Raw genomic sequence first — 57,671 nt, 5'->3', positions numbered from 1 at the left:
TCGGCTTCTGAGCATAATGTTCATCCAAGTATCGACCTGCGATCCCTATGATCCTGAGCTGCTCATGCAGCTCCAATTCATCGATTCCCTGTACGATCTCCTCTTCATGCTGCGTTTCCATATCGGGATGTTCAGCTATCGTTTCGGTTAGAGTTGATGAAGATATCCGCTGACGCAGACGAGACCATACTCCTGTCAAGCCTTTCATACCTTAACCTCCCGGTACCAAGCTCTCTATTCTTGCGTTCCGGCTTCAAGAACCGCAGCAATAGCTGTGTTGAACGACTTCTGAATATCAGTACGACTCACGAAACCGCCGGCAGGCACGGCTTGGAGTACTGCAGCTGCAGTCGCAAGCTTGCCTTCTTCACTCAAATTCCTGTAATTCAGCAGAACGAGTCCCAAATACGGAACTTCCAATGCACGCTTCAACTGTTCTGCGCTTTGGGCAGAATTGACTGCTGTAATTGCATCGCGAAGCGCAGCGATGTCCCTTTGAGCCGCAACTGCCTTATTCAGAGCCTGCTGTATAGCGCCCGAATCTCCGAATGCTTCGCCGGAATTGCTGTTAAGCAGTACGGCAGCCACTTCTGCTTGATCCTCAGGACTAAGCGACTGGTAACCCGTTAAATTCAAAGCCAGTTCGACAGCGGTCAATGCAGTTTGCAACTCTGCAACTGATTTAGCTGTTTGTGCGGGATTCAATGCTGCCACCTCCGGTTGAACGACAACTTCTGATTTTGCTGGCTCTTCTTTTTCTTCTGTTGGTGCTTCTACTATTGGCACTTGAACCTCAGGTTGTTTCTCCTCTGGCTCCTGATTGATTGGATCAGCGGCATCCACAGACTGAACCTCAATCTCATCCGCTGCTTTTACATCCCGTGACACTTCGGCTGTTGTTAAATTAGAAGGCAATAGCGGTACAACCGCTGCTGCTGCAATTGTTAACGTTAACGCCCTCGCAATTCTTTTGTTTAATTTTTTGGTAGAACTCGATTCTTTCTTAGACAAGGAAATACCCTCTCTTCTTCATGAATTTTAATTGTAATAAATTTATATGAATGCAATCTGGCTAACCTCAAGAAAAAGCGATACGTGATAATTCAGGCATCATTTTCATCTCCTGAATCACTTCTCTCGTAATGGCACGATGGTATTTGCGTACGAATTTCAGATGCAGATGATAGGCTTCCTCTTCATACACATCAGCCAGGTCTCTTTTTTCGATGGCTCTAAAATGAATGCCTTCTTTAATCGATCCTAATACCTCCATACGCTCAATCCAACATTGATCGATCAGGCGCAGACACCTCTCCTTCCAGCTAGAACGCCAATTCTGCTGTGCCTGCTCCAGAAACCGCACCCAATCCAGGCGCCAAATATTGGTCACTTGCTCGCTCACATCACTTGGTTTCATGAAATCCGTCACCTGGATCGAAGACGATAATCCAAACTCTTGTCCCAATTGCCTCACCTTCCATTCTTCTGGAAGCCGATTAGCCGGACAGAGCCTTTCTACACAGTCGTCAATCCAATGGGATACTGAGCGAGAAATAACATCTTCTATATGCTCCGTCAGCAAAAGATTCTCGCGCTGGGCATAGAACCACTCCCGCTGCCTATGAACGACACAATCAAGCTTATATAGCAAATTACGTATGCTGTACATTTGCTGCTCTGCCCTTGACTGAGCCATTTCCACGAAACGAAGCAATTGCGGAGTGGAAGCTCCATCTTCCCCCCACTTCCACGATTCGCGCCTGGCTTCTGCTTCTTCACTGGCAAAGCGTACCATCAGCTCGTCCTCAAGCGAAATGAAGAACCGGGATGCGCCAGGGTCTCCTTGCCGGCCGGACCTTCCACGCAACTGCATATCGATCCTCCGGCTTTCATGCCTCTCCAGACCGATAACATGAAGTCCGCCCAACTCCGCTACACCTTCGCCAAGCCGGATGTCTGCTCCGCGCCCCGCCATATTCGTTGCTATCGTAATCGCTGATTTTCTGCCTGCGCGTCCGATGATCTCCGCTTCTTCCTGTTCTGTCTTGGCATTCAGAACCTGACATGGCAAATGGGTCTGAGACAATCTCTCAGCCAGTTCTTCCGACTGCTGTACCGAGGTTGTACCCACAAGAACGGGAGTCCCATGGTTATGCAAAGCTGTAATTTCCTTTACAAGCCGCTGCAGTTTGGCTTCTTTGGTTGCAAAGATAAGATCCGGAGCATCTTTACGAGCGACGGGCCGATGTGTACGAATCGGCATCACGTCCAAACCGTAAATTTGCCGAAGCTCCTCTCTTTCCGTCTGTATCGTACCGGACATTCCAACCATCTTCGGGTACAGACTAAAGTATTTCTGAACCGTGATTGAAGCATTAGAGCGAGTTTCCTCGCTTAGCGCGAGTCCTTCTTTTGCTTCAATTGCTTGATGCAAACCTTCGCTAAATTCCCGGCCCTCAAGCACTCTGCCTGTAAATGCATCGATAATATGAACTTTACCGCCAGCAATTAAATAGTCCCGGTCAGCTTCCATCAATACCTGAGACCTTAAGCTTTGGAGCAAATAATGGTAAACCGTCGTTTGATCCAAATCAAACAAATTATCGATCATAAATACCGTTTCAATCTTACGAATCCCCGACTCGGTAAACATGACCTGATTGGTTTCCGTGTCTCGCTCGTAATCTCTATTCTCACGTAAACCTTTGACAAATTTATTGCAAATGTAATAGAGATCCGGAGCGGCTTTTACCTTGCCTGCAATGATCATTGGCGTCTTGGCTTCGTCGATAAGCACGCTGTCAATTTCATCAATGATCGCGTACGCCAGCGGGCGCTGAACTTGATGTCCTGAATCGTATACGAGATGATCCCTCAAGTAATCAAAGCCAAATTCCGACCAAGTGCCGTAAGTTACCTCGCATGCGTATACGGATTGTTTCTCTTTCATATGTAGATCTGAACGATTAAGTCCTACGGACATGTCCAACAGCTGAAGCACATCCCGTGCCTGCATATAATCCCGTTCAGCCAAATACGGATTGACCGTAATCATATGAACGCCCCTGCCTTGCAGCCCGAACCAGAAAAGAGGGATTAATGACGTCAAGGTCTTACCCTCGCCGGTCATCATCTCTGTAACGTTTCCTCTGATCATGGCGTAACCGCCCATCAACTGCTCATCATGCAGAATAACGTTCATCTTCCGCCTAACTGCTTCCTTAACAAGAGCTGTGGCAGTGTAGATAACGTGCTCAGGCCTCGTTTGCTGTGCAACCTCTTCTCTGAGCCGCCTTATCTGCTGAACAAATTCCGACTCTGATAGATTTTGCAGTAGATCATATTTCCGATTAATCAGTGATATTGCTTTCTTCAAATCCATTACTTTGTGTCTTATTAGTCCTTTTGTCCACCATGCACCACTCAATTTTATGCTTTACACCTCCCACAAGGAAAAACCTTGGTGACTACTACTTATGGACTAACTATGAAAAACGACAAACTTCTACTAAAAAATACATGTCAAAATATGCCCTAGGACGTATTTTCAAACTATCAACTCAGCGAAAATTTGGTAAACTTGTCCTATGAGAAGACGATACGATATGGCGCTACAATATGTCAAGAAAGTCTTTTTTGATTTTTAAGGTGTGAAAAGATGCACAAGGTACTCTGTCGTTTCACTGCCTCAGCGTGTGGAGACGCTCTCTTTACTGCCAGACAAGATTTATTTTCATGATAGTTTTGGCAGCTAAATATGCTGGTCAACAAGCATATTTAAATTATTATTAATAAAATATCGAAAAATGTCGATAAACATAGTAAAGTCAAAGTTCACTTCAAATAGGAGAGCCAAATGAATGATAGACGCGCATGTCCAATTATTTTATTTGCAGGATTAGTCATATGGTTTGCAGCCTATATAACATCTCCGCGCGTCTTCTCAGGTCTATTATTAGTAATAGGTTACCCACTTTTCGTCATCTTACCGTGGTTTGGCTTGCCTTTATCTATTATTATGTTCTTTATGAAAAACAGAACAGATATACCTCTGAGTTTAAGATGAAGGAAGTACTGAAGGTCCTTCGTGAGAAGCAGAACGTGATCTAAATTGCAGCAAAGCATGAATTGGGGTGCGAAGAAAATGTGCTAATCATGCATCGAATCGATGAATTTACATGAATACCCTAACTTCGGGACCAGGGCTACGAATCAATTGCAAAATTGAAGAAATCGCATCCTAAATCGCTAGACTAAAAAAGAGGGGTTCTCCGCCCCTCTTACTATTACCGCCAATACATTTCCGATTAAATTATCCTTCCGTATTAACACTGAACAACATTCCACATGTATGGAGTTAGGGATAGGAGGGTGAAGGCAAGCGCAAGTACGGACTTGGCTTAATTTGAGCACGCCTTGTAAGGACAAGCCCATTGGTTATTACGCTGCAACTTCTGGTGATGAGTCTGGAGCGCAGGCTCCACGTTATTTTTTGCCCTATGTCCAGGTGCTGTCTCCTTGGAGCATAGCTCTGAATTTTGGATGAAAATCGTTCGAACGTTCGAAGAGCCCTAATTAATCATTGTTGTAATAAACGTATTGCTTCTTTAAACAATCCCTGTTCATCAATTTCATAGACGGCCCCATCATAAGACGCGGCAAGTACGCTGCTCCCTCTGGAAGCAATGCTGCTGATCCCATTGGAAGCCGGTCTGATTTTGAATAACTCATTTGTGCCTAAATTCCAAATGCTTATATATCCCCAGTAATCACCTGCAAATAACACACCGTTATTATTGAAACTAACACTTTTAATCGAATAGTTATGCAAATTATGAAAGGTTTTCAATTTCCCGCTTTTAGGCTCAAAAACCCGTACATAGCGGTCTCTCCCAACAGTTGCCGCCAATTGCAGTTCGGGGCTGAACGCTACGTCATTTACAATAAATGGAGATGATTTCAAATCTACGGGAGGAGCATCCAGATTAAGTCTATTAAATACAAAAGATTGCCCTCCTGTTGAACCTGATAAAATCCAATCTTCCTCGATGACTATTCCTTTTATAGCGCCTTCATGCGCCTTGAACCTAAAAATTTCTTTCCCTTCGTTCAGCTCGATCTGGTGAATAAAACCTCCGTATGTACCAACAAAGAACGAATGCGAAGGTTCATCGTATTTTATTTTATTAATCGGTCCTGTATCCAGTTGAACCGTCGTACGCAGCTTGCCTGCCGCCAAGTCATAAATATGGACGGCTCCTGCATGATCCCCCCAAGCTGCCAAATCTGCGCGGGATGACAATCCAGCGGCATTGTTCAGAATACCGCTGGTCTGACCAACGGCTTCACCGTTCACACGAAACACACCGTCATCTGATGCCGTAATTATGATTTCTCCCCGAACGTCCAAATCATTAATAGACGGGGTCGCTTTGACAATATCCTGTTCCAGAATTGTTTCATTGCTCACATCCCAAACACTGTATTTAACTCCAAAACTGCCGCCGAGAATATGCTGCTCATCGGGATGCCAGGCAAAATCTACTTCCCATTGATACGGATAGGAAGGCAGTGTCTTGATATAAGTAAGATCGACATCCCACACTTTAATTTTATGATCATAGCCTGCGGTCAGAATAAACCGCTCGGACGGGGACACTTTAATTGTTTTGATACCAATGTCATGAGCTTGAACACGCTTTACTTCTTTATGTGTAAGAGTATCCAGAACAACCAATTCACCGCTGTCGAGTCCTAGAAATGCCTGCTGTTTGGAAGCAACTCCGGTTACAACATCCAAATCATAATTGAACGGCCCGAGAATTTGTAGGACCTCTCCAGTCTTAAGCTCCCAAATATAGAGAAGACCGTCATTATCACTGGTGTATACCTGATCACCATTAACCCACACCGATTTCACACTGTTCTTATGCTTGGAAAATTGAACAAGAATACGGCCTGTACTTAACTCCCATACCAGTACCCGGCCATCATGCTGGTTGGATGTGGAAATTAATAATTGATCGTTATTTGCGAGCGTCAGTGACTCTACGTCATCGTTATGACCGAATAACTCCGTTACAATTTCATCCTTGTGCAAATCCAGCACCCGGATAGTATAGTCAGCCGAAGCCGAAATAAGATACCTGTTATCCTGAGTCAGCTTCACCGCATTAACTAAGTGATTATGCTGGGTCAACTGCTCGGAGCTGCCTTTCTCGTAATTCCACCTGAGAACTCGTTTATCGTATCCGGCGGTATAGACGTATTCACCTTTCCTATCAATTACAACTGTCTTAATCGGACCTGTGTGTGCCATTTGCACATGCACCCCTTCTTGTATTTAAATGGTCGATTCCTCAATTTGTCGTTGGATCTGTGCAATTAGTTCCGGCACAGCCAACGCTGTGCAGCTGATTTTCTCTCCCTGTTTGTGCTCAACAAGAGCAATCATTTCAGAACCACAGCGAATTGCACGCTCCAGCCGCCCGGCCTCAATCTGTCTTGCCTCTAATATGACAGGGGCAGCCCCGCCGATTGAAGCCAGCACGCGCGTAGCATCCATTCTCTCAAATAACTTTACATAGATCAGTTTTCCCGGCGAAGGATCAAAGTGAGTACTGTATACCTCATACGATGAACTGAAAGCATCACGCTTACGGGCTACTACTCTAAATCCTGTGTATAGACTCGGTATATTTCCGTGACGCCGAGTGCAGCGTGCCAAATCCATCTTGTGCTCACAGGTCCCCCCACGCAATATTCTGTAATGAAGATTTGAGGGGACGCCAATCGGATTTCCCTGATAGGACCTGTTCACGCTTGAAGTCAACTCTTCAACCCCTCCACCCATATTGCGGATGTGGTAATATGACGAATTGCCCAAGGACTTGTCCACGCAGTAGGGTAAGTTATGAACCGACTCAAGTGTATTCGAAATTCCTGCGCATGCTTCATCCCCCCAAGGGTATTCGCGGCCGTCCAGACCCTTGGCCGCCTTCTCCCATTGTGCTTCCGTAGGGAGACTGAATTGCAGTTCTCGCTGCCCTTGGTTCAGCCATTTACAGAATAGTAAAACATCCTGTGATATTACTGGAAACGCAGGCATTTGCGAAGGGTACCTCTTCATATTTTGGATCAGTGACTGATTTATTTTTGGATACCCGGCTGAGCTGCGCACAAAAATTCTTATCATACCGAATGTAACGGGGATCGTCGCGCAGTAAAACTCATCCATATATAGCGGTTTGGCCGGCAATTCCTTAAGTAACCAATCGATCGGAATCTCGTACTTTCCGGCTACTCTTTGCAGCTTGTCGAAGTCTGGTTCCACTCCGAACCTAAAGAACCCCCGCGGAATTGTACGCAACCGCAGTTGGCTGATTACCGATAGCAAAGCATCGTTACGGTCGAATGCAAGTCTTGACTTCTTCCGCCCTTTCCAAATCTTACTCATCATGAACTGATAACTGGAGACACCTGCAGATGTCCGGTTTTTTTTATTTTGACATCCATATAATTCCGATTGTGAATAGTGCCGCCTACCCAATTCACTAGAACATCGGAAACATGAATGCCGGCCTTGCGCGCCTCCTCCACTTTTTCCGGGTTGTTGGTAATCAGTTGAATAGGTCCGCTGCGCAGGTATCTGATCACCTTGAAAGTTTCCTCATATCGGCGCTCATCAATACCGTAGCCAATGATTTCGTTCGCTTGAACTGTATCAAAACCAAGTTCTTGAATTTTATAAGCAATATTTTTGGCAAATAAACCTATGGACCTGCCTTCATGGTTAGCCAAGTAAAAAATAGCTCCCGTCCCTTGCTCTACGATTCTTTCAAATGCATGCTTTAATTGCGGGCCGCAATCACACTTCTCACTACCAAAGATATCACCTGTATGACACGTGCTGTGAATACGTACCAAAGCCTGGTCCTGAGTCTCAAAATCTCCATAAACAAGAGCCGAAGAGACTTGTCTCTCCTCCAAACGATGACGCCGGACGAAAGCAATAAGGGGCTCCTCCGGTGAAATAGCTTCTTCTACAAACCAGCAATACCATTTAAAGTTATGAACTTGACCAGCTATAGCAACTGGAAGAGCTACAGGACCTGATACATAAATAGATTTATCGTGACGATACGGGATCTGCTTGACGTGCTCCGAGAGCAACTTCTCCACTTGAATGTCCGTTCTCACTATGCCTCACCTGTCTTATGCTAGTATTGTTTTTAAAATAAAACTCCCTTACCTTAATAAGCCTTCCTTCCGATAAACGATAAGCAAACAGGAAGCCGCCATTACCCGACGCTAGCAGCAAATCTTCTCCGCTTAATGACGGAAGTACGTAAAGGCCCTTCACATAATCTGGCAGGTCCTCCACAAGATCAATTAGTTCGCCACTCTCAAAATCGTAAGCGCCGATTTGAAGTCCATAGCTGGATACATAAGCATATGAAGCTGCAACAATACCTTCTTCCCGAGTATTCGTTAAAAGTTCTTCAAACTGTTTAATGACAGAATAATCAGATTTCGACAACAACAGGTATCCGTAAGGTGCGCCGATTAGTTCAATATAGTTTTCCTTGACCCTCAGCCGCTTTGGATAACCGTCAAACTCGTGTGTATCGATAACATTCCAGCTTTCACCATCGAGGATATGAAATGCTCCCGCTTTGGTACCTGCCAAAACTTGCTTTCCGTTGTAAGCAGCTACATATAAAGGACCCGCAAAGTTTTTCTCACGTACCTTGGAACCTGAAGCTGTATGCAGTTCCAACAGCCTTCCGTTATCCAGTGTGACCAGAGCCAGAGTCCCAGCTTCATTCACGGCTAAATGCTTGGGTAGGTCCTCCAAATGAACGACCCATTGAATCGAACCTAATCTGTCAGCTTTAAAGGCCAGATTACGCCGAGATAGAGCGATGAAAGAACCGTCTTGAAGAACCTTTAAACGAAAAATAAGACCAAAATCATACTTGAAGTGATGCTCTGCCAGAACGGAAACACTATTATATGGCTTGTCTTCGACCCGGAATACAAAAACACCAGGACCCGATGGGCTGTAGAGCTGAGCGCTATCCCCAGGGTGAGGTTCCAGTGACCAATGGCATGTATAATCAAAATCAAGGCGAACGCTAACTTTGCCGAACCTATCGATTCCAATTGTTTCACCTGACTGCAGCAGGACAAAGATTAGGTTGTCTGAGGCCAACGTCGCATACGTAATTTGATGGTTAAAAGGTCCAAGAATTCTTTTTAACTTTAGATCCTTCTCCTCGTTGTCAAACACGTACAATTTACCGTCAAATCCTCCTGTGTAAATTTCGGTATAATCAGAATTAAAAAAAATAAACTCGACATCATCTCTAGTGAAATTATAAGTCTGGCGTTCTAATGTCCTTGGATCCAATGTAATAATACCATTCGCCACGTTGTAATCTTCATTCAATCCATAATCCTGTGTTGCAATAAAACGGTCATGTCTGCGATCATAGCGGACAACATGAACATTGCCACCGTCAATCTGGATTTTTTGAGGAAAGGTTAAAGTATCTAGTCTTCCCAAGTACACAACACCATTCTTATCAGCAATCACATGCAACTCTTCATTCTCTGCGCTGATAAAATCGATGAGAGAGTTCTCGTCTACCGATTTTGAAATGGCAGCAATATCAAATGACTCTGTATCTATTTTCAATAGTTGTCCGTATCCATTATTGCTGTATACAAATCCCCCATGAATACCTATTCCGCGAGCATTGCTTATCGTTGGCTCCTCATCCTCCCGTACCCATTCGTTTTCACGGGCAGCAAACTCATCATGCACACTGATGAGTTCAAGGCTGACTAATTCCCACTTGGCAATGGTGCCTTTGTTATTGCGTGTATATACATATCTGTCGTCATATACAAATGAAGTAATCTTACGGGTATAGGTGCTTACGTTTGAACTGCGGATCAATTGCAAATTCAAATCAAATAAGTGCAACCTTCCTTTAATATCTGAAGCGAGAATAGCCTGAATCGCGGGAATGTACTCAATCTTTGATAATCGATCTACCAACCGGATCTCCTCCTTTTTGAAAGAAAGAAGGTGATGAGCCATCGCCTTCTTTCTTCGTAAGTACAATTATTTCGCTGAATAAATATTGCTGCGGACAGGTTTCACGAAGCTGTTTTTTTTCATAGTCAGAACCTCCTTCCTCTTTTGACACCCTAATTTTACCTTCAATTCAATTAAATATATATAGTAACAAACTACTATTCCAATTGATTTAGTATGAATTTATATTGTCGATTTTTGTTTTAATTTAAATCAATGTGTAAAATCAATACCCCTTCTACATTTTAGCTTCAGAAACCGCAGGTTCAGAGGTTAAGAACTCCTGCAGGGGTGAACTGTGACGAATCCAAATAAGCGCTGTTAAGCTTATCAAGGAGAGTACAGCAACAAATCCCAGGAGTGGAAGCGTTCCACTTTGATCTACCAAAGTTGTAAAAGAAATTAACAATAAAAGGCGCAGCAGCAGACCAAGTGTGGAATAAAAGCTGCTTACTCGTCCGATGTAAGACGAATCTATCGTATTCATCATCATGGTATTCCGGATGATTTTGGCCCCTGCGTTGCTGAAACCAGTGAACAGGGAACATAGCAGAAACAAACCGGGCTGTTGCAGCAAGAAAATTCCTGTCAGGCTTGCCGTAAACACAGCCATCATCCCGATCAGTGCGGCAAATCCGCCAATTCGGTTGATAAGCCGGACGACTATAAAGCCGCAAGCCACGGCTCCAATTGCATACACAGCGTTATAAACGCCAAAGAACGAGCCGGGTTGGAGAAGCTCTTTTATAATATAAACAGGAATTAAGAAGTTACCGACCATAACGATTAAAAAAGTCATATGGGAAAAGAAAAAAAACAAAAACATTCGGGGCCGCACACGCAGGTAGATAAGCCCTTCGGCCATCGCGTGAAGCCAACCTGCAGGCTTGAGTTGATCCGTTTTCTCCTGCTGCCGGGACTTATATGGAAGCAAAGCAATGAGTACGGCGCTAAGTAAATAGCTCAAAACATCCAACACAAGAATAAATGAAAGGTCCTGCTTCATCAGCACAAAATTGGCCAAGGCTCCGGCGATGATCGGATCAATTTGATTAAGCATTTCAAATGCGGTATTCACTTTTTTGTACGCCGAATGATCAAACAGTTCCTGAACAAGTGCATTAAAGGTAGGAATATGAAGCGTGAAATACAAAGATCCGGCTAGTGAGATAGCAGTCAGATCAAACGTACTGAAAGAAGCGCGATAAATGCCCAGCAGCGTAAAACAGCCAATAATCCCGCCACAAAACAACTGTGTTGTTATCAGTACTCTTTTACGTGAAAACCGGTCAACAATGGCTCCAATCATCGGAGACAGAACGAATAAAACAATTGTAACGATGATCATCATTAGCCCAAGCATCTTATCTCCGCGCTGCTCAATAATATACCAGGGAAGCGTGATGGATGTAATGCCTGTGCCGATAGAAGAAGTAAACGTGGCCAGCAGTAAAATCACAAAACGGAAATTCCGCAATAATTGAATCATAGTTTCAGTTCCTTTCTTACTGAATTATATAAGAATGTTTTTATTATACATGACTCAATCATTTCGTGGTAACTTATGGGAAAAAAAATTAACTTTGACCCGAATTGCGGAAAATACTAAGAGGAAACCCTATGCTAACTAACAAGCAGATGGCCGCTCCGAAAAGTCGATACAACTTTTCCTCTTATTTTGCCGCCGATGCATGCCAAAACGCCTTCTGTTGCGGAGGAATTCCCCGCAACAGAAGGCATTGGCGTCGCTATTCGATTTTCGTTTCTCCGCCTTCGACCCGTCCGACCAGCTTGGCGTCGTCACTCCGTACAGCGGGCCGCGCTTCAGGAACCGGTTCAGAATTGCCACAACTTCCGCCCGGGTCAGCGGCCGATTCGGCTTGAAGCTGCCGTCCGGATAACCTTTCATGACGCCGGTTTTCATGACTCTCGCAATCGTCTGCTCTGCCCAGTGGCCTCTCGTATCCATCATCGCGAATGGCCATATCATAGCCATAATATCGTCATCCGATTTAATATTAGGGACGGTATACGTTTGGCAATTGCCGCTCGGAGCGCATTTCACCACTTTAAGACCCCTGCTTAAATACCATTCCGAAAGGGGTTGGTCCGGGTGTCGGGAGCATCAGCAGCATCGACATCCAGAGCAAAAACGTTCGTTTGAATACGAGACTGTTCCTGTTGTTCATCATACGTGTAATCTCTTTCTATTGAACAAACCCCGGACAACCCAAAATGAGATCCCGACGTTCGCCTCAAGCATAATGGCCATCTTCTTCCACAGATCGACACGATTTTATACGAAACCCCTTAACAAGAGCTTAACACTGAGCGGCGCCTTGCACCGACGGCTCCCGCTTGTCGCGTGAACGACAAAAAAACGGCCCGCCACCGAAGTGGACCAGCCGTTATCTCATGCGAAAATCTATTAAAGTAAAACAACGTATACAGAGAACTGCGATAAGATTTACGCCCTTTATGGACCCTTTACTTTTGTGTGTTTTTCACGCTCTCTCCGCCCATCCCGTTTCATTCGTCCGGCATAAGATAACCCATATTATCGCAAATATGGAGATGAGTAAATGACAACCCCGATTGATGTCTTAATTCCAGCGATTGAGAAAGATTTGATTACACTCCCCCATGTCATTGATTCCGTACGAAAATATGTGAAGCACCCTATCCGTGAAATCATTATTGTAGCTCCGCGGAAGCAAAGAATTTTGAATCTTTGTGCCAAGAAAGGCTGCAGATTTGTTCATGAAAATACGGTTCTACCGATAGTGAAGAAAGACATCCATTATCAATCCAAAACATGGGATCGATCCGGATGGCTTTATCAGCAACTGCTCAAGCTGGGCGGTGATAAAGTGGGCTCATCCAAGCACTATTTGGTTATTGACGCCGATACGGTACTTATTCGCCCGCATATCTTCAAGGTGGGCAAGAAAACTGTATTTTACTGCAGAAACTGGAGTCAGAACGAATACTTTAAGACGTATAAAAAATTGACAGGTAAAAGCCGCTCCTCCCGATCGTCCTTCGTAACCCATTACATGCTGTTTAATAAATCGAAAGTAAAGAAACTCAAACAAACAATCGAATTCAAACATAAGAGCAGCTGGTACTCAGCGATTATGAAAAGCATGAACAAAACCAAACCGTTCGCTTTTTCGGAATTTGAAACGTATGGGAATTTCCTGCATTCATCTGAGCCCTCAAAGATGATCTTGAAGCCTGCAAATAATAAAAGCTTACATTCGAGTTTTTCGCGAATATCGCCTTCCAGGATGTCTTCCCTGACGAGGAAATACAGATCTTTATCTTTTCACCAACGTAAAGAATACCGTAAATCTTCGAGGAATGCCGCCAAATAAAACCTTATCATGTCATCTGGAAACCGGATTAAGATACAGCCCCGTTGTCGCTATCGGCCGCCAGCTTAGTGAAAGCTGGCTGAAAGGAAGGAGGAATCAGCTTGCGTATTATACTGTTGTGCGGGGGATCTGGAAAAAGATTATGGCCTTTATCCAACGAGATTCGCTCCAAGGTGTTTCTTAGGCTTTTGAAATCCAAAGATGGGGCCAGAGAATCCATGATTGAACGGATATGCCGACAATTGGATAAAGTGGGGCTGCTGCAATCCACATGTATCATCACTCATCATAGTCAAGTAGAAATTACCCGTAACTATGTTGGCGAGCATATCCCTATCCTGGCCGAACCCTATAAAAAAGGAACCTTCACGGCTATCGCCTATGCCGTAACTTATCTTCATGATAAGCTGCGAGCAGATCCAAACGAAACGATTTGTGTTATTCCGGTGGACACTTACGCAGATACCGCATTTTTCCGCCAGCTTCTTCGCTTTCCCGATGTTCTTTTGCATTCTAAAGCAGATCTCGCTCTCCTCGGAACAAAACCTCTCCATCCTTCCGATCAGTTCGGCTATATCGTTCCAGTTCAGCCCAAGGAGAATGACGGCTATTCTTTTATTCACCAGTTCATAGAAAAGCCGGATGAGCAAACGGCCTGTCGCTTAATCCAGCATCACGCCATGTGGAACTGCGGCGTATTTGCTTTCTCCTTGAAGTTCATGCTGGCTTTTTTGAGAGACAAGGGGCATCCAACCCAAGTTGAAAATTGGCTGGCTAATTACGAACATCTTGCAAACACCAGTTTTGACCGGGAAGTTGTGGAACACACAAGGCCAGCTGTTGTCATAGGCTATGACGGCTATTGGAATGATCTGGGGAGTTGGATGGCGCTAAGTGGGCATTTCGAAAATACAGTGATCGGGTCGGGGCGAATATCAGATGACTCCTCTAACAGCCATCTCATTAACGAACTTCCCTACCCCATTGAAATTATTGGCGGCTCTGATCTCATGGTTGCGGCAAGTTCCGATGGCATCCTAATCGCTAACAAGGATAAAGCCAATCAAATCAAGGAAAGGCTCGAGCGCACGCCGCAGATTCCAATGTATGAAGAAAAAAGATGGGGCTCCTATCAAGTCCTGAATTATTGGAAAAATGAAACGGGAATTGAAGTTATGATCAAGCAGGTGAAGCTGATCCGAAGGAAATATACGAGCTATCACCTGCATCTCGAGCGGCAAAAAATCTTGACGATTGTGACAGGCAACGCGGAAGTCCTGATGGAGGGTAAACTATACAAGCTGCAGTCGGGGGATGTTCTGCAAATTCCGGCTGGCACCAATCACGGACTAAAGGCAGTGACGGATCTTGAGCTGATGGAGGTTTTGTTGGGTAAAGATCTGGCAAAAGAGGATGTTATTCGTGTTGCGATGGAGTGGTAGAGGTTTTTTGAAAATTGTTTTCCTAGAATGATCATGTATCATAATTGCATGACCACCTTTATCTTATGGTGGTCATTTTTGTTCAAATATGCCCCATTTCCAGCTTCTACATTTGCGTTCTGATCAACCTCTTTAATCGTGACATCATTGGTCACAGCGCAGGTTCCCATACCCAATCCGATGCTCTGGCCATGCTTGACTGCCGCCGCCAAAGCTCGGCTTATCGTCGTCAAAAACACCTTCGCAGTTTCTTCCAAACTGTTCAATTTTATGTGCGTGATTTACACGGAACCGGTTAGCTGGCTAGCGGAGTTGACGGACCGGCCGAATTGCTCCTGGTATTGTCCCGGCGTGCATTGGGCGTATTTTTTAAAAATCGTGATGAAATATTTATAATCGCTAAATCCTACCTCTTCGGCAATCGTATAAATTTTATCTTCGCCGCTCTTCAATCGATCCATAGCCTGCTGAATGCGAAAGCGGTTTAAAAAATCATGAAACGTATAAGTCGTTTCACTTTTAAACACCCTGTTCAAATACGTCGCGCTAACCTGCAACTGCTCGACCAAGTCCTGAATACTAATCTTTTCGGCATAGCTGGATTGAATATATTGCAGCATTTTGCCAACATAACGGGAAGCCTTATCGGGAAACTGGACGAGCGGCTTTAACCGTTCTTCCCCCGAGGCGGCCGCATGATGCATCAGCGCCTCGTATTGCACGCGCATGTTGACCTGCTGCTTCGCCCGCTCCAGGGCGCTGGACAGCTGCTCTTGCTCCAGCGGCTTCAGCAAATACTCCGATACGCCAAGGCCTATGGCTTGCTTGGCGATGCGGAATTCATCGTAACCTGACAATATAATATAGCTGCAAGGCTGCAGGCCCTGCAACTGGCTTTGCTCGATCATCGTAATGCCATCCATGAGCGGCATATTCACATCCACGATAATGATATCCGGCCTGAGCGCTCCCATCGATGCCAAGCCTTCTTCTCCATTCTCCGCTTCCCCTACGACAATACAGTCGGCTGCAAGCCAATCAAACGTATAACGCAAGCCTCTGCGAATCATTTCTTCATCTTCCACAAGCAGCACCTTATACATCGGGCTCCCCCCTTCGAAGCGGAATGGTAATGATAATAATGGCGCCTTCGCCAAGCTGGCTTTGAATTTGAATACCGTATCCTTCGCCATACATCAGCTCCAGCCTTCGGTGCAAATTGTGCAACCCGATATGCTCCGCTTCATTATGCTGCGCATACATAATAGCACGCACCTCGTTCAGTCTGTCCTCTGACATGCCGCCGCCATTATCGGCTACCTCAAGAACGAGATCGTTATGGCTCGTATAGGCACGAACGCGGATTGCCAGCTTTTCCTTTTGCTTATAGCCGTATTTAATAGCGTTTTCAATGACAGGCTGAATAATTAGTCTCGGCACGTAAGCATGCTGTGCTCCGGCATCCATGTCTGCGTGGTAGTCGAGTCTGTTTTTGAACCGCATTTGCTGAAGCTGCATATAATCGTTTACATGATGCAAGTCCTCTTCCAGCACGACCAGTTGCCCTTCATTGCTGATACTGTAGCGCAAATGGCGGGATAAGGTCAACACGATTTCTTGCGCCAGCTTATGATCAACCACAATGGCGTAGCGCAGCATCTCCAACACGTTAAAAATAAAATGGGGATGAAACTGGGATTGCAAATGCTTGGTTTCAATAACACGTCGCAGGTGCGAAAGCTCCTCGTTTTTTGCCATTAGCGCGTTTAATCGCGTCAGCATAATATTATACTGATTCGCCAGCGCCTCAAATTCGTCGCCGGTCCCGATATAGACATAGGCATCCATTTCCCCTGCTTGCAGCTTTTGCACGGCAAAAATCAGTTTATCAATAGAACGCGTCTGGCGAAACGCAATAATCCGGGCCAAATATTGGACCAGAATCCATAAGATCATGCTCGTCAATACAAAAAAAACAGCCAACGACACATACATTCTGGTCGTCCACTCCCCCGCGCTCAGCGTATATATACGCCACTTAAGCAGCGGAAGCATCTTTGTTTCCATACTATAATATCTCTCGCCATTAATATAGATAAAACCTTTCCCATTTGGCGGAATCGTCAAGTGGTATTTATCCATCAGCCCGCGCGTCAACGGATTAGTCGTGACGATAACGGTGTCAAAATCATCGACGACGGCAGCGATTTCATTTTTTTGCACAAAAATCAGCCTCTGAAGATCCTCTTCAAAAAGCTGAAATATTAAATACCCGATGGGTCCATTTTCTCCGCGTAGCTGTTTGGCAAACGTATAGGCCGTATAACGGTCCTCCGCATATCTGATATGGTTAGTTTCCATCAGAACAAGCTTGCCCGTTGTATTCATCCGATTCACGATTGCTTGCAGCGCATACCGCGATTGATCAGTGCCGTAATTAGCCGAGCTTGTCAGCTCCGTTCCGTCCATTGTGGTAAGATGCATGATGCTTTTGACATTCTGCCGATGTAAAAAATCGTAAAACTGCTCATACACCGGAGCAGCCCCCGCCTTGCCTTCTACGAAACGAATGACAGCTTCCTCCGAAGCCGCCCTGTCAAGCTCGTTAGCGTATTGATCAAATGCTTTCTCCAGGCCAGCTTTCACATATCGGCCGGCATCCCTAGTCTGATTAATAAGCTCCAATCTGGCATTCACGATCATAAAGACTAGAAACAGCACAAACAGAAGCAAGATCGGCACAAACGTATACCTTAAAATCATACGTCGAAGAGAATCTTTGAATCCCCCGCCTTTTCTTGCTTCTGTTCGCATCATGCTGCCTCCTCGTGTTACATCGATACTTCCTTTTTACCTGTCAGCTTAAAGAATAATAGCAGTGATAACACTGTCGCGACGGTCAACAAGGTGGACAGCGCGGCTGCGACCCCATAATTCCCGCGGACAACTTCCGTATACACAGCTACCGTCATTGTGCGCGTGCTGCCAGTATACAAAATAATAGACGTACTTAATTCAGTAATGACGCTAATCCAGCTTATAATGGCGCCAGCAATGACACCTGAAATCATCATAGGCATCGTTACTTTAAAAAAGGTGCGCATTGGAGAGGAGCCGAGACTAATTGCTGCTTCCTCAATGCTGTCGCTCACCTGGTGCAAAACAGCCGCGCTGGAACGAATCGTATACGGCAGTCTTCGAATCACGAAGGCGGCGATCAAAATTGCAGCCGTCCCGCTTAACATAAGCGGCTGCTTGTTGAACGTTACAAGCAAGGCAATCCCGAGAATCGAGCCTGGCACGATATAAGGCAACATCGTAAACGTATCCAGCACGTTGGCTACGGCGCCTTTTCGTTTAACCGTTACGTAAGCAATCAGCGAGGCTGAAAGCGTAATAATCACTATGGTGATGCTTGCCAGCAAAAAAGTATTCAAAATAGAGTCTCCCACTTTGGAGAAGGCAGCGCGGTAGCTGTCCAGGGAGTATCCCGGCACGAATATTTTGCCGGATGTTTTCTGAAATGATGTGTAAGCGACATATACTTGCGGCATCATGGCGACTATCGTAAACAAATAGACATAAACGTGAGCCGCAATGTTGGCCACACCTTTAATTTTTTTCGGTTCAATCGGGTTAAGCGCGCTCATGCTGTAGGATTTGCGGTTTGCCACATATTTTTGAAGCAAAAATACAGTTGTGGCAAATAATACAACGATCACGCTAATGGCTGCGGCGAAGCCGTCATCCCCGCCTACCTCGCTTATAAACTCATTAAAGATCAGCACGGGCACTGTCCGATATCCTTCGCCAATAAGCATAGGGGTACCGAAATCCGCGAACGCGCGCATGAATACGAGCAGACCGCCGGCAAGAAGCGTGGGCGTAATAAGCGGTACGAGCACCTTCCACATTTTACGAAGCCCGGTTACATTCATGCTTTCCGCTGCTTCCAGCAAGGAATGGTCCACGTTTTTCAGCGCACCGGACACATACATGAATATAAGGGGAGAAAGCTGCAGTGTCAATACAAGCAATATGCCTGAGAATCCATAAATATCAGGCATCTCAATGCCGAATACTTGCGATAGAAATTTTGTAATGATACCGCTTCTGCCCAAAAGCAAAATCCAGGCATACGCACCGATAAACGGCGCAGACATTGACGAGATCAGAATCAAAATCCGAATGGTCGTGCTGCCTTTAATTTTAATAGTAGACATAACATAAGCCAGAGGACCGGCTACTACAATAGCTAAAATCGTAACCGATACGGTCACTTTAATACTGTTCCATACTGCGTTCATATAATACGCTTTGCTAAAAAACTTTGTAAAATAAGCAAGCGAGAACTCACCTGTCGTGCCGTCAAAAAAGCTTTTAATCAGCAGCATAAACAGCGGCAGCGCCAGAAATACGATATACCCGACAAATATAGCAGCCGTAATCATGCTCCAAATATCAAAGCGTTTCATTCTCGCATTCATCATCCCGTTCCTCCGGTAAAGTTGCGGTTGCCCGAAGCATCGAATACGTTGATTTTTTCAGCAAGAATCTTCAAATAAATACGCTCGCCTGTTTCAATCACGTCATCCAGCTCGGATTGTGTAATGACTTCAACTTCTTGACCATGGCTAAGCTTAACGGTCAGATGTGTATTCAGCCCAAGAAACATGCTGTTTACGACGGTGCCCTTCAGACCTGTCTGGTCTGGGGACAATACGAATTCCTCCGGTCGGACAGATAATTTGACTGCGCCTATGGCCTCCTGTATCCTGTTCAACGATGGAATAGACTCCTGATAGCTATCTCCAATAACAACGGAAGCTTCCCCTCGCTCGTTGCGAGCAATAACAGCTTCTATAATATTCGTTCTTCCTACGAAAGTAGCGACAAATAAATTGGCCGGACGCTGATAGATTTCGCGAGGCGTGCCGACATGCTGGATAACGCCGCCCTTCATGACAGCAATTCTGTCAGAGACAGCCATCGCTTCTTCTTGATCATGCGTAACGTAAACCGTTGTAATGCCCACTTCACGCTGAATTTGTTTAATGGCATTGCGCATATCCACGCGCAGCTGTGCATCCAAATTAGACAATGGCTCGTCCATAAGCAGTACGTCCGGCTTGATGACGATCGCACGCGCCAGCGCTACGCGCTGCTGCTGTCCGCCCGACAAATTTTTGGGCATGCGGTCACGGTACTGCTCAATTTGCACAACCTTTAAAATTTCATCGACCTGCTTTGCAATTTCTTGTTTGACCAGCTTTCTGGTTTGAAGGCCAAACGCTATATTTTCCGAGACATTCAAATGAGGGAAAATCGCATAGCTTTGAAAGACCATGCCAATATTTCTTTTGCCCGGAGCTACTTGATTCATCGCCCGGCCGTTGAAGGTCATCTCGCCGCCTTCAATACTGTTAAATCCGGCGATCATACGCAAAAGTGTTGTTTTACCGCACCCGGAGGGACCTAGAAGGGTGAAGAATTCACCCTCCTTGATCGTTAGGGATAATTCCGGAATGACCGTTGCTTCTCCATACTTTTTGACAATATTGTTAAACGAGATGGCTACGCTCATCTTGAACACCTGCTTTTCTTATTATTACTTGGCAATGCTTGTGAACAGCTCCATGTAACGCTCTACAATGGCCTTTTTATTTTCCGCAACATATTTCACGTCTTCGTCGATGACTTTAATGTCAGTAATCGGTGTCATGAAATCACTGATTTGTGCATCGGCGCGAAGCGGACGGTTCGTCGTTTCTTGTCCAAGCGCATCCTGTCCCGCCTGCGAAATAAGGAAATCCAGAAATTGCTTTGCATTGTCCTCATGCTTGGCGCCCTTTACGATACCAGCGCCCGCATCCAAAAATACCGCTCCTTCAGAAGGGAATACCACTTTAACTGGCGCTCCGTCCTTCACATAGCTGACAGCAGGGTCCTCATACGTCAATGCAACCACATATTCGCCGTCCGCTACGCTTTTATGCGCTTTGCTGGAGCTTCCCGCTACTTTTCCGTCCAAATTTTTAATCAGCTCGCCAACGTAATTCCAACCGGCATCGGATGTGTAGTCACCGCCTATTGCCTTCAGCATATTGGTTAGCTGCGCAAACGCGGAGCTGGAGTTTGCCGGATCAGCCATTGCGATTTTTCCTTTTAGTTCCGGCTTAAGCAAATCGGCATAACTATTAATTTCAAGATCGCCCGCCAAGTTGGTATTAATCAATAAAACGCTTCCATCAGAGACAACAGGCGTCATTATGCCAGAGTGATTGTTATGGCCCGGAAGCAGGTCCTTATCGTTAGGAGATACATATTCCGCAAACAATTCTTTATTGTCGTTAAATAATGCGAAAGCGCCTCCAAACATAACATCAGCATAAGGATTAGCCTTCTCTGACTGAATACGCTTGATCAATTCGCCGCTTCCCGCCGATACCAGCTCCACCTTAATGCCTGTCTGCTTCTCGAATGCCGGAACAATGGCATTGATCATAGCCTCGCTGTTCGGGGAGTAAACTACCAGTTTCTTGTTATCCGCGCCAGTCTCAGCTTTCTCGCCGGAACCGCCGCATGCCGTCAATACGACTGCCAACAATGTTGTAACGGCAGTCACCTTAAACCATTTATTCATAACCCTTCACCTCTTATCATTTTGTTAGTTCTATTGTATCAGCTCCGGTTGGCATGAAAATCCTACAATCCCACACTAACATCCAGCATTTGAAACCAAAATGCAACAAGTTCGGTTAACTTGTTTTATACGCATTAACGCGGTGTCGCATTAAATCGGATGAATATAAAGATAGTTGCCAGAACTACTCCGAATGAATCTCGCTAATATGCTCATCGGTTTGCCGATGTAGACTCTTCCATTTTGCGGCTGTGCCTCAAGCGTGACCAACGGCTTGCATTCTATACCTGACGTATCCCATATGTTTGGTTCCACAACGTGTAGCTTTCTGTACCGCTCCGGTATTGCGGTTTGTAATTCTTTACGAAATTGATTGGCAAGAAGCTCCCAGATGCCATGAAAGTGATTCTTCACTAATGGTTATTGTAAAATCCTATAGATGGGCTGGCTTAACAGCAACTTTTGGTAATGAGTTACGTCATTATTATTAGGCTTAGAAACGGAAAAATAGCAAGCCGAGAGTGCTATTCGAATGATTAAGACTCAGCAGAAAATCCCCCGGCTCAGTCCAAAGTACAGCTGGCTTGAAAGCGTTCAGCCGCATAAAGGGATTTGTCTCCACGCTCCTCAAGCAAGGTCTTCCCGTGCAAGAGATGTTGCGGCAGTGTTTGAAGGCAAGCCTGTCATTTCTGAGCCAACAACGATTCACAGATAGCGGAAAGCCACTTAGGGGAGCGTTATATGCCCTTTATATTGAGACATTTTTGAAAAGGAAGCTGAGTAGTTACCAACTTTTTGTGAAATGATATGAAAACCTAATTTTGGAAGTAGAGATAGAGGGAACAGAAAAGACCATCAAGGTTTGAACTGTAACCCCATTTGTGGACACATAATAAAAAGGGCTTAGGCTGTAAGAAGATGACTTCTGTATTCATCAGGAGTCATCTTTTTAAATCCCCATTGGTAGCGCTCGGTGTTGTATTCGAGGATATATTCGTTCACTCTTTGTCGTAACTCTTGAATAGTCTGACAGTCTTCATATTCCAGTTCATCCTTCATGTGACCGAAGAAGGATTCCATAGGGGCGTTATCCCAGCAGTTTCCCCTCCGAGACATCGATTGCTTAAAACCGGCTTTCTTCACCTTATCCTGAAAAACAGGATGGGTATAATGCATACCTTGATCGGAATGCAGAATAGCTTCTGGATGAATCGTGTAGTCCATACTGCTTAGGAGTTTTTCTAATGTCTTTTCCACAATTTCAAGTTCCAGAGATGTAGAGAGGATATGTGCAGGCACTTGGTTCGTTGCCCCATCTTTGACACAGGAAAGATACGCCCACTGTCCATTTCCATATCTCATATACGTGATATCCGTTAACAGTACTTTTCCAGGTTCTCCTTGGTTAAATTGCCGCTCTAATAAGTTTGGACATGTGCGATGCTCTTGCGTAGCCTTAGCCATCTTCAGATAGGGATTAGCTTGTCTTACTTTAGCTACCAAGTTGTATTTACGCATAAGTCTGCGTATTTTCTTGTGATTCATAATCACAGTATCTTTACGTTCGAGATGCATCTTAATGGTGAGTGCCCCTGCTTTACCTTTTAGAGAAGAAAAGTGCGTTTGGATGAGTTGATAGTCGGCCTCATCGCTAATCTCACGTTTCTGCCTTACTGGTTCCGCTTTAAGCCAAGCGTAGTATCCACTACGACTAACGTCTGCTGCGGCGCATACATAGGCGATTAATCCCTCTAGCTGATGCTTACGAGTAGTGGTCTCGATGAGTTCGAAAGTCTCTGAAGGAGTTAGCGTTTGCGCTTCGCCTGCCTTTCTAGAGCTTCGAGCTTTTTTAGAAATTCATTCTCTGCTTCTAAGAGCTTAATCTTTGCCTCAGCACGTCTTAGTTTTTCTTCTGTGCTTAGTTCCTTAGATGAAGGTCTTCCCGTGCTACCTTTGCCTCTTCGTTCCATAAGTAATCCCTCCTCTCCAAACTTGTCGTACGTTGCTCTCCAACGTTTCAATCCTTTCTTAGGCGTTTCTGCTCCGATAATGGCGATGTCAAATCCAGCTGCGAGAAATATCTGCATGGGTTGATAACCCTCTTTGTATGACTTAACAGCTTGTACTTTGAACGCAGGATGGTAGGTTATTGCTTTTTCAGTTACATGAACAACATTGGGATTTGATTCCAGTATTCTCAATTGCGTTGACGTGAAAAGACGTTTTAACATGATGTAGTTCCCTCATTCACTGTAGTATTTTTCATTAAAACACAAAAACCCGAAAGACAGACACTTTTTTTAGTGTCTATCTTTCGGGTTACAGTTCAGTTTTTCCCTAACGGTCTTTTCTTGAAGATTGAAATTACATTAAATCAGGTGCAGATGATGCGTAAAATGGGAAAAAGCTAAGTGCGTTTCCACCGCTCACGTTCTTATACACGATAGTATCAACCGGCCATGTTGAATAAAAACTGGATGTAATAGCTAGTGTTTCCACATTACTATATTGATCTGCGTAAACGACATTATTTACAACCTTCGATATAGAATTCGCTGAACCATTTTTAATTCCTCTTGCAGTATGAACTTCACTTAAGGAGACATTATTGGAGGAAGCTTTTAACTGCCACGTATCATTCGGAAGATACTGCCATACATATTTCATACGTGAAGCATAGGTAACACTAAAATCATAGCGATTAAAACTTGTATAATTATTACCTTCTGGCCAGAAGTATTCAAATGGAGTCCACGCCAGAAACGGAATCATTCCTACTACTTTCTGGAGATAAATATTAAACATCTTACTTGAAAAAGTGCTCATACTGAAAGAGTTGTTATTGTTCAAATCTATCGTATTAAAGAACTTTGCAAGTGGAGCGCCACCACCATCTTTCGGAATCGCGTAAAAAATCCATATTGTATAAGATTTACCGCTAACCGTAATAGATTTCGTACCAAAAGATAGCATATCAACGCGTGAATAAGGTCCCCAGCTCGGAGGATTGGACATAAAAGTACTCATTCCACCTATCGGAGTACTGTTTTGGCTGATGGTATTGAGTTCTTCCTGAGTCGCTAATTTCGCTCCTCGATTATTCAGCTGTTTCCATAGTAATTTTTCTTGATCATCAAGTTCTTGGACTTGTAAATTCTTGCTTTGCTTTCTGTAGTAATCTTTAAGCAATCGACTCTGGACAAGTTGATCAAGTAACTTTTCTACCTCTTCTTGCTCAACCTTGTTCAGAGCTGCTGGAACATTGTTCTTTCCTGACGGAGAATTTGCAGCAAATACAGAATTAGATGAAACCAGTAACAACAAATAACACATTAATACTAAAAGCAACTTCTTTCCCACAAAAGCACCTCATTTGTTATATTTTGAACATAGGAATATATTAACATCAAGATTATTAGTTGTAAATAATAGAAAAAAATTAAACATCGAAACTCATTTTATTTCAAAGGCTTTTGATTATGAAACTGTCATCTAAATGGTATTTTTTTACTAGAAAAAAAAGGATATTTACTGATATCATATATATAGTTCTTTTATTTTATGTAGAAACAGGGAGGGATTATTAAAGTGCGAAGAAATAACTTGATTTTAGTTTTAGTGGTGCTCTTGCTGACAATTGGAGCTTTGGTTTATGTACATCTTAATTTCTCGAAGACGGGCATCCTATTGAACCATGGTTTATCAAAAGAGAATATCAAACTTACAACCGAAAACGGAAATACAAAGTTTTATTTCTACGAAAAGAATAAAGAAATCGGGTTACTTGCAATGAGAAAACGAAATGGTCCGGGGTGGATATTTTATACAGATAATAGAATACTTATTGATGACAAGACAGGTACGATCAAAACAGTATATCCTACAATTAAAAATGGTGCTGCAGTAGCTAGAAGTGTTTGGGGGGGAGTTGTGAAAGACGCAACTTCCGCCAATATCATTGTGAAAATAAATGGAATGGAATACCAGCCTAATCTCCTCACCTATAAAAAAAATGATAGTTTGTATTTTTTAATTGATACCGATAAAGTCGATAAAAGTGATTTTATGACAATCGAATTACAGTAATGGTATATAAGTTCAATTAAATAAATTCTGGTAAATAGTCGTGTTCCAGACGAAGGCAAAGGCGATCCATAATCGGTTGGGGCTCATGAGAGATACGTTCCAGGAGTCCGTCACATTCCGGCGGATTTCAGTAACGGTGGAATAGAACACATTGTTGATAACGTCTGCCTTGATCCGTTTTTTTACAATACTTCAACCAAATTCAATTGTAGACGGTCTAAGGGTAAAAACACCAATTCAAGTCTTTCCGGTTCTCCTCCAGAAAAAGCTATAGCAAGCAGACATGATGAATCCGGGCATATCCAATACCATGACAATTTTACCGCCGTTTGGATAGGCCGAAAAAATCTGCTGAAGGAAGACCAGAAACGTCTTGGGGTTGTATTGCTCATCTTCCGTCCAATGAATCTGTTTTGTTTCGTAATTGAGGGTAGCGAGCAGTTTCAAGCCCCGATGTTTGCCTGTCGTGGGAATGATCCGCTGTTAGTGAAAGTAAAAAAGAACACTGTACAAAACAGTGCTCCTATAGAAAGGCCAGCCATATTCAATAATGTCTTTTACAGGTTACACACTCGACGTCAAAACCAAGGTCCAGCCCGGCCGCGCACTATACATCTATTTTACGGCCCTTCCATTTTACAGAGTGCAGAATATGGACCCGGAATAGGGAATAAACATAAATGGCTGTGAAAAATAAAAACAAAATCGGGTGCATAAGAAATATACTCCAATTGAAATTCCCGCATCTGCGGGCAAATAGCAAAGTTTGCAACGCATAAGCCATATATAATATGCCACTGAATATTATGGTAGCCGGATGCATGGTCGCGATGGAAGAAAGGAGTGCTCCGGTACTCATAAAACTACCGGAAATCCAAATGATGATCATCAACATCACGATCGGATGGGTTGATTTTGATCCGATAGCAAAACTTTTGCACCAGCCTTCTACAAGGCTTTTAAATCCTTCCGGGTACATGCGGAAAGTGATCACACCTTTCCCGCCCATACAATTAACAGGAAGGTTTTTGTCAATAAAGGCTTGTCCCAGCGCCAGATCATCCATCACGGCACCTAGAATTTTTTGATGCCCCCCTGTCAAAAAATAATCGTCTTTATTGCATAATATGCACGGACCAAAAGAGCCCGCGGTTTTGAACCTAGGCCCCCGGAAAGTGAATATATTCATGCCAACAATGACAATCACATTAAAAATGGCCGATAGATTCTCATATAATCGATGCACGGTATGATAGGGCTGCAGGGATAAAATCCCTTTGCCGCCTGTTCGTTGATAGAAACCGAGTAAATTAAACAGGCTGTATGCATTTGCGAGAGATGTATCTGCATCCAGGAACAGGAGCCATTTTCCGCTAGCTTGCTGTGCTCCGTGCCAACAGGCCATCGATTTCCCTGATCCCGAGTCTACCACTTTGTTCTGTAGAACCTTTGCACCGTAACTTTTTGCAATAGCTGCAGTATGATCTGTTGAATGATCGTCAACAACCAATACCTCAAATGACTGAAAATGCTGCTCTTGTAAGGAATGCAATAACGGGGAAATTCGACCTGCTTCGTTCCTGGCAGGAATGATGATGGATAGAAACGGAAAACGAGTATTTTTATCTGTAGCTTTAAGAACTGGCAAAGACCAGAACATGATGGCTCCGACTAGAAGAGCCAGGGAACCAATAATAAGATTGATTACTTCTGAACCTGGCATAATAATTTCCCCCTCAAGCTAACAATGGCGTCTATCCAATCATTGTTCACTTCCCGGAATAGTCAAATAGAATCCCTTGATCGTCATGCATCAGTTCCTGTACGGTAATTTTGGCTGATAATAGCACAATCGGAACACCAGCGCCCGGATGAGTGCTGCTGCCGGTAAAGTACAGATTGTGACAATGTTTTGCCTTGCTTTGCGGGCGCATATGGTTGCTTTGAGACAAGATTGGCATCAGACCGAAAGTGGAGCCATTATATGCATTGAACTTCGACTCGAAGTCGAGTGGTGTGATGCAAGTTTCAGTGACAATCTCTTGATCTATATTTTCAAAACCGCGTATCTTTTTTAATGTGTTTAAAATATAGGTTCGGTAATCATGAATCGTTTGCTCATCCCATGCATAATTAGCCGCGGCAACATTGGAAACCGGCATCAATATGTATAACCCGTCTTTTCCATCGGGAGCAAGCGAAGAGTCCATTTTAGATGCGATATAGACATAAAACGACGCATCGGTCAGTTTGTTTCCTGCGAAAATATCATGCAGATTTTTTTTAAGATTTTCGTTAAAAATAAAATGATGAACGTGCTCAACTTCCTCATATTTTCGGTTCATGCCCAGATATAAAAGAAAACAAGAGCAGGAGTATTTCATTTTATCGATCTTTTTGTCTGTAAATTTACCTTTAGTTGCCCGGTCTCTCACCAGGTTTTTCATGGCGTAAGGAAAGTCTGCATTGCATACTACAAAATCTGAAGATACATTCTGCCCGTCTACGATAATTCCAGTCGCTTTACGGTTAGAAATCGATATTTCCTGCACATTTTTGTTGAAGTGGATGGTCCCGCCAAGTTCTATAAAGAGTTTTTCCATGGACTTAGCCATCGTATACATACCGCCTTTGATAAACCATACGCCATATAAAAATTGTATCATGGGAATCATGGTGTAAAACGAAGGACTTTTAAAAGGTGAAATGCCAATGTACAAGGTCTGGAAGCTGATCATCTGTTTTAACCGTTCATTTTTAATATATTTGCTCATAAAATGATCTGCCGTGTCCAACGTCTTCAGCTTTAGAGCTTTCTTCAACATGGGCAGGTTATAGAAATCGCGGGAGCTACGGAATGGTCTTTGAATAATGTTGTTTTTAGCAACGATAAAGCGTTTATAAATTTCATGCAAATAGAGAAAGAAGCCCTCCATATCATCTTCACTGATTTTTTCAATTGTCTTGGCCAGTTCCACAAGATCAGAGGAAATGTCGAACGGTTCGTCGGGGATATCGCTGTAATAAACCCGGTACATCGGGTCTAATTTCTCCATTGGAATGTAATCATCAGGATTACGGCCGCAAAGTTCAAAAACCTCCCTGTACAATTCCGGCATCATTACGATCGTTGGCCCCAAATCAAATTTGTAACCGCCCGTTTCAATCCGGTTCATTTTCCCGCCCGGCAAGGATTCTTTTTCATAGATTTCGACCTGATATCCGGCATGCTGCAATCTTATCGCGCTGGCAAGACCAGCGACACCTGCACCAATAACAATAACCTTCTTTCCCATGTGAATCATCCCACCCCTGTTTTATTCGTCCGTAATGTAATGGCATCGATGCGCCCGCGATTGTATCGCTGCACAATGATAAATGGCAAGTTGAACATCCATGCATACAAGACCATGACCCAACCTGCCCATAAGGGGTTCCATATGAAAAATAGCGGAGCAGGCACGATAGAAAGCCAGTGGGTCAGTTCCGCCCGTTTGGTTTCCGCGGCGAACACTTTCAAGTCGCTTATGCTGGTGCCATGCAATTTCTTTTTACCATAGCCTTTTTTCAAAATCAAAGTCCCGTCTATAAGACGTTCTTTCCATTTTTTCACGAGAAATAACCGCTGCCATAACTCTCCAGATTTCTCCCAGACGAAAATCTTGAACCAGACACTGTCTTTCAGAAAGAACGCCCGAGGCAAGTTCAAGCAAAAGACAGAAATGATGACATGAAAAAAAGCCCAGGCGACGATATCAATTAAAACAGTCCAAATGACGGGAAACGATATGGGCGGCAAGGCAATCCTCCTAAAATCATTCTCTATATTTCGCTTATAAAAACCATTTTCTAAACTTTTTTACAAGATGCAAGTTCCTATCAGAATAAGGCGGAAATTTACCGGGCACCTGCAAATAGCGATACACTTTGTAATCTGTCTTATCATAACCGAAAGTTTGAAAACCCGCCTTGCCGTGATAACTACCCTGTCCGCTTCGCCCGACACCACCAAAAGCAACACGAGGATTTGCGCCATAATGGATGACCTGATTGATGCTGATCGTTGTCGACCGCATGTATTTTTGGACTAATTGGATGTGTTGTTTGTTCTTGCTAAACATATACGCCACCAATGCATCACGCTGAATTACCTGTTGATGCAATAAAGATTCCAGGTTGGTGTAAGAAATGACAGGAAGTATGGGACCAAAAATCTCATCCTGCAAAATGGAACTCCCTGGTTGGATATCTGTTAATACTGTCGGGGCGATGAATAAATCCTCCGCTTCATAGGCGCCCCCAACCCTGATTTTGCCCTGTGTGATAAATTGCAGCAGTTTTTGAAAATGTCCCAAATGACAAATTCTTCCGTAGTCTTTGCTTTCTATAGAATGATCCCCGTAAAATGCTAAAAGCGCCGCTGAAATTTCCGATAGTGTTTTTTCAAAAATCGATTCATGTACAAACAGCGTATCCGGTGCAATGCAGGTCTGTCCTGCATTGAGAAATTTACCCCAGACGATTTCTCGAATAGCCTCAGACGAAAATCCTGTTTCATCCAAAATACAGGCATTTTTCCCGCCTAGCTCCAATACTACAGGGGTAAGCTGATTGGCAGCCTGCTGCGCTACGGCCTTTCCTGTCTCTTGACTCCCTGTAAAAAAAATCAGATCAAATGGCAGTGCAGTCAATAGCTTGGAAGTTTGCATATCCCCCGTCACAACGGTCAGCACTTCAGGTGAAAACATTTGGCTGATCACCTTTTTCAGCAGTTCACTTGTTGCCGGCGCGTATTCCGATGGCTTGATCACGCAACGGTTACCAGTTGCTATCGCGCTAATGGCTGGCATTAATGCGAGCTGAAGCGGATAGTTCCATGGGCTGATGATGAGGACGCTGCCGTACGGATTCCTCTTTTTGCGAATAGATTCGATGTATCCGAATTTGATATGGCTGGATCGCTCAGGTCTCGTCCATTTTTTCAAGAACCTGCATACATAGTCAATCTCATTCAACAGGAGTGCGATTTCAAAAGAAAAGGCTTCGAATGCTGGTCTTCGCATATCAGAAACAAGCGCTTCTATAAGTGCCGCTTCATGGTCGATAAGCATCTGTTTCAACCGCAGAAGCGTTTTCTTTCGCTCTCCCACTGATGGCACAGAATTTTGGCGAATATCTTCCTGCTGATTTTCCAATAATGCCCGCAACGCAATGTTACCCATTTCACCCATGGTTCGCATCTCTTTGCACGATTTTATCCCGTACCTGCTGACCGCTTAATGTAACCATAGGCATACCGCCTCCCGGGTTTACCGTTCCGCCTACAAAGTAAAGATTGTCATAGCGTGTACTCTGCTTCGGATGTTTGAACCCTTTATTTTTTTTGCGATCCGATAATGTGCCGTAAATAGCCCCGCGGTCGGAACCATAGACACGTCTAATATCTTCCGGAGTCCATACATCTTGTGTCACGATATTATTGCGCAAATCCTCAAGTCCCATTTTTTCCAATTTGATCAGCACCCGTTCTGTAAACTGATCGTAGTCTTGCTGTGTAAAAGGCTTATCCTGAATATATGGAATATGGGGCAATACTTTTAAATTTTCATATCCTGCAGGCGCCTGCGCGGGGTCTGTTTTGTTAACATTCACCAGATAAATGATGGGGTCATCCGGCAGTTCATGGAGGTGAAATATTTTATCCATTTGCTGCTTCATATTTTCTGCAAAGAAAAAATTGTGATGAGCAAGCTGCGGGTACGTTTTCTTCACACCCAGATGTATAACAAGCCCCGAACTTGCCGGTTCATATTTCTTTTTCAATTTATGAATAAAACGCTTCTCTTCCTGTAGCAGTTGCTCATAGAACGGGATAACTTCCATATTGGAAATGTAGTAGTCTGCCGACAATTCTGTCCCGTCTTCCAGTAACGCCCCGCTTATTTTGCCTTCCTTCTTTTTGAGCTGAACAATTCGTTTTCCAGTATGAATCGACACACCTGTTTCCTTGGCCAACTGCACCAATCCACGGCCGAGCAAGTGCATTCCGCCAGGCACATACCATACTCCTTGATGGTGCTGCATGTAGATCATCATATTCAATACTGCTGGCGCATCATATGGTGAAGAACCAACGTATTTAATAAAATAAGAGAGCATGTCACGGAGATCCCGATTGCTGATCCGTTTATCAATAGCCTTATGTACCGTTGAAAACAAGTCGAAATTCTTCAAAGCATTGAACGCTCCATTATATCGCGCGATATCTTTCGTATTGTCAGCACCATATTTAAAGTATCCTTGCTCCGTCATATCGTACAGTTTTTTTGAGTATTCGAGCAATTTTTTGTATTCGAAAATATCCTGCTCATTCAGCGACGAATTCTTCGCTTTCATTTCTTCAATATCTTCATGGAGATCGATGATATTGCCACTGGGAAAAAAGGATCGCCACTGATGTTTCAGTTTTACAGTGGGGACGTAATCATTCATATTTTTACCGCTTGCAGCAAATAATTTTTCAAATACTTTCGGCATCGTCAGAATAGATGGGCCGAGATCAAAGCCGAAACCATCTTGCTCAAGCCGATTTAGTTTACCGCCAATATGATTGTTTTGTTCGTACAGAGAAACGCTATAGCCGCTTTGCCTCAGAGATATGGCAGCTGATAGACCGCCAAGCCCGCCGCCGATGATCAATACGCTTTTATTTTCAAACAATTCACACAACACCTTTCAGCAATTTAAGAGCAGGTGTAAATGGCAGCGCTAATTTTGCTCATTATTTCCTTAGTTACATAGTTGCGCTTGGAGAGACAGTCATAATCATTACTTCTGACAGCATCTAATATTCCTCTGTACACTCCCATAGAGAGCGAGAGGGGCATCTTGCTGTCAGCGTCAAAGAGATCTATGCTGCTGCAGAATTGGTCATATAAGGATTCTGCATTACTAGCCAGTTCTTCCCATAAGTTAATAAAATTCTCATTGATGATCCCATAGCGTAAATCCTCTTGGGTATATCGGAAGCGCTCCATTTCTTCTTCAGGCAAATAAATCCGCTGCTTTTGATGGAAATCTTCGCCGACATCACGCAGAATATTCGTGATTTGCATGGCGGTACCCAGTTTAATCGCTGATGGACGCAAATCAGCGGCAGCTTTTGAAGCCAGAACAGGCAATAGCATCAAACCTACTGAGCCGGCAACATAATAACTGTAGCTTTCAAGCTCATGCATGGTTTTCGGGATGGAAAAGTTCACATCCATCCATTGTCCTGTCAGTTGATCGTAGAATGGTTGGATGTCCATATCATATTCCGTAAAGACTTGCCTGAGCGCGCGCCATAATGGATGATCCACTTCCTCCTGTTCACTGAATAAATCAAGCTCTTTTTTTAATCGCTGCAGAGACTCGAGCTTTTCCAAATGGGGTTGGTTTGAATCTGCACAGTCGTCTGCCGTTCTGCAAAAAGCATAAATGGCATAGACAGCATTTGCTTTTTCCATCGGAAGTTGTGAAAATGCGTAATAAAAGCTTTTGGAATGTTGCTTGATAATGGTTTTACAATAAGCAAAATCGGCTTGCATTTGCTCTGTCCCCATATTAACCATCCCCTGACCGTATAGGTATCAACTCTGTAGCATAGCTATCAGCTTGGGGCCCTGCATCCTCACTGACGCTCCGAACTGTTCCTCTCTAGTTGGGATTCCTGAAAATGCATTGATGATTTCAAGACAACGTTGGATAGAATTCGTGCCATCATCTCACTTTGCACCTAACCGAAAAGTTGATACGAATGGTTCCAATACCAATAAAAGGGATGTCTTCTCTTATTTTAGAACAAACAGCACTGCGGTATCAAGCATATGATCGGAGATTCCTTTTGCCGCAATTATTCTTCAATTCTTTTGTCAGTTTGCATTAGCGAGTCGGGAAGTTTCAGCACATTGGAGTTTGGAGTTGACATAACGGACAATTGTCCATAAAGTAATACATGGAAGAGAGGACAATTGTCCGTTCATCCATTTTCGTCGATAAAATTGGTTTACGCTGGTTAGTGGGCCCGCCTTGAACTCTGGCGCATCTAATGAATTAAATGAAGGAGAGACTGACAATGATTACTGCCTTATGGGTTGTCCAAATTTTATTAGCATTTGTCTTTTTTACAGTAGGCGCCATGAAATTGTTTCGAGAAAATAAAGCAAAGGAGATAATGCTTTGGGCTAGAGATGTTTCGAAAAGCTATCTCATATTTGTTGGATGGATTGAAATATTAGGAGCAATTGGTTTGATATTGCCTCAAGCGCTGGGTATCCTGCCAGTCTTAACCCTTCTTTCAGCAATTGGCATAATGATGATTATGATTTTAGCGGCAATGCTACATGCCAGAAGGAAAGAAAAAGGTGTAGGCATAAACATCTTTTTCTTAATACTCGCTTTATTTGTTGTAATTGGTCATATGCTTATCAACTAGATGGTACCGAGCAAAAAGAGAAATCCTTTACAATGGCATGGAAGGTAATACCTGTCCATAATCCACTGAAAAGGATTAGCGCATGGAGAAAAAATACCCTATTTTCTTCATTTGGTAAATGGCTTGCGCATAGAACGCAACGCCGACACGATCGTACATGGTCAAGCTTGTGTTTCACTTGGTACTTTTACAAAGTTTAAAATCATATCCATCGTATTTTGCATAACCACGGAATTTTTAACTTTCTGGTCAAGCTCAAGCAGCTTGCCGCGCAACAAATTACGGTGTAAGGATGCCATAACAATGTTACTGATGGTGTATCCAATTTCTCTGGCATCCATATCCTGCCGCATCGACCCATCTTGTATTCCCGACTGAATCAACGAAACAAAGGGGTGCGAGCCGCCTTGCAAATACGCTCGAAACTTCTTCTCCAACTCAGGTGTCGGATAGTTGTTTTGATATAAAGTATCAAACATGGCTGTAAATCGAACCATTTTAATATCTGCCTCCAGCAATTGTACCTTCAGCAAATAAGCAAGCCTCTCATAGCTATTGCTGCCTTCCAACTTTGTTTCTCTAATTCGGTTCACCCATTGGGATAATATATCGATTTCTACCTCAAAAATAATTTCATCTATCGAAGTGAAATATTTATAAAACGTTACTTTACTAATACCGCAAGCCTCGACAATATCTTTGAGCGTTACTTCGGTCAAGCTGCGCTCCATAAATAAGCTTTTGGCAGTATTAATAATATCTTCTCTTCTTTGGGTTCTGTGTTGATCAAGGTTTTCTTTCCACATTATTTCAAATAAATACTCCTTTCTCATTGAGAATGCTCGTCTACTCTTTCTTGTTCTAGAACTTATTATAACCGATTTCTAGATACGAAGGTAAACAAGCATCATTAGGTTGACTAATTCAAATAAATGGATTTGAGCAGTGCTTGTTTTTCCGGCGTCAATGATAATGCTTGTTCGATATATAAATCCAATGAGCCATATTGCTTGGCAGCCTCTTCAAAAGCTGTGTCCAGATACTTTGGCTCCACCTTCATCATCTCTGCAATAAGCTGAAGCTCTTCCGTATCTCCAATGACCTGTTTAATAACGGCAATCCATTTCTTATTCGCTTCTATCCGATTTTGATTGCTGCGCAGGTAGTCATCTTTGATGATGCTATAAGGCACGCCTAATACATGCAATAGGATAGCAGCGGCAAAGCCCGTACGGTCCTTGCCGGCTGTACAGTGCCAAAGCAAAGGTTTGCCATCTGCAGCAATCAACAAATCAAAAAATCGTTTGTAAGCATCGACTGCCTCTTGGCTTGAAATAAATTGCTTATAGGCGCCGAGCAGCAGCGAACCCTGATTAGCAGCTTCTCCCATGTTTTTCAAGTGGGCAAACATTTCTTGCGGGTTGACGGTGCCGCCCAACGCAGGAAGGCTAATAATTGTAGCGCCAACATCCGGGGTTGGTTTTTGCTGCTGCTCGCTTTCTGTACGAAGATCAATCATATAATGCAAGGACAGCCCTTTCAACAGTTCCAGATCATTTTCATTTAAAACAGACAGCTCGCCAGACCGGAATAAAAGACCCCTTTTAATGACTTTGCCTTCAATCGTGCAGTAACCGCCAAGCTCTCTGAAGTTGGCCCGGCTTTCTATGTCATACCAATGCTGATGGTTTGGTAGCATTCTATCACCTTACATTCGTTTATTTTTTGTGTCCGTCTGTTAAGGAAGCTAACGGTAATGTCATATATTCGCCACGGGGGCGAGGCAATTCAATATATTGCGCGGTAACACCATCATTCTCATGAACGGTCACTATACTATAGCCGCAGAGATCAACAAAGCTGACATTCCCTTTGCTTTCACTAAAATCAACCGTAAATGATGTGCCCGCCCCGGCAATATGCAAAACATTCTGATAGTTCGCGAAATAATTAGTATGAATATGGCCTGAAAATGTTGCTACTACATCGGTTTCATGAATTACCTGCATGACTTGTTGACGATTTTCCACCAGCATTCCCGGCAAAGAAAGGTCACCCAAATGAATAAGCGGATGATGCAATGCGATAACAGTGCCTTTAGGCGCTGGCTGCTCCAGCTGCTTTTTTAGCCATGCCAATTGCACGTCATCAATAATTCCGCCTGGCTTGTCTGCGATTTGAGAGTTCAAGCCAATGACACGCAAGCCTGCAATTTCCTCAGCATAATAATACTTCTCATCTGACGGCTCTTGTCCCAAATACCCTTCACGAAAAGCCGGCAAATGATCATGATTGCCTAACACCACATAAAAAGGAATGCCAAGCTGTGCAGCCCCCTTATCAAATAAGGCTCGGATAAATTGATAGTCCTCGACATCCCCCCCGTGGGAGATGTCGCCCGTAATTAATGCAAAGGCTGGCTTTACATTCGTATCCTGAATATGTTTGAAAACCTGCTCTACTTTTTCTACATGATGGGAAACAGGAAATTGCGCTGTTTTCCCTGGAGCGTTAATATGCGTATCTGTGATATGGATAAATTTCATAGTTATACTTTCCTCTCCGCTATTTTGTTTTTGCCCATTCGTCTAGTTGCTTCTGTTTTTCAGCAATAATTTTATCTATACCAGATGCCTTCAATTTTTCGATAAATTTAGGCAGGTTTTCAACTGGATCAAGAGTTCCTGTTTCTAGGCCTAACCGATATTCGGAGGTCACGTTATTAACCGCTGCCACTTCGGTTTTTACTTGCTCGACATCGAACAAAAATCCTAATCCTTTGGATCTGGTAGCTGTCTTGTTAAACTCTGCTATTTTTTTATAAATGTCCGGCTCTTCCGTTGACCAGGTGTAGGAGAGGAATTGATTGCCAAACATATATGGCGTGCTGAAGTTGTAGCCAATATTTTTCAAATCAACGCCTTGAGGGTAATCAATAACGTTATCCGATTTTTTGATGTAATGCTTATTTTCAATACCCCATGCAAATAAATTATAAAAATCCTTGTCCGAATAAAGTAGATTTAATACCATCATAGCTCTTTCAGGATCAGCTGAATTTTTAGGAATCGACCACATTACGGCATCAATCAGATCGGTTGTCATATAAGCTTCAGTCAGCGCTGCGGAAACAAATTCTTTGCCAAGTCTTCTTGAGTTTTCTTGATCAGAGCCCGGCTTCATATTGGAAAGAAATGAAAAGGCCTTCCCTGCTTTTACAAGCTCTCTTCCATCCTGCTTGCTGGTAGCAGCATCCTTCAAAATGTAGCCTTGCTCATACCAGCTTCTAAGCAGCTTCAGCTGCTCCTCGTATTCTTTTGTTTCAAACCAGTCCACGACCTTCAAATTGTTATCGTAGTTTGGCAGTACACCAATCCCGCCGCCCAAAGGATCATAGGTTGTATAGCCTGCTGTAAATGGCGCTGTCCCTGGATTTTTGGATACCAAAGGCACAACATCGGGTTCATTCTCTTTAATGATTTTAAAAACAGCGTCTAAATCTTGAATCGTTTTGATTTTTGTTATATCGATATTGTACTTGTCCACAAGATCCTTACGCATATTAATGCCGTAATAAGCAGCCATATCACGAACATTAGCAACCGCGTAATTTTCACCTTTTATCTGTGAAGCAGCTAGCTGATAAGGGTCCAGTGCGCTTTTAATCCCTTCGCCATATTTGTCCAATAGCTCGTTTAACGGTTTAAGCTGCCCTTTCGCCACTTGGGAAGCGTAGTTAAATAAGGTAGAGGTTAATATAATATCTACCTTCTCATTACCGGCTAACATCAAGTTCGTTTGCTGTGCCCAAGCACTCAGGCTGATAGGCATCAATTTTACGGTAGCATTAAACTTCTCTTCTGTTATTTTACTCATCTCATCTTGTACAGCCTGCAAATCGGCTTGATCATTTCCATAAAACGCGATGACTACCTCATAAGGCTTTAATTTTTCACCTTCTGTGCCAGCAGAGGCGCTGCCTTTGTTGCCTGTGCTGTCAGGAGCCGCCGTACTGCTCTTACCGCCGCCGCACGCTCCAAGCAGCATAGCTACTGTAAGGATTGTAAGCATGGTAACGATCAAACTCTTCTTGTTCATGTCTAAACCTGCCTTCTGTGAATGATATATGCTAACCGGATATATCCGGATTTAGCCTTAGCCTTTTACTGCTCCAATGGTAAGTCCCTTTACAAAATACTTTTGAAAAAATGGATAAGCGATTAAAATCGGCAATACGCCTATGACAGCTAGAGCCATACGGACAGATTCCATTGGAAGATCTGCGGCAAGCTCTGCTTGACTGCCGAAGTTGCTGTTCGCGATAAACTGAATATCCAGCAATATACGATTTAATAGGTTTTGCAGACTATACAGCTTGCTGTCTGTGACGTACACCATGCCGTTAAACCAGTCATTCCAATAATTAATCGTTTGAAACAATGCCACTGTAGCAAGAATAGGCAAGGACAACGGGAGCACGATTCGTAAAAATATGAAAAACTCTCCCGCACCGTCTATTTTCGCTGCCTCAATCAGTGCATCAGGAATAGAGGTCTTAAAAAAAGTGCGCATCAACATAATGTAAAAGGCGTTCATTAGCAAAGCGGGAACAATTAATGCCAGCAGCGTATTTTTCAGATCAAATAACTGCGTATACACAAGATAGGTTGGCACTAATCCACCGTTAAACAGCATCGTAAAAAATACAAACAGTGAAAAAAAACGATTAAGCGGCATATCTTTTCGCGATAACGGATAAGCAAGCAATGCTGTAATAATTAATCCGCTTAGGGTGCCAATTAAAGTAATGAGAATGGTTATGCCATAGGCATGGAGGATCCGGTCAGCATCTTGCCAAATAAACTGGTAAGCTTCAAAGCTAAATTTTTCAGGTATAAAGGAATATCCCTTTGTATAAATCGTTTTTTCATCTGTAATAGAAGAAACAGCCATTAAAATAACAGGCAAAATGCACATTACCGAAATGGCAATCAAAATGGCGTGCATGCCTGTTTGCCAGAGCTTTTGTTGTCGCTTCAAAATCGTCATCTCCTTAAAACATCGCATTATCCTTGTTGATTCTTCTAACCAAGTAATTGGAGACAAATACCAGCACGCAACCTACAAGCGATTGGTACAAGCCCGCAGCAGAGGACATCCCGATATCCCCCAAAGTCATTAAGGAGCGATACACATACGTATCAATAACATTAGTTGTGGATTGCAGCGCACCCGCATTAAGCGGCACTTGATAAAACAACCCAAAATCAGAATAAAAAATTCTGCCGATTTGAAGCAGGGTCATAATGATGACTACCGGTGTTAAGAGCGGAATAGTAATTTTCCAAATTTGCTGCCACGCTGTTGCCCCGTCAATTTTGGCTGCTTCATAATATTCATGATCAATACCGATAATTGTGGCCAGAAAGATCACACACAGATAGCCGGCGCTTTTCCATATATGGACGAGCGTTAAAATGTAAGGCCAGTACTTGGCTTCGCTGTACCAAGAAATATCCGATATACCCAGCCAAGGTAAAATGGTCTTATTGATAAAACCTGTTTCCAGACTAAACATCGCGAAAACGAGATAACCCACAATAACCATAGAGATCAAATAAGGCATAAGAATGACTGTTTGATAGAATCGGGACAGGAATCGATTCTTTATCTCATTTAGAAAGATGGCGACACCTATGCCGATCATAAGGTTTAACAGGATAAAAACGCCATTGTACAAAATTGTGTTACGTGTAATGATGTAGGCATCCGTCGTTTTAAACAAATACTCAAAGTTTTTAAAACCAATCCAGTCGCTCCCGAATATTCCTTGTGAATAGTTGTAGTCCTTGAAGGCAATCACAAGTCCAAATAACGGCAGATAGTTGTTAATAATCAAATAAGCTAAACCAGGTACCAGCATTAAAAAGAGCGGCAAGTATTTTTTTAATCTGCTTATTCGTTTCATTAGGGTAAGCTGCTTCATGCCATAGTTCCTTTCTTCCAAGTTGTAATAAGACCGTATTTTATTAGCCGAATTTACCTTAAGTAATTATTTGATTACCACTAGTAAACACCTTAATTGTAAGCCCCATTAATTAAACTAAAATTATCGTTATGTAAATTCACCGTAAAATAAATAATTTAGAGTTTGACGCTTACATAGAATGGTTTCTGCTTATCCCAAGTTGAAAGCTGTAACTCTTCTATGAATACCTTTCCACTCGACAGTAACAGCTTTTCAAGTACGCGTAATCTGGCCGCTCACCGAGCAAATACTTTGCCGGTTCCACCCTCAACAGCGCGGTGCCTCTTAGGCCGTGCTTTTTGCATTTATTACCTCCAAAACGAATGAGAAAATATATTTTACCCGGGTAATATTGATTTTTTATTTTTATCCGGGTATAATTAGGGCAATCAGAGAGGAGGCCAGCATGAGTAATATCCTAACGCACTTTTACTGTACGGCATTTTGGGGTGTGGGAGTCGTCGCCAGTGGTTCGTTACAGCACGTTGTTACTACAGTGAAGGATGCTCTGGATGACAGAAACCTCACACAGTTGCTTGTATTTGACGATTCCACGGGGAAGCCAGTAGATGTTGATTTTCGTGGGAAGATAGATGATGTGCTCAAACGATTAGGAGAACAGTTTGGTGACTTACCCGGTACGGAAGTGAATCACCAGCCTACACGGCGGGTCGGTCGGCCCAAGCTGGGGGTTGTATCTGGTGAGGTTACGTTATTGCCGCGGCAATGGGAATGGCTCAAGAGTCAACCTGGAGGGGCATCGGTAACGTTGCGAAAACTCATTGATGAGGCTCGCCGTGCTGGAGAAAAACAGAGCAATATCCGAGAGTCACAAGAAGCAACATATAACTTTATGACAACGATGGCCGGGAACTTCCATCAATACGAAGAAGCTCTGCGGGCACTGTATGCTGGTGATTTGGGTCGTTTTTACCACTTCATCGATGACTGGGCCCCTGATATCAGAAACCATATCAAAAGATTAGCCGCTAACGCATTCCCTGAAGGGAACTTATGAATGAAAGACAGGAGCCGCTATGACAGAGTTTGAATCTATCCGTTACATCGAACCATCGCAACGCGCTGGCATGAGGTTCATACAACAAGGCATTGAGGGCAGCATCGTCATGTTGAACCTGCTGCGTTTTCGTGATGTTGCCGATTACACAGCCAATCCTGAACTAACACCAGTGGACCCAATCAGCGGTGCCGAAGCTTTCAACCGCTATATTGAGCACACCCTCCCATTTCTCCGTGAAAGCGGAGGTGAAATCATGTTTCTTGGGGATGGCGGAGAGTTTCTTATCGGACCCGAGGACGAAAGATGGGATCTTGTTATGCTGATCCGCCAGAGCAGCGTACAGTCGTTTCTTGCTTTTTCAAGTCATCAAGACTACCTGGCCGGTATCGGGCATCGGACTGCAGCAATCGAAGATTCACGCCTTCTGCCTATAACAGAACTTCCGATACCAAATTAATTGAAGGAGAACATGATCATGAACATTGTGAAAGTCAACGGTATTGAGTTGGCCTATGATAGTTTCGGTAACGAAAATGACGAAGCTATTATCCTAATCGCCGGGCTTGGAACCCAGATGATCCGATGGACGGTTCCGTTTTGCGAAATATTGGCAGCTCGGGGCTTTCGGGTGATCCGCTTTGACAATCGCGACGTAGGCTGCTCGACACACTTTAGCCATTATCGGACGCTGGATTTTGACGCACTGGCGGCTGCTCTCATGTCGGGACAGCGACCGGACATCCCTTACACTCTCGATGACATGTCCAATGACGCGATCGGACTGCTCGACGCCCTTTCAATTGACCGGGCACATTTCGTTGGCAGGTCGATGGGTGGAATGATTGCCCAGATTGCAGCCAGTGAGTACCCTGAGCGGGTTTTATCACTCACCTCCATTATGTCTAGTTCCGGTAATCCCACCCTTCCGCAAGCTTCTCAGGATGTCATGGCGATGATGACTAAACCGGCGCCGAACCCCTTTGAGGATGAAGAAGGATTTTTGGCGCACAGCCTCGCTTTTGCCAAACGTATCGCCGGCACTGGCTATCCGTTTTACGAAGAGGCTTATCGGGCGCTCATTCTGGAGGAAGTCCAGCGAGCCTACGATCCAGGCAGTGTCGGACGACAAATTGCTGCGATCGCTGTCTCCGGTGACCGTCGGCAGCGGCTCGCGACCATAAAAGTACCAGCACTTGTCATTCATGGGATGGACGATCCCCTGTTCGTCCCGGCGTGTGGCGAGGACACGGCTTCTGCCATTCCGGGCGCCGAGCTGCTGTTGGTCGACGGTATGGGACACGACCTGCCGCACCAACTGTACAAAGTAATCGCTGATGGCATAGCGCGAACGGCTCGTCGCAATTGACACGCGCTTCCTGAATGAGCAGCCAGCCGCAGCCCCTCGGTGCAAAAACGGCATTTCAGCCGGTTGCCTTAGTTGCAGGTGGACCTTAGCGGGATCGAACTGCTAATCTCTTCGCTGGCAGTGGTAAGATGGCGTTGTGGAGCGTGTATAGACATGACTGAAGACGTGCGCGAATACGGTCAAGCCCGTATTTGCGCACGCCTTCAATTTGCAGAAGTTTCGATTCTCACGGGTGTGGTAGATTTGATCGGCCTGGACGACAACCGGGTAACATCCCATCCGTTCCTTATATTTCTCGATCACGCCGATTATCGTCGTGCTTTCGTTAAAGTTGTCCCGCGACAGGCAATCCAAGAACGCCGCGGCTCATACGACGGGCATACACGCAAATGGGCACCAGCAGTCTCACATAGATACCAAATCGCCTTCTTTATGTAAAACAGAAATACATTGACGCGATACATTTAACTTTTAAGAAACTTCATGGGTAAGTAGTACATTTCTCGCTAAAAACCTCTTAAACGGATTTACATCCACAGTTATAACTAAAATTTCCATTATTTTTAAATACAGCATACACCAATTATGTGCACCCATCAATATAAATTACTGCGCAACAAAATCAACTAAACGCTACAGCTTACTCGAAGCAAGCCTGCCCTTCCCCCATTCCCCGCCTGCTGTACCATTATTTTTGTACAAACCTCCGCTTACGTTTTCTCTATTGTTTTATAAGAAGGCCCATCTTATACTGATAACAATTCTCAAAAACTATTCCAGAGAGAGGTCTGTCACATGTTCAATATTAGGTACCGCTTGCTTCTTTTAAGTCTTCTGCTCACCATCGGAACTGTTTTGTCCGCTTGTGGCTCTGATTCGACGAAGCAATCGGGGGATTCCACATCACAATCGCCGCAATCGGCATCTGCATCGTCCACATCGTCTTCACCATCCTCCGAGGGTGATTCGTCTGCTGCTTTAGGGGACAATGAGACGCGCCAATATAAGGATTTTAGCGGTCGTGAGGCGACCATTCCCGTCCGTCCCCAGAGGGTGATTCTGCTTGGCGACAGTCCCGGTGATCTGCTTGCGCTTGGCGTCAAGCCGATCGGCAATGATTTTCTCGGAGAAGCCTATATCTACAAGAGTGATCTTGATGGTGTTGTTGATATCGGGTTTCCACATAATCTGGAGAAAATGATGTCGCTAGATCCGGATCTTATTCTGCAATCGGCCGATAACGATGCTTCAGATACCGAAATTTACGAGAAGATGACCAAAATTGCTCCGACCGTCCTGTATAATCGAGGTGCTGGCACCTACGAACGTATTCGGGAGATTGCCAATATTCTTGGTGTTAAGCAAGCGGCAGAGGATTGGATTGCTCGTTACGAGAGCAAGGCTCAGAAAATGTGGGACAAGCTTGATTTAAAAGAAGGCGAGACAGCAACGGTCTATCTCAGCCTGGCAGGCCGATTTTATGTCATGGGCAACTACAGTCTAACGCTGCTCCTGTATGATGAGCAAGGCTTCCGTCCGACGGCCAAGGTGCAGGAGCTCATCGATAAAAATGAATTTTTCGCCGAGATCTCCGAAGAAGTATTGCCTGAATATGCCGGAGATCACATTTTCCTGCTAAGCTTGCCAGGAAGCGAAGACGAAAAGGCTGCGAAAGAACTGATAGAAAGTCCGCTTTGGAAATTGATTCCGGCTGTCAAAGAAGGCCGCGTCACGGTCAGCGACATTAGCTGGAATGCCAGCGACCCGATTACGATGGAACGACTCCTGGATGAACTGCCCAAATGGCTAGGGAAATAGTTCGTTTTTCTTGACAAACGATCTCAACATTATAGTTGAATCGTTTGTCTTTTTTATTTAAAATAGTGATAACAATTCTCAGTTGTGGAGGTTAGTTTATGTCAACAGATTGCCAAGCTATTCCAGATAAAGCGATGCATGTTGTCCTTGACGATACAAGCTTGCTCGTGTGTCGCAGAGAAGAGCGTATGCTTTATCGGATCAGTCGGCATCTTATCGTCGCTTTTTTTGGCGACTCGGGAAGGTATCGAATATCCAATATTGAACGGCAGATTGATCCTGGATTATGCTTGTTGCTCCCGCCTGGCTGCGAGATTGAACTGATAGGGGCTGCGGAGGATATTCAATGCCATCTGATTTCCTTTGACGTGTGGGGCTGGGGAGAGCAAGAACCACTTGCCTCCGTACATGAAGGCTGGCCCTATACGAGACCCATTACAGTTACGGACATCATCCATTTGCTTGAAGCGATTCAGCGGCTTAAAGCGACGAAGCACGGGAGCTCATGGCGAATGCGTCAAACAATCGCATTGCAAGAATTGATCTGCCTGCTGCTGGAACAGTATGAGCAATCGGCCGGACGGTTGGTCTCCAATGAAAAGGACAACATTCGCATGACCATTTCTTACCTTGCTGAACACTACACCGAGAAGATTACTGTTAATCGATTAGCCAGGATGGCTGGGATGGAACGCACGAAGTACAGCGCTGCGTTTCAGTTGTATATGGGAAAAAAGCCATTGGAGTATTTAAATAGTCTGAGAATCGAAAAAGCGACGAAGCTTCTTGCCGTGTTCGATCAGCCGCTTCGAGAAATTGCCAAACAGGTCGGCTTTAGCGACGAATATTACTTCAACAAACGCTTTACGCAATACGTCGGCATTCCTCCACGAATGTATGCCAACATCAGTCGAAGCTCTGTCGGGGAGCTCATGCCATCTAATAACGCCGATCCTTCTTGCGAACCCCGGCGTATTGTCATCACGGGATCAATGCTGGGCGAATTGCTTGCGCTAGAAATTAAGCCTGTAGGCGCAGAATTGACGATTATAAGAAGCCAGGTCGTATATAGGGACTTGTTGCAAGATGTGGCGGATGTCGGAACGCTGGGTGACCCTTCGCGAATTGCAGCCTTATGTCCCGATTTAATCGTGCTGGGCTGCAAGCTGAATCGGCATTATAATCAACTGCTCTCCATCGCCCCGACCGTCATCATTGATAATAATTTAAATACTTGGGATCGGTTGCTTTCTCTTGCCGAACTTGTGGGCAAGCACAAGGAAGCCGCGGCATGGATTGCCGACTATGACAAACGTTGGGGAATGATGTGGGAATCTTTAAATACAGATAATAAGTTGCATGAAACGGCAACTGTACTGCTTCTCTTTCAAGGACAGCTTTATTTGATGGGCAACTCGGGTTTTGCCGTCTCCCTTTATCATGATAACGGATTCCTGCCTTCCAATTGCGTCATAGAGCTAATGACGCAAGGTGAGCCCTTTCGTAAAGTGTCGGTGGATACGCTGTCACGTTTGGACGGGGACCGGCTGTTCCTGTTGACCGACTTCCACGAGATCGACAACCAGAACGTGCAGTGGCTGATGAATACGCCAGGTTGGCAAGCGATAGATGCAGTTAAGAGAGGTTGTATGCACATGGTTGAAAGTTCTTGGAACTACGATGACCCCATTACACGCGATCGGCTGTTGTCTGTCCTGCCAACTATTTTACGGTTCTATACGGCAGATCGGGTAACGCTGGCTGGATGTGTTTAGTATATGGATATATAACACTCAAGTATCAGGAAGGAATTGATTCGTTTGATTTGGAATGATAATCATCTATTACTGTGGAACGAAGCAAGCGTCAAGTTGCTCGATATTAGACAGCAGAAATTGGCTAAAGGAGACGAACTTCGCGATTACAAGCTGCCCTCCAGCGCTTTTCTCTGGATGACGCGTGGACGTGGGCGGGTGATGTTGAACAAAAACGGTTATACCATAGATGGTTTTCATGTGCTTCATGGCGGTAAAGGCATGAGTCTGGATGTATTCTCGTTTGAGGATGAATTCGAATACTATCTTATTTTTTACAAGGCTCTGCTAGCTGTTCCTGGCAACCGCTACCTGCATCGGCTGCTGAAGAACGGCAACCCTTTCCACATTCAATATGGATTCGTTCCTAATGCCCCACTTGCCCTTCATATGAAATTTCAGATGATGGAACAAAGCTGGAGGAAGCTTACCTCGCTAGATAAACTGTATGCGAAAGGTGTTCTCTATCAATTTGCATCCGAATTGTTTAGTCAGATGGCTACGCAGAAGGCTGGAACGATGAGAATTGACCTTGTGTCCCAGGCTATGCGCTACATAGAGGACAGCTATTCAGAGCAGATTACGGTTGAAGGGATTGCCGGACTGCTAGGCTGCAGTTCCAGCTTCTTGTCCCGTTTGTTCAAAAAACAACTAGGAACGACGCCTATTGAATATTTGACCGGAATCCGGATCGCACACGCTAGCAGGCTTTTGACGGAGACAAAGGCAACTATGCAAGAGATTACGTCAAGCATAGGATATCTGGATGTTTACTACTTTAGCCGCGTGTTCAAAAAACAAACCGGATTGCCTCCACTACGATTCAGATCACTGGCAACGGAGAAATCAGTTCAGAAAAGTCCATTTATTCGTTCAGATCAAGCCATTGTCCCTCAAAAAGGCCGCAGTTATAATGATAATTATTCTCAACACGAACCAGAGGGGGATTTAACGATGATTAAAGATTTAAAAATGTCGGTAGGCGCAGTGATGCTGCTCTGCATGACTTTGCTATTCAGCGGCTGTACAACTTCAACAAGTTCGATCGAACCATCTGTATCAGCTGGGACATCAACGACTGTCGCACAGAACCAACTGCAGACAAAGGTAGTTAAGCATATGATGGGAGAAAGCGAGATTCCGGTCAACCCACAGCGTATAGCCGTGAACGGGCTAGAAGACATTATGCTGGCACTTGATGCTCCAATGGTACATGCCCAGTCCATGAAGGGACAATACTTGTACGATGTGTTGCAAGAAAAAAAGATTCCGTCAGTGTACACGCCAGGCAGTTTAAATTATGAGTCCATTCTTGACTCCAAGCCTGATTTAATTATTACCAATCTCTTGCCCTCAGACAAAGAATCATATGAACAGCTAAGCAAGATCGCTCCAACCATCGTCTATGATCGGAGCGACTGGAAAAGCTCCATAGTTGCGATCGGCAAGGCAATTAACCGCGAAGACAAAGCAGCTTCCGTCATCCAAGCCTACGATGAAAAGCTGAGTAAGGCCAAAGCAGCTATTATTGCAAAAATTGGGGCTGATCGAACTTTAGCCTTTATTCGACCGTCGAACAAGGATGTTCAACTGTTTTTCCCGGCATTCTCTTATACGAGCATCGCTTACACAGATTTAGGAATGACATTGGATCCCGTTCTGGCGAAATTCCGAGAAAAAGAGGAAGAAGGAAGTTGGGGCATTGAATCATCGCTTGAAACGCTGCCCGATTTGAGTGCAGACTATTTATTTGTAACTGCAGGCGGGTCTTTCGACTCTGAGGATGAAGAAAAGGTTGCTCTTAAAGAACTGACCGAAGTAGAAACCCGAAAAATTTGGAAGGAAATTCCTGCTGTTAAGCAAGGTCATGTTTACAAAATGTCAGCCCGACATTGGATGTTGAACGGACCTACCGCAGACAATATGAAAATCGACGATGTTCTCGCTGCCTTCCATTTGCAATAGCATGTAGAATACTGGACAAGGGGGAAGTTTCCTCCCCCATGTTCAATGTATGAAGACCATTCCTCCCTCCTATCTACTCCTGCCTCTATTAAAGCTCTACCCCTGGCTGACCCGTATTCGATATAAGCCGCTTACTCCCTGTCGTCACCTTCGTATTTCAAGTAATCAAAGCCGGCATTTTTGTCTTCATATGAGTTTTCAACTGACCGATAATTATTGGATGCTTTAACGAACCTAACTATCGCAACTGATAATATCACGACCACCAATATAATAATCGAAAAAAACAGAGCTGCCTGAGTCATTTACAATCCTCCTTTAACATGTTAAAACTACATCAAGTAGTATTTTAGCATATTTATAAAGCGCAGTATGCGTTTAATACGGATACTCTTTTTGTACGTTCATTAGACATTCAATCTCTCGGGTCTTTTTATTATTGCAATTGGTGCTTTCTCGATTGCTTTCCTTTATGTTTGCTACAAAAGAAATTGGAGGAGACTGTTTATTCTCTGCCTATTCTTGCGTATTGGGTCCATTTTTGGGCTTGCTATTATCGGTCCGATAAGACAAGCCGTCCACACCCTCTTTTCACAGCGGGTATGGACGGCTTTTAAGATGAATCAAAGATTAGGCTGTGTCTTCAAAACTCTCATTGCATTAACTACAGCAAGCACCGTAACTCCAACGTCGGCGAATACTGCCTCCCACATGGATGCAAAAAACCATCTAACACCAGTGCTATGTCTTGTATACAAAGCTCCCTCCTTCATAGTTGCAGAATGAAACATTCACAGATAGATCAATTCCGAGATATGTAATCCATCACATACTTAGCATCCTCCCCTACACCGCCTATTAACGCCGATCCTCGTCGGTATTGCCAAGGGAGGCCGAGGAAAAACAAATTGGCTACCGAACTGATACCTCGATCATGAATGGGCTTCCCCTTCTCATTCAATGCTTCAGGAATATCAAGCCATGAATAATCTGAATAAAAGCCTGTCGCCCAAATAATATTATTGAATTTTAAACAACTTTGATCCTCAAACTCAATCTCTCCGTCTACTACTTTGATTGCGCGCGGTTTCATTCTCACTTTTCCATCGTTTATTAGTAATTTCAAATCTTGACCGAAAATCGGATCGGGACGTCGGTAAAGCGCTTGACCAAAAACGGAATCAATGCTTGCTTTCAAAATTCCTGCTTTCCGAAACCACCAAAATATACTTTTCCCAAAAAGTCGCACAGGCATGTACTTCAATGAATGACCGCTGGAAATCCATACTTCTCGTTCATTAGCAAGCTCCACTGCAATTTGAGCCCCGGAATTTCCTGCTCCCACAATTAAAACATTGCCATTCTTTAACTGGTTCGAGTTACTGTAATGAGATGAGTGGAGTTGAAGGACATCGCCTGGAAGAGATTCCGATAGATGCACTGGAAAGAACGGTTTCTGAAAAGGGCCTGTGGCAATGATAACTTTTTTGGAAATAAAAGTGCCTTGACTTGTTTCTGCAACAAATCCAGTTGGCGTTTTTTTCAACAAATGCACGTTCGTGCGTAAATGGACGGGAAGGTTGAACGTCTCAACATATTTTTTCAAATAATCGGAAATTTCGTCTTTTGTTGCACATCCTTCCGCATCTCCTTCCAAGGGCAGCCCCGGCAAACTGCTGTACCATCGGGGAGTAAACAAAATTAATGAGTCATAACGTTTTCTCCATACCTCCCCAATCTCATCTCCTTGGTCGATAATAATAAAATTGTGTTGGTACTTTTTCAAAAAGTACGCTATAGAAAGACCGGCTTGACCTGCACCGATTACTAGGGTATCAACTTGGTACACACTCATCACTTTATCACTTCCTGGAATGTAAATTTTAAGGCCTACTCAAATCTTAATAACTGAATAAGAGCCGCATCCTTGTTTGGCCCCGCGCTATGCCCAATGGTTTCTCCATTCAACAAGTCGATAAACATATAAATGTAATGCCACTTGTTTTGAACCTTAGAATAACGATCTTAATTTTTCTTTAATACGGTTTATAATCATTTGTCCCGTGTTTACTTCTGTAACTGTAATATCCCACATCACGGCATTTGTAGCCGGATCTGGATCATCATTAATTAATTGAATGGTAAGTTCGTTTACTCCGTTTAAAGGGATTTGAAAAGCAGGCTGATTCGATCCGATTTCAGTTGATAAACCCAATGAATAAATTTCTGTGCCATCTGCAATAAAAATGATGTCACTTCTCCCATTGCTTGCAGTGTTGATTACATCATCTGGTATAGCGGCATTGCCTGCTATTCTCGTATATTGGCCATTTAAAAGATACGTAAACTCGTTCGTTCTTGTATTTTTTCTACTGTATACATTGATTTGAGGCTCAACCTTTTTTCGGACTGAAGTAAAACTTAAGAGGGTTTCATCCCACAGTACAGGCCCATTTTTTAGTGTAAGTTCATTCAGGGCTACGACTTCGCCGCCTCCCTTTTCTAAATAATTATTGATGCCACCAACGATAACAATGACTCCAATCGAAAGTACAATGGCTGTTACGATGATTCGACAGATCCCTTTAAATTTATCTCGATCACGGTGCACCAACCGCTGTGCCCAAAATCCTACCGCCGCCCCTAATGTATTAATGATGATATCGTCAATATCAAAGGAGCCTAAACGAGAAAGCATTTGTAAGATCTCAAGGATCGTAATAGACAGAATAAATAAGGTTATAAATCGAATGAAATTACAACGAAACAGAAGCGGGATGACAATTCCAAAAGGTATAAATGCTACAAAGTTGCCAAACTCAAAAAACCAAATGTGAAAGTTCCTTCCCATTGGAAAGTGTAAAGGAATCCCTTCAGGTATTAGACTATATCGCATGCCAGAATCTTGAAGAAAAGCAGCTCTGCCGAAACCTATATACAAAAAATATAAGGTCAAAACGGTATATAATGCTAACAGTATGATGGTGATTTTTCGTAACTTGCCTTGATACATCATTAAATCCTTTCTTTTCTGCAAAACGGCAGATGTACGTCCAATTATTTTTTGAATCGTTGCTATTTTGAGTACAGTTTATATACATGTATAAACACTTACATCAACGACACTTTCAAGTACACTTCGATCAAACGTAGGCAGAACTTGGTCGATCTATCTTATCATCCAAATGCAAGTCGATCAAGCTGCACCGCTTATTTTCAAGAGCTTGAATTTCGTTTATGACTTTAGTCAACTGTTTTTGGCTGTTCTGCTCCATCAGTACAGATTCCGCTCTTACTAAAAGTCTCCGTTTAGAGATAGGATCGAGCGTAAAGGTCTTTCCTTGAAGAACATCGCCCTTATATTTCTCATTCGATCCCGTATCCGAACATAATGGCGAACATGGAGCAGGTACGCGCATGGATGAACATGAACGAAAAGATGTTATACAGTCGTTCCATTCCTTGAGGATGCTCTTCAACTTTCGGAGCGGTAGCAAAGAAAAAAACCGCGCAATTCGCCAACGAAATCAACAGGAGCATGGTCCCTCTTGCTAAATCCGGCGCCAGGGCTCGATCCGCTTTCCGCACGGGCCGTTTACCTCATGATGCGTGACTTCGGAACTCACATCGGATACTTGCATCGATTAAACCTCTCTTTCGATAAAAATAAAAAGAGTGAAGATCCCTATCTCCACTCTCTCTTTGCTATATCCTCTAAAAAACTGCTGCTTTCCCAATTACAGCGACTCGGATGCTTGCTTCAGATACCCGGACAATTGGGCCAGGTCGGGCTTATCTCCTTCGCGCAGCTTGATCCACTTCCGTTCGGCCGGCCCCTCGAAGCCTTTCGGAAACGCCATGCCGACTGCATTCATGATCATGAATGCAATTGCATCTTTCGAAGGAGAAATGACGGCAGCGAATTGCCCGTTCTTCAGAAAATGCGGTTTCTTGTATTGAATCTTCTCTTCCACTCCCGGAATCGTCTCATGGACCATTTGCCGAAGCTGATCGCATAATTGAACTTGCCATGGCGAAGACAGATTTTCAATAAATGTGGATACTTCTGGGTTCATTTTCAACACAGTCCTCTCTTATCGATGGATATTAGGCTTCCTGTTGCAACTTGGTCAAATAGTCAGCGTAACGTTCCATGGATGCAATCGCGCCTTGCTCCGCGCCGGAAGCCAGCGAGCCTTGAAGGGCTTCAGCAGAAGCATATTCCGTGCGCATCGTCAATTTGGTTTTACCGCCTTCAAGCTGTTCAAACGTATCGAAAACGACGGATTCATGCTCATTATACGGGGCAATGTCAAAAATCATCGTATAGTTCAGTCGCTCGGGCTTCACGATTTCTCGATACGTACCGATAATAGGAAACTCGGTCCCATCCGGACCCAACTGAACATATCGGTAAGTGCCACCCACTCGCAAATCGATCTCGCAGGCATGGAGGGGTACTCCGCCGTGACCCCACCAGCGGGACACATGCTCCGGCTTTGTCCAAGCATCCCACACCAACTCGCGCGGTGCTTCGAAAATACGCTCAATGATTAATGCTTGTCCTTCTACTCGAGTTGTTGCTTTATTTGCCTGTTGACTCATCGTGTTTTTCCTCCTTATTTAGGTAAGTAATAGGCTTTTGCTCAGTTTTCATCCCATTTTTTCCTATATTCCAATATTCCCACGCAGTAATTAACGGTTCAAGTCTTGTTCCAAGAACGCATCAAGTTGATCAAATGTCCCGACGAATCCTTGCTGTACATGCGGGCGCATACTCTCGAAGGTGGCGCGTTCTTCCTCAGTGGCGTTAAACGGACCGCCTCTTAGTGTAAGCGTCGTTTTTCCTTCGCTTTCGGTTAACGTCAAGTGATTGATCACTTCGAGCGGCCACGTTCCGCTGAACGGAGCCCGGATCGTGTTGCCTTCTTGATCGGAAAACGATTGGATGAAGACCAGTTTCTCCGGAGCATTGACTTCTTGGTAAACAAATTTCCCCCACATCACATGTCCTTCAGGCGAGCGCTGGCTGCCAAGGAAGATGCCGCCGGGACGCAGATCGAGTTTCGAGATTTGCAGTTCGTAGCCTTTCGGCCCCCACCATTGCGCCAACCGCTCCGGCTCCGTCCAAGCTTTAAACACCAACTCACGGGGAGCGTCGAAGACACGTGTAATCATCAATTCGTTTTCAGTTGCTTGGTTTTCTGACATCTTGTTTCCTCCTCTTGCTTTGAGTACGTTATTTGGTTAAAAGCAGCCATCCTCCTCATTTGGAAGGCGAACGCTTATACACCTGACAATCAGCTTTGATCGAATGTTTTATCTTGTGCCTGTATCTCGCGTAAATAATCATCCAAGCGATCCAACCGATCTTCCCACATCGACCGAAAAGTTTCCAGCCAACTATCGAGTTGTTGAAACGGCTCGGGGCGCAATTTGATAATTCGTCGATTGGCAACTGGCTCTACCTCGACAAGACCCGCCTCGCTGAGTACACGAACATGTTTGGATGTCTGAGGTTGATTCAGTTCGAGACGGCTGGTAATTTCTCCTATTGTGAGTGGACCACCATCTCGAAGAAGCTCGATTATGTGTAACCGGTTGGGTTCGGCGAGTGCAGTCAACATTGCCGTGTTCATGCGGTCCCCCCCCTTAGTTATATATTACACTAAAGGAATATTCCTGTAAAGGAATGTTTCAGGCAAAATAAGTCTGCGAAACGTTTATTTTTTTCTTCGTTTCCCCGAGCTAACAGTTCCTACTGCCAAGCCTGTAGCGGACTTTCACCGCCGAGTTATCGCCCATGCCGGTCGCACCAATAACGAAAAACAGGACCCCGCAAGGTCCTGTTTCTCTGTAATATCTGGTAGACGGGTTATCTTACAAACTTCCGCCGTTAGCTTAAATCAATTTTGAAGCCCGCAATAGTCTCTCTATGATTGTGACTGCTTCGGCTCTCGTAATCTTGGCTTTGGGCGCAAGTCCATTTGTCGCACGTCCTTGAACAAGCCCAGCCTCTACCGTCTCTGTTATTCCCTTGCGGGCCCATTCAGAAACTTCATTCCAGTCTGCAAAAGCGGCCAACAACGACTCCACTTCACTAGCTTGAAGCTCCTTATGCAGGTCCGCAATTTCCATGGCTCTTGCCAGGATCGTCAACGCCTCTTCACGGGAAATACGCTCCAGCGGCTTGAACTCTCCTGTGCTGTAACCGTATACCAGCTTGAACTTCACTGCTGCAGAAACGGAATCATAGAACCAATCGTTCTTATGAACGTCGCTGAAGCTCTCACCCTCGCTCGCATCGTTCTTGAGGCCAAGCGATCGCACAAGAATGGTGGCGAACTCGGCGCGCGTTATAAAGCGATTTGGCTCGAACTTATCCTTCGTAGTCCCCACGACTACGTTTCTCGCTGTCATTTCAGCGATTGCGGCTGCCGCCCAGTGCCCTTTCACATCCTGGAAAGCAACCTTCTTGTCAATAAGCGCAAACACTCCATTGTACAAGCTATTGATAATGGCATAGCGTACACCGTCGCGAACTTCGATTCGCGTCGGCATATGCAACAGACTGCCATCCTTGTTAATAGAAACGCCCGTTGTCACCGCCGTTTGTACATCGAGCGGGATTCGGATTTCTCTATGCACATAACCGTCAAACTTATCGATTTCCGTCAGTTTTCCATTCCACTCCGCAGCAATTGAGAAGCGTACTGGGTTTCCTGCAAGGATCATCCGATTATGATTTGCCATTGCTTGCATATGCGTCACATCAGCTTGTTCAGCCAAGGAAATCGAGAAAGTCACGACTATGTTGTCCGTATCCTCGGAATTGCCAAGCGCCGAGGCAACATGACTGCTCTTTATTGCTGCCGCAGGCACCGTATAAGCGCCCAGGCTGCCCTCGATGCGGAACACGCCCTCGATCTGTATCATTCGCTTCAACAGCTCGCCATTAACAACTGCATCGACATGGGAAGCATCCGATACTTGAGGAACCGTCAGCACGCTTCCTTTTGGCGCATTTGCCAGGAGACCTATAATGGCTTCATTGTCTACCATAATTCGGGCTGCTGCGTTCAGATCAGCTCCGCGATCTACCAGTATAGCTGTATCCTTCTGCACCACTCCATTCAAAAGCAGGTCGATCAGAGCGCCCTCGATCTTCTGAATCTTCTCCTGGGTTACGTACAGCAACTGAAATCTTACGATCCGGTTGTTTTCGTCCACTTCGTAAACCCCAATGTACCGATTCCGCTCCGTATCCACTCCGAATATATCGTTTCCGGAAACATACGGATTCGTCACGCCTTCGCCTGACGGAGCCTGGTCTCCAGCACGCGGAACGGATATTGGCTTATCTGATACCTTTACAACTAGTTTATTGCCTTTTTCCGGCGTACCTGCGATGACCTTTGTCGCACCGTTCTTGTCGCCTTTATCAAGGGTCGCCAGCGGAGAAAATTCCGGGGCCGGGCCATTGATTGCGTTGCCTCCTGCCGGATGGGTAACAAAAACTTGGAAACGGCTAAATCGGTTGATTGCGATCTCGACTCCCGTCGGTGTTCCATTCTCATACTGAATATCGCCGCTTAACAACTCTTTTGTCCCATCGCTGTGCTCGACGAACACGCGCAGCGAAGCCGGATTCTGTGCCGCAAGCAAAGCGCTGTTCAGCGGGAGTGTCACCTTTGTTTCGCTGCCAGTCAAGTTTGTTTCAATCTTTCTTGGAATTCCCAAAATCTGCAGTTTCTTACCGATCGTCTCCTGCTTTACGCGACTGTCGTCATGGAGCGCTTTATTCGCTTCTGCTTGCTCCGTACTGTTTTTCACAGGAACAAGGCGGAAGTACAGGTCCGTCCCTTGATCCGACAATTGCTTCAGCGTATCGGTGCCGATCCTGATGCTGCCTTCATCTGTTCGGATAACCAGCAATCCGTTACGGTCGGCTACCGCTGCGATGGCGGAGCTTGGAATCTCTACAGCAATTTCATCTGCAGGATCGCCGGCCAATTGCGTTATTCGCAGTTCGACGGTGCGCTTCGCTTCCTGACTTTCGCTTGGATTGAACGTATCTGTCAATCGCTCCAATTTCGCCGGATCGACAATGACCGTATCAATGCCGGTCCCGTCGGACAGCTTCGTCCGCATAATGACGAATTGGTCGCTATTTGGCGTACCGTCCGGATTCACTGTTGCTTCCGCCAATCTTGCCGTCGGCTGTCTCGTCTCGCCTTCAACCTTCGTTACGGATAGGTTGTTCACAACCATGAGAAACGTCTTCGTAACGGAAGCATCTCCTCTGGAAATTGTCGCCGTTAGAACAACATGCTTATCTCGGCTCTGAGGACGATGGACTGCCGCATGCGTTTGCCCATTTTGCTTCGTGATTGCGATTGTACTCGAATCTGCAGAGGACCAAGATATGGATGTTCCATACAATCCTTCCCCCAGCATCAAGAAGTTGAGCGTCACAGCTTCCCATGTATCGCCTTGCGCAAACGTAATGCCGTTATCTACCGTCAATTGTTTAGCCGCTTCGCGAACAGCATCTTCGTCCGTCATCTTCACGACCTTCAAGACAAAGACCTTGGTTGCGACGGCCCCTGTTGCATCATCTTTGATTGTTGCGGTTAAAGTGACGTAAGCATCCCCGTCATCCACCCCAGGGCGAATAACTCGTCCATTATTCAAAATATGAGCGTTGTCGCTGGTCTGCCAAGTAATGCTCGTCAAGCCGGATTGCCCTTTGGCAGGCAGATAGAGCGTTTTGGTCACATGGTTTTGATGATCCCCTGATTGATATCCGATGGCCAATAGCTCCCGGTCTTGCTGCAAACCAGTTGACACGGAAGAAATGTCCCCCTGACCCAACTCAATCAGATGGAACTTCACCACTTTGCCCAAAGCATCTACTTCATACAATCCGATATAGCGATATACCTCTGCGTCTACACCCGGAATGTCATCGCCCGCCTTATACGGGTTAATTACGCCCGAACCGCTTGGCCCGTCATCTCCTGCGTTAGGCGTTGCGATAGCACTGCCCGAAACTTTGACGACCAGATGGTTGCCCACTCCGACCGCGATTGGTGGATCGGTCGGGAGCTTGGTAGTGCCTGGATTGCTGCCCGGTACTGGAATTGGTACTGGATTAAAGTCTGGAGCCGCTATTGGATTAGGTTTCACATCCCCTTTGCCCAGTACGATCAGAGTGAACTTCACCACTTTATTGTTGCTGTCTACTTCGTAAATCCCGATGTACTTGTTAACCACCGGATCAACGCCCGGGATATTGCTGCCCGGCGTATACGGATTGATTACGCCAACGCTCGGAGCGAGGTCGCCCGCTTTTGGCGTTGCAATCTTGCTCGACGACACCTTCACGACCAGATGGTTGCCCGTTCCGACTGGAATTGGCGGGCTGGTCGGAAGCTTGGTCGTATCTGGATCAGTTCCAGGCTCTGGTACAGGCGTTGGATACAACTCCGGCGCCGCTTCCGGCTGCGGACGAACATCCCCTTTGCCCA

Annotated in this window: 49 protein-coding genes and 2 pseudogenes (1 of these 51 running past the window's edge); 11 read left to right on the top strand and 40 right to left on the bottom strand. The window is 44.5% G+C overall.

Going from position 1 to position 57,671, the window contains the following annotated elements; genetic code table 11:
• The 3 genes from JFN88_RS01870 to JFN88_RS01860 form a co-directional block, all read right to left on the bottom strand.
• On the bottom strand, positions 1-208 hold the 5' portion of the coding sequence (locus JFN88_RS01870; protein WP_199017592.1) for a hypothetical protein. It extends 191 nt beyond the left edge of the window; the window shows 208 of its 399 coding nt (coding positions 1-208); its start codon is at positions 206-208; its stop codon lies beyond the left edge, outside the window.
• A gap of 26 nt (positions 209-234) precedes the next feature.
• Positions 235-1,011: a hypothetical protein gene (locus JFN88_RS01865; RefSeq protein ID WP_199017591.1), complete on the bottom strand. Its 777-nt coding sequence runs from the start codon at positions 1,009-1,011 to the stop codon at positions 235-237.
• 67 nt (positions 1,012-1,078) lie between these two features.
• Positions 1,079-3,382, bottom strand: coding sequence for a preprotein translocase subunit SecA (locus JFN88_RS01860; protein WP_199017590.1), 2,304 nt, complete (start codon positions 3,380-3,382; stop codon positions 1,079-1,081).
• Positions 3,383-4,370: 988 nt separating this feature from the next.
• Here JFN88_RS01860 and JFN88_RS24315 point away from each other — a divergent pair.
• Positions 4,371-4,546: pseudogene (locus JFN88_RS24315) on the top strand (IS5/IS1182 family transposase); the annotation flags it as partial.
• Between the two features lie 33 nt (positions 4,547-4,579).
• Here JFN88_RS24315 and JFN88_RS01855 read toward each other — a convergent pair.
• The 7 genes from JFN88_RS01855 to JFN88_RS01825 form a co-directional block, all read right to left on the bottom strand.
• Positions 4,580-6,319, bottom strand: coding sequence for a WD40 repeat domain-containing protein (locus JFN88_RS01855; protein ID WP_199017589.1), 1,740 nt, complete (start codon positions 6,317-6,319; stop codon positions 4,580-4,582).
• Between the two features lie 24 nt (positions 6,320-6,343).
• Complete coding sequence (locus tag JFN88_RS01850) at positions 6,344-7,459, bottom strand: formylglycine-generating enzyme family protein (protein WP_199017588.1); 1,116 nt, start codon at positions 7,457-7,459, stop codon at positions 6,344-6,346.
• Positions 7,456-8,199 carry a GTP cyclohydrolase II gene (locus JFN88_RS01845; RefSeq protein ID WP_199017587.1) on the bottom strand — a complete coding sequence of 248 codons (744 nt, stop codon included), beginning with the start codon at positions 8,197-8,199 and terminating at the stop codon, positions 7,456-7,458. The genes JFN88_RS01850 and JFN88_RS01845 overlap by 4 nt, the downstream gene beginning before the upstream one ends.
• Complete coding sequence (locus tag JFN88_RS01840) at positions 8,129-10,066, bottom strand: hypothetical protein (protein ID WP_199017586.1); 1,938 nt, start codon at positions 10,064-10,066, stop codon at positions 8,129-8,131. Before JFN88_RS01840 ends, JFN88_RS01845 begins: the two co-directional genes overlap by 71 nt.
• On the bottom strand, positions 10,041-10,217 hold the full coding sequence (locus JFN88_RS01835; protein WP_199017585.1) for a hypothetical protein: 177 nt from the start codon (positions 10,215-10,217) through the stop codon (positions 10,041-10,043). The genes JFN88_RS01840 and JFN88_RS01835 overlap by 26 nt, the downstream gene beginning before the upstream one ends.
• A gap of 126 nt (positions 10,218-10,343) precedes the next feature.
• The gene (locus tag JFN88_RS01830) at positions 10,344-11,594 is read right to left on the bottom strand and encodes an MFS transporter (protein WP_199017584.1); all 1,251 of its coding nucleotides are present in this window, start codon (positions 11,592-11,594) and stop codon (positions 10,344-10,346) included.
• Between the two features lie 138 nt (positions 11,595-11,732).
• Positions 11,733-12,173, bottom strand: a complete 441-nt coding sequence (locus JFN88_RS01825; RefSeq protein ID WP_332908412.1) for an S-layer homology domain-containing protein — start codon at positions 12,171-12,173, stop codon at positions 11,733-11,735.
• A 514-nt stretch (positions 12,174-12,687) separates the two neighbouring features.
• On the opposite strand from JFN88_RS01825, the gene JFN88_RS01820 reads away from it, so the two are divergent.
• Positions 12,688-13,482 carry a DUF6492 family protein gene (locus tag JFN88_RS01820; RefSeq protein WP_199017583.1) on the top strand — a complete coding sequence of 265 codons (795 nt, stop codon included), beginning with the start codon at positions 12,688-12,690 and terminating at the stop codon, positions 13,480-13,482.
• A gap of 101 nt (positions 13,483-13,583) precedes the next feature.
• Positions 13,584-14,924 carry a sugar phosphate nucleotidyltransferase gene (locus JFN88_RS01815; protein WP_199017582.1) on the top strand — a complete coding sequence of 447 codons (1,341 nt, stop codon included), beginning with the start codon at positions 13,584-13,586 and terminating at the stop codon, positions 14,922-14,924.
• 38 nt (positions 14,925-14,962) lie between these two features.
• On the opposite strand, the gene JFN88_RS01810 is transcribed toward JFN88_RS01815, so the two are convergent.
• The 8 genes from JFN88_RS01810 to JFN88_RS01775 all read right to left on the bottom strand — a co-directional run bounded on the left by JFN88_RS01810 (position 14,963) and on the right by JFN88_RS01775 (position 24,927).
• Positions 14,963-15,157: a hypothetical protein gene (locus JFN88_RS01810; protein WP_199017581.1), complete on the bottom strand. Its 195-nt coding sequence runs from the start codon at positions 15,155-15,157 to the stop codon at positions 14,963-14,965.
• A 48-nt stretch (positions 15,158-15,205) separates the two neighbouring features.
• Positions 15,206-16,027, bottom strand: coding sequence for a response regulator transcription factor (locus JFN88_RS01805; protein ID WP_199017580.1), 822 nt, complete (start codon positions 16,025-16,027; stop codon positions 15,206-15,208).
• Positions 16,020-17,741 carry a sensor histidine kinase gene (locus tag JFN88_RS01800; protein WP_199017579.1) on the bottom strand — a complete coding sequence of 574 codons (1,722 nt, stop codon included), beginning with the start codon at positions 17,739-17,741 and terminating at the stop codon, positions 16,020-16,022. Before JFN88_RS01800 ends, JFN88_RS01805 begins: the two co-directional genes overlap by 8 nt.
• A gap of 14 nt (positions 17,742-17,755) precedes the next feature.
• The gene (locus JFN88_RS01795; protein ID WP_199017644.1) at positions 17,756-19,411 is read right to left on the bottom strand and encodes an ABC transporter permease; all 1,656 of its coding nucleotides are present in this window, start codon (positions 19,409-19,411) and stop codon (positions 17,756-17,758) included.
• Complete coding sequence (locus JFN88_RS01790) at positions 19,411-20,508, bottom strand: ABC transporter ATP-binding protein (RefSeq protein WP_199017578.1); 1,098 nt, start codon at positions 20,506-20,508, stop codon at positions 19,411-19,413. The genes JFN88_RS01795 and JFN88_RS01790 overlap by 1 nt, the downstream gene beginning before the upstream one ends.
• Positions 20,509-20,532: 24 nt before the next feature.
• A complete protein-coding gene (locus tag JFN88_RS01785; RefSeq protein WP_199017577.1) occupies positions 20,533-21,567 on the bottom strand; it encodes an ABC transporter substrate-binding protein in 1,035 nt (344 codons plus the stop codon).
• A gap of 903 nt (positions 21,568-22,470) precedes the next feature.
• Positions 22,471-23,798 (bottom strand): IS3 family transposase gene (locus tag JFN88_RS01780; protein ID WP_199017576.1). Its coding sequence is split into 2 segments (ribosomal slippage): positions 22,471-23,426 and positions 23,426-23,798, totalling 1,329 coding nucleotides; the frame shifts between segments, so codons are not numbered across the junction.
• 133 nt (positions 23,799-23,931) lie between these two features.
• Positions 23,932-24,927, bottom strand: a complete 996-nt coding sequence (locus tag JFN88_RS01775) for a hypothetical protein (RefSeq protein ID WP_199017575.1) — start codon at positions 24,925-24,927, stop codon at positions 23,932-23,934.
• 228 nt (positions 24,928-25,155) lie between these two features.
• Here JFN88_RS01775 and JFN88_RS01770 point away from each other — a divergent pair, with 228 nt between their 5' ends.
• Positions 25,156-25,653: a hypothetical protein gene (locus JFN88_RS01770; protein WP_199017574.1), complete on the top strand. Its 498-nt coding sequence runs from the start codon at positions 25,156-25,158 to the stop codon at positions 25,651-25,653.
• A 237-nt stretch (positions 25,654-25,890) separates the two neighbouring features.
• On the opposite strand, the gene JFN88_RS25105 is transcribed toward JFN88_RS01770, so the two are convergent.
• From JFN88_RS25105 to JFN88_RS01735, 7 genes are all read right to left on the bottom strand, one after another.
• A complete protein-coding gene (locus JFN88_RS25105; protein ID WP_379165755.1) occupies positions 25,891-26,127 on the bottom strand; it encodes a transposase in 237 nt (78 codons plus the stop codon).
• Positions 26,128-26,260: 133 nt separating this feature from the next.
• Positions 26,261-27,376 carry a glycosyltransferase family 2 protein gene (locus JFN88_RS01760; protein WP_199017572.1) on the bottom strand — a complete coding sequence of 372 codons (1,116 nt, stop codon included), beginning with the start codon at positions 27,374-27,376 and terminating at the stop codon, positions 26,261-26,263.
• 46 nt (positions 27,377-27,422) lie between these two features.
• Positions 27,423-28,949 (bottom strand): phytoene desaturase family protein, encoded by a 1,527-nt coding sequence (locus JFN88_RS01755; protein WP_199017571.1) that lies wholly within the window; start codon positions 28,947-28,949, stop codon positions 27,423-27,425.
• 5 nt (positions 28,950-28,954) lie between these two features.
• Positions 28,955-29,452 (bottom strand): glycosyl-4,4'-diaponeurosporenoate acyltransferase CrtO family protein, encoded by a 498-nt coding sequence (locus JFN88_RS01750; protein WP_233167333.1) that lies wholly within the window; start codon positions 29,450-29,452, stop codon positions 28,955-28,957.
• 34 nt (positions 29,453-29,486) lie between these two features.
• Positions 29,487-30,884 (bottom strand): aldehyde dehydrogenase family protein, encoded by a 1,398-nt coding sequence (locus JFN88_RS01745; RefSeq protein ID WP_199017570.1) that lies wholly within the window; start codon positions 30,882-30,884, stop codon positions 29,487-29,489.
• Positions 30,877-32,373 (bottom strand): phytoene desaturase family protein, encoded by a 1,497-nt coding sequence (locus JFN88_RS01740; RefSeq protein WP_199017569.1) that lies wholly within the window; start codon positions 32,371-32,373, stop codon positions 30,877-30,879. Before JFN88_RS01740 ends, JFN88_RS01745 begins: the two co-directional genes overlap by 8 nt.
• Before the next feature lie 23 nt (positions 32,374-32,396).
• Positions 32,397-33,257, bottom strand: a complete 861-nt coding sequence (locus tag JFN88_RS01735) for a phytoene/squalene synthase family protein (RefSeq protein WP_233167332.1) — start codon at positions 33,255-33,257, stop codon at positions 32,397-32,399.
• A gap of 512 nt (positions 33,258-33,769) precedes the next feature.
• Between JFN88_RS01735 and JFN88_RS01730 the strand changes: the two genes are divergently transcribed.
• On the top strand, positions 33,770-34,129 hold the full coding sequence (locus JFN88_RS01730) for a DoxX family protein (RefSeq protein ID WP_199017567.1): 360 nt from the start codon (positions 33,770-33,772) through the stop codon (positions 34,127-34,129).
• 161 nt (positions 34,130-34,290) lie between these two features.
• Here JFN88_RS01730 and JFN88_RS01725 read toward each other — a convergent pair whose 3' ends face one another.
• From JFN88_RS01725 to JFN88_RS01700, 6 genes are all read right to left on the bottom strand, one after another.
• Entirely contained in the window at positions 34,291-34,962 is a 672-nt protein-coding gene (locus JFN88_RS01725) for a TetR/AcrR family transcriptional regulator (protein ID WP_199017566.1), read from the bottom strand.
• A gap of 86 nt (positions 34,963-35,048) precedes the next feature.
• Positions 35,049-35,828 carry a tyrosine-protein phosphatase gene (locus tag JFN88_RS01720; protein WP_199017565.1) on the bottom strand — a complete coding sequence of 260 codons (780 nt, stop codon included), beginning with the start codon at positions 35,826-35,828 and terminating at the stop codon, positions 35,049-35,051.
• Positions 35,829-35,847: 19 nt separating this feature from the next.
• Positions 35,848-36,675, bottom strand: coding sequence for a metallophosphoesterase family protein (locus tag JFN88_RS01715; protein WP_199017564.1), 828 nt, complete (start codon positions 36,673-36,675; stop codon positions 35,848-35,850).
• 19 nt (positions 36,676-36,694) lie between these two features.
• Entirely contained in the window at positions 36,695-38,227 is a 1,533-nt protein-coding gene (locus tag JFN88_RS01710) for an ABC transporter substrate-binding protein (protein ID WP_199017563.1), read from the bottom strand.
• A gap of 57 nt (positions 38,228-38,284) precedes the next feature.
• Entirely contained in the window at positions 38,285-39,169 is an 885-nt protein-coding gene (locus JFN88_RS01705) for a carbohydrate ABC transporter permease (RefSeq protein ID WP_379165711.1), read from the bottom strand.
• 13 nt (positions 39,170-39,182) lie between these two features.
• On the bottom strand, positions 39,183-40,097 hold the full coding sequence (locus JFN88_RS01700; protein WP_233167331.1) for an ABC transporter permease: 915 nt from the start codon (positions 40,095-40,097) through the stop codon (positions 39,183-39,185).
• A gap of 466 nt (positions 40,098-40,563) precedes the next feature.
• Between JFN88_RS01700 and JFN88_RS01695 the strand changes: the two genes are divergently transcribed.
• Genes JFN88_RS01695 through JFN88_RS01685 form a run of 3 tightly spaced genes read left to right on the top strand, consistent with a single transcriptional unit; the run spans position 40,564 to position 42,544 of the window.
• On the top strand, positions 40,564-41,175 hold the full coding sequence (locus JFN88_RS01695; RefSeq protein ID WP_199017561.1) for a DUF2239 family protein: 612 nt from the start codon (positions 40,564-40,566) through the stop codon (positions 41,173-41,175).
• A gap of 19 nt (positions 41,176-41,194) precedes the next feature.
• Positions 41,195-41,635 carry a DUF1330 domain-containing protein gene (locus tag JFN88_RS01690; RefSeq protein ID WP_199017560.1) on the top strand — a complete coding sequence of 147 codons (441 nt, stop codon included), beginning with the start codon at positions 41,195-41,197 and terminating at the stop codon, positions 41,633-41,635.
• Positions 41,636-41,653: 18 nt separating this feature from the next.
• Positions 41,654-42,544, top strand: a complete 891-nt coding sequence (locus JFN88_RS01685) for an alpha/beta fold hydrolase (protein WP_199017559.1) — start codon at positions 41,654-41,656, stop codon at positions 42,542-42,544.
• A gap of 207 nt (positions 42,545-42,751) precedes the next feature.
• On the opposite strand, the pseudogene JFN88_RS01680 reads toward JFN88_RS01685, so the two are convergent.
• Positions 42,752-42,904: pseudogene (locus JFN88_RS01680) on the bottom strand (IS5/IS1182 family transposase); the annotation flags it as partial.
• 435 nt (positions 42,905-43,339) lie between these two features.
• Here JFN88_RS01680 and JFN88_RS01675 point away from each other — a divergent pair.
• The 3 genes from JFN88_RS01675 (at position 43,340) to JFN88_RS01665 (ending at position 48,141) form a co-directional block, all read left to right on the top strand.
• Positions 43,340-44,362 carry an ABC transporter substrate-binding protein gene (locus JFN88_RS01675; protein WP_199017558.1) on the top strand — a complete coding sequence of 341 codons (1,023 nt, stop codon included), beginning with the start codon at positions 43,340-43,342 and terminating at the stop codon, positions 44,360-44,362.
• Positions 44,363-44,460: 98 nt separating this feature from the next.
• Positions 44,461-46,137: an AraC family transcriptional regulator gene (locus tag JFN88_RS01670; RefSeq protein ID WP_199017557.1), complete on the top strand. Its 1,677-nt coding sequence runs from the start codon at positions 44,461-44,463 to the stop codon at positions 46,135-46,137.
• A 45-nt stretch (positions 46,138-46,182) separates the two neighbouring features.
• A complete protein-coding gene (locus JFN88_RS01665) occupies positions 46,183-48,141 on the top strand; it encodes an ABC transporter substrate-binding protein (protein WP_199017556.1) in 1,959 nt (652 codons plus the stop codon).
• 131 nt (positions 48,142-48,272) lie between these two features.
• On the opposite strand, the gene JFN88_RS01660 is transcribed toward JFN88_RS01665, so the two are convergent.
• The 8 genes from JFN88_RS01660 to JFN88_RS01625 all read right to left on the bottom strand — a co-directional run.
• Positions 48,273-48,446, bottom strand: coding sequence for a hypothetical protein (locus JFN88_RS01660; RefSeq protein WP_199017555.1), 174 nt, complete (start codon positions 48,444-48,446; stop codon positions 48,273-48,275).
• Between the two features lie 497 nt (positions 48,447-48,943).
• Positions 48,944-49,996, bottom strand: coding sequence for a flavin-containing monooxygenase (locus JFN88_RS01655; RefSeq protein ID WP_199017554.1), 1,053 nt, complete (start codon positions 49,994-49,996; stop codon positions 48,944-48,946).
• 156 nt (positions 49,997-50,152) lie between these two features.
• Positions 50,153-51,157, bottom strand: coding sequence for a VanZ family protein (locus JFN88_RS01650; RefSeq protein WP_233167330.1), 1,005 nt, complete (start codon positions 51,155-51,157; stop codon positions 50,153-50,155).
• Positions 51,158-51,878: 721 nt separating this feature from the next.
• Complete coding sequence (locus JFN88_RS01645; RefSeq protein ID WP_199017640.1) at positions 51,879-52,217, bottom strand: DUF1801 domain-containing protein; 339 nt, start codon at positions 52,215-52,217, stop codon at positions 51,879-51,881.
• Positions 52,218-52,248: 31 nt separating this feature from the next.
• Positions 52,249-52,746 (bottom strand): SRPBCC family protein, encoded by a 498-nt coding sequence (locus JFN88_RS01640; RefSeq protein ID WP_199017553.1) that lies wholly within the window; start codon positions 52,744-52,746, stop codon positions 52,249-52,251.
• A gap of 90 nt (positions 52,747-52,836) precedes the next feature.
• Positions 52,837-53,352 carry an SRPBCC family protein gene (locus tag JFN88_RS01635; protein WP_199017552.1) on the bottom strand — a complete coding sequence of 172 codons (516 nt, stop codon included), beginning with the start codon at positions 53,350-53,352 and terminating at the stop codon, positions 52,837-52,839.
• An 89-nt stretch (positions 53,353-53,441) separates the two neighbouring features.
• Positions 53,442-53,780: an ArsR/SmtB family transcription factor gene (locus JFN88_RS01630; RefSeq protein WP_199017551.1), complete on the bottom strand. Its 339-nt coding sequence runs from the start codon at positions 53,778-53,780 to the stop codon at positions 53,442-53,444.
• A gap of 262 nt (positions 53,781-54,042) precedes the next feature.
• A partial coding sequence (locus tag JFN88_RS01625; RefSeq protein WP_199017550.1) for an immunoglobulin-like domain-containing protein occupies positions 54,043-57,671 on the bottom strand: 3,629 nt, incomplete at its 5' end.

This window comes from Paenibacillus roseus (assembly GCF_016424485.1).
GTDB classification, from domain to species: domain Bacteria; phylum Bacillota; class Bacilli; order Paenibacillales; family Paenibacillaceae; genus Paenibacillus_D; species Paenibacillus_D roseus.
This window is presented reverse-complemented; position numbering and strand designations above follow the sequence as displayed.

Excerpts from the sequence above, each read along its gene's own strand:
- JFN88_RS01725 (WP_199017566.1), bottom strand. The coding sequence starts at position 34,962 with ATGAGAAAGGAGTATTTATTTGAAATAATGTGGAAAGAAAACCTTGAT.
- JFN88_RS01655 (WP_199017554.1), bottom strand. The coding sequence starts at position 49,996 with ATGAGTGTGTACCAAGTTGATACCCTAGTAATCGGTGCAGGTCAAGCC.
- JFN88_RS01730 (WP_199017567.1), top strand. The coding sequence starts at position 33,770 with ATGATTACTGCCTTATGGGTTGTCCAAATTTTATTAGCATTTGTCTTT.
- JFN88_RS01675 (WP_199017558.1), top strand. The coding sequence starts at position 43,340 with ATGTTCAATATTAGGTACCGCTTGCTTCTTTTAAGTCTTCTGCTCACC.
- JFN88_RS01700 (WP_233167331.1), bottom strand. The coding sequence starts at position 40,097 with ATGAAACGAATAAGCAGATTAAAAAAATACTTGCCGCTCTTTTTAATG.
- JFN88_RS01710 (WP_199017563.1), bottom strand. The coding sequence starts at position 38,227 with ATGAACAAGAAGAGTTTGATCGTTACCATGCTTACAATCCTTACAGTA.
- JFN88_RS01720 (WP_199017565.1), bottom strand. The coding sequence starts at position 35,828 with ATGCTACCAAACCATCAGCATTGGTATGACATAGAAAGCCGGGCCAAC.
- JFN88_RS01650 (WP_233167330.1), bottom strand. The coding sequence starts at position 51,157 with ATGATGTATCAAGGCAAGTTACGAAAAATCACCATCATACTGTTAGCA.
- JFN88_RS01830 (WP_199017584.1), bottom strand. The coding sequence starts at position 11,594 with ATGATTCAATTATTGCGGAATTTCCGTTTTGTGATTTTACTGCTGGCC.
- JFN88_RS01690 (WP_199017560.1), top strand. The coding sequence starts at position 41,195 with ATGACAGAGTTTGAATCTATCCGTTACATCGAACCATCGCAACGCGCT.
- JFN88_RS01855 (WP_199017589.1), bottom strand. The coding sequence starts at position 6,319 with ATGGCACACACAGGTCCGATTAAGACAGTTGTAATTGATAGGAAAGGT.
- JFN88_RS01850 (WP_199017588.1), bottom strand. The coding sequence starts at position 7,459 with ATGATGAGTAAGATTTGGAAAGGGCGGAAGAAGTCAAGACTTGCATTC.
- JFN88_RS01785 (WP_199017577.1), bottom strand. The coding sequence starts at position 21,567 with ATGAATAAATGGTTTAAGGTGACTGCCGTTACAACATTGTTGGCAGTC.
- JFN88_RS01635 (WP_199017552.1), bottom strand. The coding sequence starts at position 53,352 with ATGTCAGAAAACCAAGCAACTGAAAACGAATTGATGATTACACGTGTC.
- JFN88_RS01685 (WP_199017559.1), top strand. The coding sequence starts at position 41,654 with ATGAACATTGTGAAAGTCAACGGTATTGAGTTGGCCTATGATAGTTTC.
- JFN88_RS01860 (WP_199017590.1), bottom strand. The coding sequence starts at position 3,382 with ATGGATTTGAAGAAAGCAATATCACTGATTAATCGGAAATATGATCTA.
- JFN88_RS01820 (WP_199017583.1), top strand. The coding sequence starts at position 12,688 with ATGACAACCCCGATTGATGTCTTAATTCCAGCGATTGAGAAAGATTTG.
- JFN88_RS01755 (WP_199017571.1), bottom strand. The coding sequence starts at position 28,949 with ATGGGAAAGAAGGTTATTGTTATTGGTGCAGGTGTCGCTGGTCTTGCC.
- JFN88_RS01760 (WP_199017572.1), bottom strand. The coding sequence starts at position 27,376 with ATGCCAGGTTCAGAAGTAATCAATCTTATTATTGGTTCCCTGGCTCTT.
- JFN88_RS01790 (WP_199017578.1), bottom strand. The coding sequence starts at position 20,508 with ATGAGCGTAGCCATCTCGTTTAACAATATTGTCAAAAAGTATGGAGAA.
- JFN88_RS01715 (WP_199017564.1), bottom strand. The coding sequence starts at position 36,675 with ATGAAATTTATCCATATCACAGATACGCATATTAACGCTCCAGGGAAA.
- JFN88_RS01695 (WP_199017561.1), top strand. The coding sequence starts at position 40,564 with ATGAGTAATATCCTAACGCACTTTTACTGTACGGCATTTTGGGGTGTG.
- JFN88_RS01660 (WP_199017555.1), bottom strand. The coding sequence starts at position 48,446 with ATGACTCAGGCAGCTCTGTTTTTTTCGATTATTATATTGGTGGTCGTG.
- JFN88_RS01630 (WP_199017551.1), bottom strand. The coding sequence starts at position 53,780 with ATGAACACGGCAATGTTGACTGCACTCGCCGAACCCAACCGGTTACAC.
- JFN88_RS01640 (WP_199017553.1), bottom strand. The coding sequence starts at position 52,746 with ATGAGTCAACAGGCAAATAAAGCAACAACTCGAGTAGAAGGACAAGCA.
- JFN88_RS01670 (WP_199017557.1), top strand. The coding sequence starts at position 44,461 with ATGTCAACAGATTGCCAAGCTATTCCAGATAAAGCGATGCATGTTGTC.
- JFN88_RS01735 (WP_233167332.1), bottom strand. The coding sequence starts at position 33,257 with ATGGGGACAGAGCAAATGCAAGCCGATTTTGCTTATTGTAAAACCATT.
- JFN88_RS01800 (WP_199017579.1), bottom strand. The coding sequence starts at position 17,741 with ATGATGCGAACAGAAGCAAGAAAAGGCGGGGGATTCAAAGATTCTCTT.
- JFN88_RS01795 (WP_199017644.1), bottom strand. The coding sequence starts at position 19,411 with ATGAATGCGAGAATGAAACGCTTTGATATTTGGAGCATGATTACGGCT.
- JFN88_RS01645 (WP_199017640.1), bottom strand. The coding sequence starts at position 52,217 with ATGAACCCAGAAGTATCCACATTTATTGAAAATCTGTCTTCGCCATGG.
- JFN88_RS01745 (WP_199017570.1), bottom strand. The coding sequence starts at position 30,884 with ATGGGTGAAATGGGTAACATTGCGTTGCGGGCATTATTGGAAAATCAG.
- JFN88_RS01805 (WP_199017580.1), bottom strand. The coding sequence starts at position 16,027 with ATGTATAAGGTGCTGCTTGTGGAAGATGAAGAAATGATTCGCAGAGGC.